The organism is Pectobacterium actinidiae (genome assembly GCF_000803315.1).
GTDB lineage: Bacteria > Pseudomonadota > Gammaproteobacteria > Enterobacterales > Enterobacteriaceae > Pectobacterium > Pectobacterium actinidiae.
Genome location: NZ_JRMH01000002.1, coordinates 1 through 54,005, shown reverse-complemented (window position 1 = coordinate 54,005; position 54,005 = coordinate 1). Strand labels below are relative to the sequence as shown.

Below are 54,005 nucleotides of genomic sequence, written 5' to 3'. Positions count from 1 at the left end.
TTATCGTGACGGGAAAAGGACTGACCGATAACGTTGTCGAACGAGCCGTCGCCCTGTCGGCGGAAAAGTACTGTTCTGTGGCATTGATGCTGGGTAAAGCCGTTGAGGTGACGCACAGTCACGAAATTCGGGTGCTGGCTTAATCGCTTTCTCTGGGCACGACGCTGCCGTGCCCGGTTTTGCTTATTCGATCGTTTTCCCTTCTATCAGCCGCTGCACCAGCGGTGCCATGATTAATTCCATCGCCAAGCCCATCTTCCCGCCGGGAACGACCAGCGTGTTGATGTGGGAGATAAATGACCCCTGCAACATGGCGAGCAGATAGGGATAATCAATATTATCCAGCCCCTGAAAATGAATCACCACGAAGCTTTCGTCCAGTGAGGGAATCGACTTGGCGGCGAACGGGTTGGAGGTGTCCACGGTGGGCACGCGCTGGAAATTGATGTGTGTGCGAGAGAACTGTGGCGTGATATAGGTGATGTAGTCTTCCATCGAGCGGACGACCGAATCCATCACCGCTTCACGCGAGTGGCCGCGCTCATTGACGTCACGAATCAGCTTTTGAATCCATTCCAGGTTGACGATTGGCACCACGCCGACGAGCAAATCGACATGCTGTGCCACGTCGTTTTGCTCGGTGACCACGCCGCCGTGCAGCCCTTCATAGAACAGGATGTCAGTGGGTTCCGGCATCGGTTCCCACGGCGTGAACGTCCCAGGAACCTGATTATAGGGAATCGCTTCATCGTAGGTATGCAGATATTTACGCGTCTGACCGCGCCCGTGCAGGCCATATTCGATAAACGACTGTTCCAGCAGGCTGAAATCATTCGCTTCCGGGCCGAAATAGCTGATGTGGCGTCCTGAATCACGCGCTTTACGAATCGCCATATCCATTTCCGGGCGGGTATAGCGGTGAAAGCTATCGCCTTCCAACTGGGCTGCACGCAGATCAAACTGCTGGAAAATCTTACGGAAGGCCAGACTGGTTGTCGTGGTTCCCGCCCCACTAGAGCCGGTAACCGCAATAATCGGATGCTGATGTGACATAAGGCGCGTGACTCCGTGATCGCGAGGTTCGCACAGACCGAAGGTCTGCGTGCATCCTCAAAAAAGACGTAATTAGTTATCATTGTTAGCATGTTTGGCGCGTTCTTTCACGCCTTTCGCCATGCTCAATAAGGAGCGTGTCCTCCGGCATTGAGCTGGTTACGTGGCATGATATTGAGCGTTTCATGTAACTCAGACCACACCAACACCACCTCGCCAGATTGGAGCTGGCTGCGGATATCTTCCACTTTCTGCGCCAGCGAACGTTCCTGCTCGCCGTAATCGGTGCCTTCTCGCAGGACGAAAGATTCAATGATGTTATCCAACGTTTCTGGATCGAGCTGTTGCCAGGGAATAATCACGCTATTCCTCCTGAATAAAAAGTTCCTGAATAAGAGGTTCCTGAAGAAAAAGAATCGGTGGCATGGTCCAAAAATGGGCTAAGCCAATTGGGAATGCGCTGTTCCAGCCACATTTCCGGTTTCAGCAACGTTCCACCGACGAAGCCGACATGCCCACCATGTTCCGTCAGCTGATACTCAATAGTAGACGGTAACTGCGACAGATCGGGAATCACCTCAGACGTCATGAAGGGATCGTCCTTCGCATGGATGATCAGCAACGGTTTACGAATCTGAGGCAACAGCGGCAGGGCGCTACAGCGTCGATAGTAGTCGGCTGCATCGCGAAAACCGTGGATTCGTGAAGTAATGATGTCATCAAACTCCCGCAGTTGGCGGATTCGCTTCAACTGCGGCAACTGAATGGGCAATGTGTCTGGGTATGCTGCCAGTTTGCGACTGGCGTTTTGTTTCAAAAGCCGCAGCAGATAGTGCTGATAGACGCGAGAGAAGCCTTGTTCCATCCGACGGCTACAGGGTTCGAGCATCAAGGGGGCGGAAACAATGACGGCGGCGGACAGGGAACAGGCTTCGCCTTGCTGAGCGAGCAGGTAGGCTAGCATGTTGCCGCCGAGAGACACGCCGATGGCGGCGGTAGGCGCATGGCCCAGCGTCTCCTGCATCCAGTGCAGAAAATAGCTCGCATCGCTGGTTTCGCCGGAGTGATAAATACGCTTCATCCGATTGGGCTTCCCGCTGCATCCGCGAAAATGCATGATGACGGCCAGCCAGCCGCGCTGTTTGCAGGCATGTAGCAGGCCGTGGGCGTAAGGGCTATGAAAGTTGCCCTCCAGCCCGTGAAACAGCACCACACGTGGCTTGTGCCGTGCCAGTTCAGGGGCTTCGCTCCAGGCCAGATCGACGAAATCGCCGTCGGGTAATTCGAGCGCTTGCCAGACGGGTGAGAATTGCGCATGACGGCGAATCAAACGTGGCAATAGCGTTTGCAGATGTGGGTTACGGGCGCCGCTCAGCGGACGAAATTGGTCATACATAAAAGATATGGAAATCTGGTTATCGGCTCTTGTACGATCAATATCACACAGTTAGCCTCAATGCTGCCAGTTAGTACGATATTTGGGTCAGGAGTGCCCACAAATAATGGAACTGAGTTTATTTCTCTCGATGTTGGGTTTTTTGTGGGTAGCGGCCATCACGCCGGGGCCGAATAATATGCTGTTGACCACCTCGGGCGCGAATTTTGGCTTTATGCGTTCGCTGTGGCTGATGATTGGCATCATGCTGGGCATGCAAAGCATTTTGCTGCTGGTGGCATTTGGTGTCGGTGGGTTGATTCTGATTTATCCTTCGCTGCACTTTATCCTGAAAGTCCTCGGCAGCGCCTATCTGCTCTGGCTGGCGTGGAAAATCGCCACGGCGGCATACGAACGTTTAGAAACGTCCGCTGCGCCACCCCAGCCGATTCGGTTTTATCAGGGGTGGTTGCTGCAATTCCTTAACCCGAAAGCGTGGCTCATGGCACTGGGGGCAATTGCCAGTTTTAGTCTGGCGGGTGAAGGCTATAACCAGTCTGTAATCGCCATAAGCATCGGGATTGTGCTGGTCAATCTGGTGTCCGGAGTCATCTGGCTCGGGTTTGGTACAATGATTGGGCGACTGCTGCGTAGTAAGAAAGCGTGGATTATCTTCAATGTGTCAATGGGATTGCTGACCGCCGCCTGCGTGCTGTTGATTTGGCATTAAGGCTTTGTTGATAACGTCGCGAGCGGTTTTCCGCTCGCGACTCGTTCAGGCAATAGGTAGCAATTTACTCGCTCTGCATCATCTGCTCTAGCTGTTCCTGCGCGTCCAGCCAGGACATTTCCGTTTCTTCCAGCGCGATTTTGACTTTGGTTTGTTGTTGCAGGCAGTCGGTGAGCTCGGCTTTACGGCTGATGTCATAGATGGCGCTGTCCGCCAGCCGCGCTTCCAGCGCTGCCAGCGTTTCCCCCAGCTTTTCCATCTGCTGCTCAAGCTTGGTTATCTGTTTGCGCAGCGGCTGCGTTTGCGTTCTCAACTCGGCTTCGCGGCGTTTCTGATCTTTTCTACCCTGCGCACTGTTGGCTGTATTTTCTTTTGGCGTTTCATCGGCCGCATTTTCCTGACGTTGCAGGCCGACCAGCCACTGTTGGTAGTCTTCCAAATCGCCATCGAACGGTTCCACTTTCTGGTCGTGTACCAGATAGAGATCGTCGGTGGTAGAACGGATCAGGTGTCGATCGTGCGAGACGACAACCAGCGCGCCTTCAAAATCGATTAACGCTTCGGTCAATGCCTGACGCATATCCAGATCGAGATGGTTGGTTGGTTCGTCGAGCAGCAGAAGATTCGGACGCTGCCAGACGATCAGTGCCAGCACCAGACGGGCTTTTTCGCCGCCGGAGAAACGCTCGGTGATCTCCGTGACTTTATCGCCCTGAAAACCGAAGCCGCCGAGATAGTCGCGAAGCTGCTGTTCCGTTTCCCGCTCTGCCAGACGCACCAGATGCTGCAAAGGCGATTCATCCGCACGTAGAAACTCTAACTGGTGCTGAGCGAAATAACCGAGCTTCACGCCTTTCGCCAGCCCGATTTCCCCTTTCAGTGGGGCAAGTGTGCCAGCAAGCAGTTTGATCAGCGTGGACTTACCCGCGCCGTTATGGCCGAGCAGCCCGATGCGGGAACCCGGCACTAAATTAAGTTTGATCGATTCGAGAATCAGCTTGTCGTTGTAGCCTGCGCTGACCTTTTCCATCTTCATGAGTGGATTGGGCAACGATTCTGGGGCGCGAAAGCTGAAGCGGAAGGGGTTATCGACATGCGCTGGCGCAATCAGCTCCATGCGTTCCAGCATTTTTATCCGGCTTTGCGCCTGCTTGGCTTTGGTCGCTTTCGCGCGGAAGCGGTCAATGTAGTGTTGCAGGTGCGCGACACGCTCTTGCTGGTGCTCATAGAGCGATTGCTGCTGTGCGAGGCGAGTAGCGCGCTGGCGTTCAAACGAGGAATAGTTGCCCGTGTATTCGTTGAGCGACTGCTGTTCGATGTGCAGGATCTTGGTCACCACCGGATCGAGGAAATCGCGGTCGTGCGAGATCAGTACCAGCGTGCCGGCGTAGTTTTTCAGCCACTTCTCCAGCCAGATAACCGCATCCAGATCGAGGTGGTTGGTCGGTTCATCCAGAAGCAGCAGATCTGAACGACAGATCAGCGCCTGTGCCAGATTCAAACGCATCCGCCAGCCGCCGGAAAAGGCGCTGACGGGCTGTTGTAGCTGTGACTGAGAAAATCCTAGCCCATTGAGCAGGCTTGATGCTCTGGCCTGAATCGTCCAGGCTTGGATGGCATCCAGCTTGCCGTGCAGCGTGGCAATGGCGTTACCATCGTTCTCTTCGTTGGCGGTCTGCAACGCAGCTTCCAGTTGACGAAACTCGCGGTCACCGTCAATCACGTAGTCCAGCGCGGGTTTATCCAACGCGGGGGTTTCCTGATTAACCCAAGCCAGCGACCAGTTTTGCGGAAATGTCGCGCTGCCGCCGTCGGCGCTGATCTCACCTTTCAGTAAGGACAGCAGGGTAGATTTACCACAGCCGTTCTTGCCAACCAGACCGACTTTCTGGCCGGGATTAACCGTTGCTGTCGCGTTGTCGATCAGAACGCGTACACCACGTCGAATTTGCAGCGAAGAGAAAACAATCATAAAGCGCCGTCTGTTCAGAGTATGTTAAATTATGGACATCTCAGGACACGCGGTGTCCTGTTTTTAGTCGTTGCGCTGCATGGTAACGGAAAACGATTATTATGACGACGCTTTGGAGGGGAATGATGTCGCAGCCACCGAAGATTTTGCTGCTGTATGCCCATCCTGAACCACAGGACTCGGTAGCGAACCGGATCTTATTGCAACCGGCTCAGCAGTTGGCGAATGTAACTGTGCACGATCTTTACGCACACTATCCTGATTTTTTTATCGATATTCATCACGAACAACAGCTGCTGCGTGAGCATCAGGTCATTGTTTTCCAACATCCTTTTTATACCTATAGCTGTCCGGCGTTGCTGAAAGAGTGGCTCGATAGGGTGCTATCCCGTGGTTTTGCCAATGGGATCGGCGGTAATGCGCTGGCGGGGAAATACTGGCGCTCGGTGATTACGACCGGTGAGCCGGAAGATGCCTATCATCCTGATGGAAACAATCGTTACCCGATGGACGACTTGCTACGTCCGTTTGAGTTGACAGCGGCAATGTGCCGGATGCATTGGATGCACCCTATGATTATTTACTGGGCGCGCCGTTTGCAGCCCGATGTGTTGTCGAGTCAAGCCAAAGCTTACGGTGAATGGCTAGCCTCCCCTTTACCTGAAGAGGAACGCTAATATGGAGAGTTCCGCGCTACTGACCGCCGGAGTCTTGTTTTTGTTTGTGGCGGTCGTAGCCGTACCGATTGCGGCCCGATTAGGCATTGGTGCCGTACTGGGCTATTTGATCGCAGGGATCGCCATTGGCCCCTGGGGGCTTGGCTTTATCCGTGATGTGGAAGCCATCCTGCATTTCTCGGAGCTGGGTGTCGTTTTCCTGATGTTCATCATCGGTCTGGAGTTGAATCCCTCCAAGCTCTGGACACTGCGCCGCTCGATCTTTGGCGTAGGAGCCGCGCAGGTCGGCCTGAGTGCGCTGATTTTAGGCGGAGCCTTGTATCTGACAGATTTCTCGTGGCAGTCCGCGCTGATTGGTGGTGTGGGGCTGGCGATGTCGTCAACGGCGATGGCGCTGCAACTGATGCGCGAAAAGGGCATGAACCGCAATGAATCGGGGCAATTAGGTTTCTCCGTTTTGCTGTTTCAGGATTTGGCGGTTATCCCCGCGCTGGCGCTGATTCCGATTTTAGCGGGAGTACAGGGCGATTTTGGCGATTGGGAACGGATTGGTCTTAAGGTTGCCGCGTTTCTCGGCATGTTAATCGGCGGCCGCTATCTGGTGCGTCCGCTGTTCCGTTTTATTGCGGCATCCGGTGTGCGCGAGGTGTTCACCGCTGCCGCGCTGTTGCTGGTGCTCGGTTCTGCGCTGTTTATGGAAGCCTTAGGGCTTTCTATGGCGTTAGGCACCTTTATCGCCGGTATTCTGCTGGCGGAAAGCGAATATCGGCATGAACTGGAAATCGCTATTGAGCCGTTCAAAGGCTTGCTGCTTGGCCTGTTCTTTATCTCTGTAGGAATGGCGCTGAATCTCGGGATCCTCTACACCCACATCGTGAAGATTATGGTTGCGGTGCTGGTGCTGGTGGCCGTGAAAGCGGCTGTACTGTATTTCCTTGCGCGAATTAATCGTATGCGCCGCTCCGAGCGCTTGCAGTTTGCCGGGGTGCTGAGTCAAGGCGGCGAGTTCGCTTTCGTCCTGTTTTCCGCTGCGGCGTCATTCAATGTATTGAAAGGTGAGCAACTGCCGCTGTTGCTGGTGACGGTGACGTTATCAATGATGACGACGCCGCTGCTGATGCAGCTGATCGACCGCATTCTGGTGCGTCGTTATAACGTGCAGGATGTGCCGGATGAGAAACCGTATGTCGAGGATGATGAGCCGCAGGTGATCGTGGTGGGCTTCGGGCGTTTCGGGCAGGTGATTGGCCGCTTATTAATGGCGAACAAAATGCGGATTACTGTTCTGGAGCGTGACATCAGCGCCGTGAGCCTAATGCGCAGCTATGGTTATAAGGTTTATTATGGTGATGCCACGGAGCTGGAACTGCTGCGCTCGGCGGGCGCGGATAAAGCACGTTCCATTGTGATCACCTGTAATGCGCCAGAAGATACGATGGAGATTGTGCATCTCTGCCAGCAACATTTCCCAAATCTGGAGATTCTGGCACGGGCACGCGGGCGTGTTGAAGCCCATGAGCTGTTACAAACAGGCGTAAGGCATTTCTCGCGTGAAACCTTTTCCAGTGCACTGGAGCTAGGGCGGAAAACGCTGGTGACGGTGGGCATGCACCCACATCAGGCGATGCGTGCGCAACAGCATTTCCGCCGTCTGGATATGCGCATGCTGCGTGAGCTGATGCCGCAACTGACGGGTGATGTCGCGCAAATATCCCGTGTTAAAGAGGCACGCCGTGAGCTGGAAGATATTTTCCAGCGGGAAATGCTGCGCGAGCGTCGTCGGCCGAGTGTGTGGGATGAAGATGACGAGTAAGAACCTATTCTCTAGGCTATTTTACTTGCCATTTTGAACCTGGGCAGTGCTCGCACAAACGCAATTGCGTTTGAACGCCTCTTGGGGCGGCCCGTAGGGTGAGCGAAGCGAATAAATCCTCACGTACTACGTGTACGCTCCGGTTTCTGCGCGCTGTCCGAGTCCAAACTGTCTGCGCCAATAACGCCTAGTAGAATAGGTTCTAGATTCCAGGTTCTAGGTTTTAGAACGGCGATGAATTGGAGTTATCATGCGTAAACGCTTTATTGCAGGAGCCGTGTGCCCGACGTGTCAGGCTCAGGACACGCTGGCGGTTGGACGAGAGGATGACGTCGAGGTGGTGGTGTGCGTGAAGTGCGGATATCGCCAGAGTCAGGCTGATGAGCCTACGACGGCACCCGCCCCACAGGCTAACGAGATTATCGGGATCTTCCGGCCAGAATGAGGGATGAGTGTCGTGATGGCATTGTCGCCAACCGTTGACGTTTTTTGATTCCAGACGGTACATAGGGACATTTTTCAGCTACAATTTGCGCCAGTTTGATTTCCAACGGTAGGAGATATCATGAAAGTAGCAAAAGATCTGGTGGTCAGCCTGGCCTATCAGGTACGTACAGAAGACGGTGTGTTGGTTGATGAGTCTCCGGTGAGCGCGCCGTTGGACTATCTGCATGGTCACGGTTCCCTGATTTCTGGTTTGGAAAAAGCATTGGAAGGCCGTGAAGCTGGCGCGAAGTTTGATGTGAACATTGGTTCCAGCGACGCTTACGGCAACTATGATGAAAATCTGGTTCAGCGCGTACCGAAAGATGTCTTTATGGGCGTTGACGAGTTGCAGGTTGGTATGCGTTTCCTGGCTGAAACCGATCAGGGTCCAGTGCCAGTTGAAATCACCGAAGTTGAAGACGACCACGTTGTTGTCGACGGCAACCACATGCTGGCAGGTCAAAACCTGAGCTTCAACGTTGAAGTTGTTGCTATCCGCGAAGCGACGGAAGAAGAGCTGGCGCACGGTCACGTTCACGGCGAACACGATCATGAACACGGCGACGGCTGCTGTGGCGGTCATGGCCATGATCACGACCACGATCACGGCCACCAGCACGGTAAAGGCGGCTGCGGCGGCAACGGTGGATGCGGCTGCCACTAATTAGTCGTAGCGCATAAAAAACCTCAGGTTGATAATTATCACCTGAGGTTTTTTTATATCTGGCCTGTATGGTCGCCGATATAACGGGGCGCAGATCTTAGTAGTGCGGCGGTGGCGTTTCTTCCGATTGGGGAGCAACGAGTGAGGTTTGCTGGCTGCGTAGCCTGTCGGTGAGTAGACGGACATGTTCACGCAGGCGGCTAATTTCCCGCTCGTGTTGAATAATCGTTTGGTTAAGTTCTTCTATGGTTAATTCCTGAAAGGCCTGTCGGCTTTCCAACTGTTCGAGCCGTTCTTCAAGTGCTGATGGTGACATCGGTATTCCCCTTACTTCTTGTTACCCGCGAGTTTGTCAGAAAGCGGAAACTTCTGGTAGTAAAAACGGTCGCAGTAGGGCGCAATGCACTATCTGGAATAGGGCATATCGTTGCCTGAGGGCCTTAGGACGACACAAATGATGTTGGAAAAGCTTCCTGACGTTTTTTATCAAAGGATTGTCGAGTGCGTCGTTGTGTTGTCTTCGTCCGCACAGTTATAGTAGGCGCGAATGTATTTTAATGATGGCTGGAGCGTGTCGCTCCAGATGCTGGAGAAATGGATGAAATCACTGTTTAAAGTAACGCTGTTAGCAACAACGATGGCTCTGGCTCTGAATGCAGGCCAGGCTCTGGCGGCAGACAAAGCGCAGGCATCTGACACCACTGCGGCAGCCAAATTCAAGAACGATGAGCAGGCAGCGGCTTATGCGTTAGGTGCATCTTTAGGGCGTTACATGGATAACTCTCTGAAAGAGCAAGAAAAATTAGGCATCAAACTGGATAAGGAACAGCTGATTGCTGGTGTTCAGGATGCCTTTGCTGATAAGAGCAAGCTGACTGACGAAGAAATCGAGAAAACGCTGCAAGGCTTTGAAGGTAAAGTGAAAGCCGCGGCTGAAGCCAAGATGAAGCAAGATGCGAAAGATAACGCGGACAAAGGCGCCAAGTATCTTGAGTCTTTCGCCAAAGAAAAAGGCGTGAAGAAAACGGAATCTGGCCTTCTGTATCAGGTTGAGAAAGAAGGTAGCGGCAAAGCACCGAAAGACAGCGATACCGTCGTGGTTAACTACAAAGGTACGTTGGTTGACGGTAGCGAGTTCGACAACTCCTACAAACGCGGTGAACCGCTTTCTTTCCGTCTGGACGGCGTGATCCCTGGCTGGACTGAAGGCCTGAAGCACGTTAAGAAAGGCGGCAAAATCAAGCTGGCTATCCCACCGGCACTGGCCTATGGCGAAAATGGCGTGCCAGGCATTCCGGCCAACTCTACGCTGGTATTTGACGTTGAACTGCTGGACATTAAATCTGAAGCTGAGCTGAAAGCAGCGGATGATGCGAAAGCTGAAAAACCGGCAGCCGAAGAGAAAGCCGCTAAGTAAGCATCGCGGTAGTAGCAATATGACCGCAGGCATTGGCCTGCGGTTTTTTTTGTTCCGCGAGGATACATCCTCATCAGCGACACAGCGCGCGCAGCACTTTTGCTAAGGTTTTGACGGCAAGTTCCAGTTCATGCGGGGCGTGTGCGGCAAATCCCATCAGGAAACCTGCTTTATGGTGGCCCGACGCATACAGTGCTGTCAGCCCCAGCAGATCGATCCCGGCTCGGCGTGCCGATTCCACCGCGTCGTGCTCAGGGATGTCACGGATAAAAACACAGGGCATCTGCATGCCTCCGGTTGGCACATGTGGCTCTACGAAGTCAGTAAGATGCTGGCGTACCAGCCGTGCCAGCACATCGCGACGTTCGGCGTAAATGGTGCGCATCGTGCGTACATGGGCACCGAAGTGGCCACCTTCGATAAAACGTGCCAGCGTGAGCTGTGGAATAGGTGCACTGTGCCCATCCATTAGTGTGCGGCCCACGGTCATCGGAGCAACCAGCGGTGGTGGGAGTATCATGTAGCCGATACGCAGACCTGGAAACAGTGATTTGGTGAAGGTGCCGATGTAGATCGTACGATCGTGGGGGTCGAGCCCCTGCACGCAGGCAGTGGGTTTGCCCGCGTAGTGAAACTCGCTGTCGTAGTCGTCTTCAATAATCCAGCTCTGGTGCTGCCTAGCCCATTCGATAACGGCCAGCCTTCGATCTAGCGTCAGCGTCGTACCGGTCGGAAACTGGTGTGATGGTGTCAGGAATACGGCTTTGGCGGGCGTATGATGTCCGCTGCTTGCTTCAAGCAGGCGATCGACCTGCAAGCCATCGGCATCTAACGGTATCGGCACGCATGCGAGCCCGGCAGCCTCGAAAGCCTTGCGTGCGCCGTGGTACACGGGATCTTCAAGGACGATCCGATCGCCAGCATCCATCAGCACATTCGCGCAGAGCGTTAATGCTTGCTGGGAGCTGGTCAATACCAACACGCGTTCAGGTGTGGCACGGGCTCCTCGTTCGAGATTGACATAATCTGCGATAGCGCGTCTCAGAGCTTCCATACCCTGCGGTGGGCTGTGCAGTAGTGCTTGAGTGCCATAGTCTTTTAGCACCTGCCGTTCCAATCGTTCCCACGTCTGGAGAGGAAAATTACGTGTTTCCGGCACGCCGGGCGCGAACGCTCGCGGTACGATGAAATCACGTACACCGCCATTCTGGAACATGGCGCTGCCACGTTGGCTGAGGCGCACTTCCGCTTTGCTATCTCCTGCTTTCCGGGCTTTGCCACGTCCTGACAGACGCTTTGCTCGCTCCGACACGAAACTGCCGCTGCCAACTCGGCGCTCAATAAACCCTTCCGCATGAAGCTGGCTGTAAGCTGATTCGACCGTATCACGCGAAACCCCGAGTGATGCAGCCAACGCGCGCGACGCGGGTAAGGGTTTTCCTACGTCGAGAATGCCATCGAGGATTAACTGACGAATCGCTCGCTGGATACGGGCGTGCAGGGGCAAAGCACCGTGTGCGGGATCGCCAATCCAGGCTTTGACAGATTCAAGCTGGGCATGTTTGAACAATTGGTCTGCCTATCATCAAAAAAATGGTGGGGAACATCCGGCTATTTTAAATCTATAAATACGTTTCACAATCCATTCATCCTCTTCATCAGGAGTTAAGCTGATGCCGATACCTTCCGATACACCCACTCGCCACGACAGCCACGGCCGCTATCCCGAAGCCGCCACGGTTGAGGATTTCCAACTTAACCTGGCGGCCGTAGAGATGCGTATCGCCGCGGCCTGTCACCGTGTCGGCCGCGATCCTGCAACAGTACGATTGCTGCCAGTCAGTAAAACTAAACCGGAAAGTCGCCTGCGTATGGCTCATACGGCAGGCTGCCGGATGTTGGGCGAGAACAAGGTGCAGGAGGCATACCGCAAATGGGAGGCTATGCAGGACTTAACCGACTTACGGTGGTCGGTCATTAGCCACCTGCAAACCAACAAAGCTAAGCTGGTAGCGCGCTTCGCTACCGAATTTCAGGCATTGGATAGCCTGCGACTGGCTGAAGCGTTGGATCGCCGCTTACACGTTGAAGGACGTTCGCTGGATGTCTTCGTGCAGGTTAATACCTCCGGCGAGGCCAGTAAGTACGGCCTGTCTCCTGAAGACGTCCCCGCTTTTATTCAGGCGCTTCCCGCATTCCCTACGCTACGTGTGCGTGGGCTCATGACGCTGGCGCTGTTCTCCAGCGAGGCTGAACGTGTGCGCCAGTGTTTCATCCGACTACGTAACCTACGCGATAAATTGCAGCAAAACGCCCCCGTTGGTATGGGGCTGGATGAATTGTCCATGGGGATGTCCGGCGATTTTGAAATCGCTATTGAGGAAGGTGCCACCGTTGTACGCGTTGGTCAGGCTATCTTCGGGGCGCGTCCTCTGCCGGATAGCTACTACTGGCCTGATGAAACCAGCACAGAAGCAAATCTTTAAAAAAAACCTGAGCAACGTATAGGATGATCCCCCATGTATGACACTTCTTTGACTCTCACTGATTTTGACCCTGAGTTGGCTGATGCCATCTTGTATGAAGAACACCGTCAGGAAACCCATATTGAACTTATCGCTTCAGAGAATTACGCCAGTCCGCTGGTGATGGCGATCCAGAATTCCGTGTTCACCAACAAATATGCCGAAGGTTACCCTGGCAAGCGCTACTACAGCGGCTGTGAATATGTTGACGTGGCTGAGCATCTGGCTATTGAGCGGGCTAAAGCGCTGTTTGACTGCGATTATGCCAACGTTCAGCCCCATGCCGGTGCTCAGGCCAATGCGGCCGTGTTTCTGGCATTGACTAGCCCAGGCGACACGGTGATGGGGATGAATCTGGCGCAGGGCGGGCATCTGACCCACGGTAACCCATCCAATTTCTCCGGTCGCCACTACAAGATCGTACCTTATGGGCTTGATCCTGAAACAGGGCTTATCGACTACGACGAAATGGAACGTATTGCCTTGGAAACCCGGCCAAAAATGCTGATAGGCGGGTTCTCCGCCTATTCACGTCACAAGGACTGGGCGCGGATGCGCACGATTGCTGACAAAGTCGGTGCTATCTTCTGGGTGGATATGGCGCATGTTGCTGGTTTAGTCGCCGCAGGTGAATACCCGAACCCGCTCCCTCACGCACATGTTGTGACCAGTACCACTCATAAGACGCTGCGTGGCCCGCGAGGTGGAATTATTTTGGCTAAGGGGCAGAGTGAAGATTTTTACAAAAAGCTCAATTCCGCCGTGTTCCCCGGCATTCAAGGTGGCCCGTTGATGCATATCATTGCGGCTAAAGCGGTAGCCTTCAAGGAAGCATTACGCCCTGAGTTCACGGTTTATCAACGTCAAGTGGTGGCTAATGCCCGGGCAATGGCGCGTATCCTCCAGCAGCGGGGTTACAAGATTGTCTCCGGTGGCACCGACAACCACTTACTGCTGATCGACCTGTCCGACAAGCCGTATACCGGTAAGGATGCCGATGCTGCGCTGAGTGACGCTTACATCACGGCAAATAAGAATTCGGTGCCTAACGACTCACGTTCGCCTTTTGTTACCTCGGGTCTGCGTATTGGTACGCCAGCCGTGACGACGCGCGGTTTCGGTGTGACGGAGTGTGAACAGTTGGCGGGGTGGCTATGTGATGTGCTGGATGCGCTGGGGGTGGGGAATGAGGAGTTAACGGCGATGCGCGATCGTGTTCGTAAGCAGGTGATCGCGCTGTGCCATCGTTATCCCGTGTACCAATAGACATAGGTTTTTTGCGCACAGGGATGTGCCGTACCCGTGTTATTCGGCGTAGACTCGCTAGTTTTGTTCTTCAGGCTTCATCCGGGTAGTCGTCAGGGGCGGTGAGCACCACGCGAGCGAGCGCGCCGGAACCTTGTGATCGGTTACTGAGGAACAATTTCCCATCGTGCAACTGAGCAATGCGCGTGACGATACTCAGCCCGAGGCCGATACCGCCATAGCGGCTGTCCATGCGCACAAATGCCTTACTCAATTCACCGACCTTGCTTTCGTCTATCCCTGGCCCTTCATCCTCAATCTGTAGCTCAATATGTCGCAGCGTGTTCAGGCTCACGGTGATCTGGCTTGCTTCTGGGCTATAGCGATAGGCGTTTTCTACCAGGTTGCGTAGCAGTAACTGGAGTAACGTGGCATCACCACGCAGAGTGATATCGTCTGGCGGCAATATCCATTTCAGCGTCTGCTGACGTTTTTGCAGCATCTCGGCCAGCTCATCCTGCATGGGAAAAATGACGTCTTGCAGGAACGCGACATGCTGGTGGTGGCCCGCCGAAAACTCCTGTCCGACACGGGCAAGCAGCAAAAGCTGTTCCACCGTTTTCACCATTTTATCAATGCGTTTGATAAGCGAACTGCAATCAATCTGATGTTGCTGTTGGTGTAGTTCAAGGTGCAGACGAATTCCGGCTAACGGGGTTCGTAATTCATGAGCGACATCCGCAGTAAATTGCCTGTCGCGTTTCAGCGTTTCGTCCAGGCGCTGAAAAAGCTGGTTGATAGTATGGGTGACAGCAGCGATTTCTTTAATGTCGCTCTGCTGTGGCAGCGGCTCCAGATTTTCAGCGGTGCGATCCTGTAATTCTTCCTGCAAGCGGGAAAGTGGGCGGGTGATCCAACTGACGGCCTGAAAACACATGAGCAACGTCAGGATGACCATCACCAAACTTGGGATACTGAGCGAGGCGATCGCCTCATTGATCTCTTGATCGATCTGCCGGTTCTGGGCGCTGGCGCTCAGGGATTTATCAACCAGCAGGCCAATCTGCTCTTCACTTTCGTGCCAAAGCCAGAATACGCTAATCATCTGGCAGACGAGCAAGATGCCGCCCAAGGCCAGCACTAAACGACGACGCATGCTGGTGACGGCGTCGGTATCGCCCTTCATGGTTGTTCACCTTTCGTCAGCAGATAGCCAAAGCCTCGCAGGGTTCGGATGCGGTCTTTCCCTATCTTGTGACGCAGATTATGGATGTGCACTTCTAGCGAATTGGAGGACGGATCGTCGTTCCAGGCATAAATATCCTGATGCAGAAGTTCTCGGTGCACCTGAGAGCCGGCTTTCAGCACCAGGCGGGACAGGATCGCAAACTCCTTCGGCGTCAGTACCACCGGCTTATCGTCCAGCAACACCTGTTGGTTGTTTAAATCCAGCGTAATGTTGTCGACCTGTATTTTGCTGTTGCTTGAACCCTGATTGCGGCGAATCAGCGCGCGTACGCGCGCCTGTAATTCCGTCAGCGCGAAAGGTTTGGCAAGGTAATCGTCTGCGCCGACATCCAGCCCGCTGACGCGATCGTTAACCTTATCCCGCGCGGTTAAGATGAGTACGGGATGCTGGTAATGATTCTTACGCCAGCGTGAGAGTAGGGTGAGCCCATCTTCATCCGGTAAGCCAAGATCGAGAATAACCAGACTGTAATGCGCGCTGCTGATGAGGGCGTCCGCTTCTTTGGCAGTGCCTGCGCAATCACAGGCATAACCTTCATGACTCAACGCCAATAATAATCCTTCCTGCAACAGCTTATCGTCTTCAACAATCAATAATTTCATGTTGCCTTATCCCTGCACGGCTGAAGGATATCAAGCTGAGGCTGATATTCTTTCGTGGCGATAGTAAACATCCCCAGTATGGTATGGAAAAGATTATCTTGCGAGTAATCCAACTGCTTCGCATTCTGGCGCAGGCAGGTGTCCTGAATGGCGTGCTGTTGCTGATAACCCGTTGATAACCACATTAACATCGGCACGTGCGTTTGCTGCTTCGGTGCAATAGAGTAGGGCATGCTGTGCAGGTAGATGCCGCTTTCCCCTAACGATTCACCGTGGTCAGACAGGTAAACCAGTGAGGTATTAAATTTATCCTGATGTTGTTTCAGTAGGTTGATCGCTTTATCCAGAACAAAATCGACATACAGGATCGTGTTGTCATAGGTGTTAGTCAGCGCTTCCTGCGTACAGGTTTGGATCTGATTGGTATCACACGTTGGGGTAAATTTCTTAAAGGCGTCAGGGTAGCGCTGGTAATAGCTCGGGCCGTGGCTGCCTATTGTATGTAATACGATAATTCCGTCGTTATCGAGCTTATTAATATAGTCTTCGACGCCGTGGAATAACGCTTCATCGTGGCATTCGCCGTTGGCGCATAGTCCCGGCAATTTCAGCGATGTCACATCAATCGTTGGTACACGCGTACAGGCATCTTTACAGCCGCCATCATTTTCCTGCCAGAGCACGTTAACTTTTGCCCGTTGTAATATATCCAGAAGCCCTTCCTGATGGCTGGCTACATCACCATTAAAGCTTTGGCGCGGCATATTGGAAAACATGCAGGGAACGGAAACGCCTGTTGATGTACCGCACGACGACGTGTTTTCAAAATAAACAACGTTGTCCTTTGCCAGCAGCGGATTAGTCTCTTTCCCGTAGCCTCCCAGCGAAAAATTTTGCGCTCGTGAGGTTTCTCCTACGACCAGAATAACCAGGTTCTTTTTTGCCGTCGGGGACGATGGCGACACTTTATGAGCATCAAGACCAATTTGCTCCAGGGGTAAATTAGCCAGAGCGCTATGTTTATGATAGGACAAGCTGGCCGCCACAATATTGCTGGGCGTAATCGCTTTGACCAACTCTTTGTTATTACGCATGAACGAGGCGTAATCTTTATAAAAGAATGCCGCGACAGATAAAATGGCGAATAATGAAATAATGACGCTGAGAAAGCGCAGGCCAATATAGAGCGTTGTTGGCTTGGCGGGTTTTATTTTTATCCACATGGCGAGTGCTGCGGGAATGACACCAATAAAGAATATCCAGGCGACAAGCTGCGGCGTAAGTAGTGAAAAGGACTCGCTGGCTGTTGTCTCCAGGATATTCTGGACCATGGTCCGGTCAATGATAATGCCGTAATTCAGCATAAAGTATTGCGCAGCAGCGCCGGATAGCAGGAAGAAAACAATCACGGCCTTGCGCAGATAAGGTACTGCCAGCAGTGTGAAAATAATATTCAGCACTGCGAAAATCACCACAGGCATGCTGAGAAAGAAAGGAATACTGATCCAGTCTGTCATATCCAGCAGTTGCAGCGTCTGACGGTAGTAGGCGATGTTCTGGACCAGAGTAATAAAGGCAGAAAATATCAGCACGAACGTGATGCTGCTCAGGTGTGGTCTGCCCATCGGTATTGGATTTTTCATACACGTCTCTCGTGATTTCCATTATGGAGAGGAAAGAAGACGCTGACTCTAGCGGGGTTAAATTAATACAACCTTAAGAGGTAGCCCGTTAAATTCAGGGACGCGAGTGTGGACATTTGCTAGACTATGTCCCCTGTCAATACAAAATAAATAGATGACGTTGAGGGTGGTGTCTGCCATGTCTAATTCGCTTGTATCTGGCGAATCTTATGAGCTTGATTTGCTGGATGAACGTCCTTTCAGTCAAACGGACTATGAGATCCTGAAATCGTATGAAGCGGTGGTTGATGGCTTGGCCATGTTGATTGGCGAGCATTGTGAGATTGTGTTGCACTCGCTTGAGGATCTTAAATGTTCCGCCGTGCGTATTGCGAATGGGGAACATACTGGTAGGAAGATTGGCTCGCCGATTACGGATCTTGCATTGCGCATGCTGCATGACATGGCAGGTGAAGATAGCAGCGTGTCGAAAGCCTATTTTACCCGGGCAAAAAGCGGCGTGTTGATGAAGTCAGTGACGATTGCGATCCGTAATCGCGATCAGCGCGTGATTGGGCTGCTGTGTATCAACATGAATCTGGATGTGCCTTTCTCCCAGATCGTGCAGACTTTTATTCCACCTGAAACGCATGATGCCGCCTCTTCTGTTAACTTTGCGTCATCCGTTGATGACCTTGTTGCACAAACGTTGGAATTCTCTATTGAGGAAGTCAATGCGGATCGCAACGTCTCCAATAATGCGAAAAATCGCCAAATCGTCCTAAGCCTGTACGAGAAAGGTATCTTTGATATTAAAGACGCCATCAACCAGGTCGCTGAACGCCTCAATATTTCCAAACACACGGTCTATCTTTATATCCGTCAATTCAAAAGCGGTGACTTCAGCGGGCACGAACGTTAATGCTGAGTTACTGCATGCTGGTGACTGGCCCGGCTTATGGCACACAGCAAGCGAGCAGCGCGTTGCAGTTTGCGCAGGCGCTGTTAGCTGAAGGGCATAGTCTGAAAAGTGTGTTCTTCTATCGGGAAGGTGTGCTAAATGCTAACCAACTGACATCACCCGCTAATGATGAGTTTGATCTTGTACGCGCCTGGCAGCAGTTGGGCGAAACACATCAGGTGGCGCTGAATGTCTGTGTTGCTGCGGCGCTGCGACGGGGCGTGACAGACGCGCAGCAAGCCGCTCAGCTCAATCTTGCAGGAGCGAATCTGCAACCTGGCTTTGTACTGAGCGGGCTAGGTGAATTGGCACAATCGGTGCTGACCTGCGATCGGGTTATTCAGTTTTAAGGTAGCGTGATGAAGCGAGTCGCATTTGTTTTTACGCATTCTCCACATGGGAGTGCTTCCGGGCGGGAAGGGCTGGATGCGCTATTGGCGATGTCAGCACTGACGGAAGAGATCGGCGTATTTTTTGTTGGTGATGGCGTACTGCAACTGCTGCCGCATCAACAGCCGGAAAAGATTTTGATGCGTAATTACATCGCAACGTTTGGTGTGCTGCCGTTGTACGATATCGACTGTTGTTACCTGTGCGAGACGTCCGTGCGTCAGCGCGGGTTAAGTATAGATACGAACTGGGTTTTGGATGTAGAGCTGTTAGCGCCGCAAGAATGGCGCCGCAAGTTGGCCGATTATCATTCCATCCTTTCATTCTAGCGACGGATCTCTCCCTTATATGCTGCATACGCTCTCACGTTCCCCTTATCACGTTGACCTGGATGCACTTTTGCGCAGTCTGGATCAGGGTGATGCTTTGGTCTTATTGCAAGATGGTGTTATCGCCGCGCTGGCTGGTGGAGATATTATTCATCGTCTTCTTGAGTCAGCGGTTCTTCTCTATGCGCTCCAGCCTGATACAGCGGCAAGAGGAATGACTGAACAAATTTCAAACAATGTTACACTCATTGACTATAATCAGTTTGTTCAACTGACAGTGGAGCACCCGCAGCAACTCGCGTGGTAACGCCGAATTTTTGTATATTTCTTGACTCCTTCCACTGCCAGCCCTAAAATTCTGCGTCCTCATACTTTGCCCTGCGCAAACATGAGGCGATTTATTACGTGTTTACGAAGCAAAACCCAGGAGCTTTTTGAATGGCAACGATTAACCAGCTGGTACGCAAACCACGCTCCCTGAAGGCTGCTAAAAGCAACGTTCCGGCGCTGGAAGCATGCCCGCAGAAACGTGGCGTATGTACCCGTGTATATACTACCACCCCTAAAAAACCGAACTCCGCACTGCGTAAAGTATGCCGTGTTCGCTTAACTAACGGTTTTGAAGTTACCTCCTATATCGGTGGTGAAGGTCATAACCTGCAGGAGCACTCCGTGATCCTGATCCGTGGCGGTCGTGTTAAAGACCTGCCAGGTGTGCGTTACCACACCGTTCGTGGCGCGCTGGACTGCTCAGGTGTTAAAGACCGTAAGCAATCCCGTTCCAAATACGGCGTGAAGAAGCCAAAGGCTTAATGGTTCTCCGTTAAGTAAGGCCAAACGTTTTAACTTAAATGTCAAACTAAACTCGTAGAGTTTTGGACAATCCTGAATTAACAACGGAGTATTTCCATGCCACGTCGTCGCGTCATTGGTCAACGTAAAATTCTGCCGGATCCTAAGTTCGGATCAGAACTGCTGGCCAAATTTGTAAATATCCTGATGGTAGATGGTAAAAAATCTACTGCTGAAGCAATCGTCTATACCGCGCTGGAGACCCTGGCTCAGCGTTCTGGTAAAGATCATCTGGAAGCTTTTGAAGTAGCTCTGGACAACGTTCGCCCGACTGTCGAAGTTAAGTCGCGCCGCGTTGGTGGTTCTACTTATCAGGTACCAGTAGAAGTCCGTCCGGTTCGTCGTAATGCGTTGGCAATGCGTTGGATCGTAGAAGCTGCTCGTAAACGCGGTGATAAATCTATGGCTCTGCGCCTGGCGAACGAACTTTCTGATGCAGCAGAAAACAAAGGTACTGCTGTTAAGAAACGTGAAGACGTTCACCGTATGGCCGAAGCTAACAAGGCGTTCGCTCACTACCGTTGGTAATCCCTTCGCTGTAGTCATGCTAACCAAGCGGGCGCTAAAAATAGCCAACCCGCTTGGGTTAACTAAATTGAACGCCCTAGTAAATAGAGGATACAAATGGCTCGTACAACACCCATCGCACGCTACCGTAACATCGGTATCAGTGCGCACATCGACGCCGGTAAAACCACTACTACCGAACGTATTCTGTTCTACACTGGTGTAAACCATAAAATCGGTGAAGTTCATGACGGCGCAGCTACCATGGACTGGATGGAGCAGGAGCAGGAGCGTGGTATTACTATCACTTCCGCAGCGACTACTGCATTCTGGTCTGGTATGGCTAAGCAGTATGAACCGCATCGCGTAAACATCATCGACACCCCGGGACACGTTGACTTCACTATCGAAGTAGAACGTTCCATGCGTGTACTTGATGGTGCGGTAATGGTTTACTGCGCAGTTGGTGGTGTTCAGCCACAGTCTGAAACCGTATGGCGTCAGGCAAACAAATATAAAGTTCCACGCATTGCGTTCGTTAACAAAATGGACCGCATGGGTGCTAACTTCCTGAAAGTTGTTGGTCAGATCAAAACCCGTCTGGGCGCGAACCCTGTTCCGCTGCAGTTGGCAATTGGTGCTGAAGAAGGTTTCACCGGTGTTGTTGACCTGGTGAAAATGAAAGCCATCAACTGGAACGATGCCGATCAGGGCGTGACCTTCGAATACGAAGACATCCCGGCTGATATGCAGGACCTGGCTGACGAATGGCACCAGAACCTGATCGAGTCCGCCGCAGAAGCTTCTGAAGAGCTGATGGAAAAATACCTGGGTGGTGAAGAACTGACTGAAGAAGAGATCAAAAAAGCTCTGCGTCAGCGCGTTCTGAACAACGAAATCATCCTGGTAACCTGTGGTTCTGCATTTAAGAACAAAGGTGTTCAGGCGATGCTGGATGCGGTAGTTGACTACCTGCCATCCCCAGTTGACGTACCTGCAATCAATGGTCTATTGGATGACGGTAAAGACACGCCGGCTGAGCGTCACGCAAGTGATGACGAGCCGTTTGCTGCACTGGCGTTCAAAATTGCTACCGACCCGTTTGTGGGTAACCTGACGTTCTTCCGCGTGTACTCTGGTGTAGTTAACTCCGGTGATACCGTACTGAACCCAGTTAAATCAGCACGTGAACGTTTTGGTCGTATCGTTCAGATGCACGCTAACAAGCGTGAAGAGATCAAAGAAGTTCGTGCAGGCGATATCGCTGCTGCTATCGGTCTGAAAGATGTAACGACGGGTGACACGCTGTGTGATCCAGACAACGTCATCATTCTGGAGCGTATGGAATTCCCTGAGCCGGTAATCTCCATCGCGGTAGAACCGAAAACCAAAGCTGACCAGGAAAAAATGGGTCTGGCATTGGGCCGTCTGGCTAAAGAAGACCCGTCTTTCCGCGTATGGACTGACGAAGAATCTAACCAGACTATCATCGCTGGTATGGGTGAATTGCACCTCGATATCATCGTTGACCGTATGAAGCGTGAATTCAACGTTGAAGCAAACGTGGGTAAACCACAGGTTGCTTATCGTGAAGCAATTCGTGCGAAAGTTACCGATATCGAAGGTAAACACGCCAAGCAGTCTGGTGGTCGTGGTCAGTATGGTCATGTTGTTATCGACATGTACCCGCTGGAGCCGGGCTCAAATCCAAAAGGTTACGAGTTCGTCAACGACATCAAAGGTGGTGTAATTCCTGGTGAATACATCCCTGCCGTTGATAAAGGCATCCAGGAACAGCTGAAAGCAGGTCCTCTGGCTGGCTACCCAGTGGTTGATCTCGGCGTGCGTCTGCACTTCGGTTCTTTCCATGACGTTGACTCCTCTGAATTGGCGTTTAAACTGGCTGCTTCTATCGCCTTTAAAGATGGCTTTAAGAAAGCAAAACCTGTTCTTCTTGAGCCGATCATGAAGGTTGAAGTTGAAACGCCGGAAGAGAACACTGGTGACGTCATCGGTGACCTTAGCCGTCGTCGTGGTATGCTGCGTGGTCAGGAATCCAACGTTACTGGCGTTGTGATTCATGCTGAAGTTCCGTTGTCTGAAATGTTCGGATACGCGACTCAACTGCGTTCTCTGACCAAAGGCCGTGCTTCTTACTCCATGGAGTTCCTGAAGTACGATGATGCGCCTAACAACGTTGCTCAGGCCGTAATTGAAGCCCGTGGTAAATAAGCCTCAGGGTTAAAACAAATCCCGTGCTCTCTCCATAGGGGGAGAGCATTTGAGTAAGGAATATCGCCGTGTCTAAAGAAAAATTTGAACGTACAAAACCCCACGTTAACGTCGGTACTATCGGCCACGTTGACCATGGTAAAACAACGCTGACCGCTGCAATCACTACCGTTCTGGCTAAAACCTACGGTGGTAGCGCACGTGCATTCGACCAGATCGATAACGCACCAGAAGAAAAAGCGCGTGGTATCACCATCAACACGTCTCACGTTGAATACGATACCCCGTCTCGCCACTACGCGCACGTAGACTGCCCGGGACACGCCGACTATGTGAAAAACATGATCACCGGTGCTGCCCAGATGGACGGCGCGATCCTGGTTGTTGCTGCGACTGACGGCCCAATGCCTCAGACCCGTGAGCACATCCTGCTGGGTCGTCAGGTTGGCGTTCCTTTCATCATCGTGTTCCTGAACAAATGTGACATGGTTGATGACGAAGAGCTGCTGGAACTGGTTGAGATGGAAGTGCGTGAGCTGCTGTCTCAATACGACTTCCCAGGCGATGATACGCCAGTGGTACGTGGTTCTGCTCTGAAAGCGCTGGAAGGCGAAGCTGAGTGGGAAGCAAAAATCATCGAACTGGCAGAGCACCTGGATTCTTATATTCCAGAACCAGAGCGTGCAATTGACAAGCCGTTCCTGCTGCCAATCGAAGACGTATTCTCCATCTCCGGTCGTGGGACCGTTGTTACCGGTCGTGTAGAGCGCGGTATCGTTAAAGTCGGTGAAGAAGTTGAAATCGTTGGTATCAAAGATACGGCGAAATCTACCTGTACTGGCGTAGAAATGTTCCGCAAACTGCTGGACGAAGGTCGTGCAGGCGAGAACGTAGGTGTTCTGCTGCGTGGTATCAAGCGTGAAGAAATCGAGCGTGGTCAGGTACTGGCTAAGCCGGGTTCAATCAAGCCGCACACTCAGTTCGAATCCGAAGTGTATATCCTGAGCAAAGATGAAGGCGGCCGTCATACTCCGTTCTTCAAAGGCTACCGTCCTCAGTTCTACTTCCGTACGACTGACGTAACGGGCACCATCGAACTGCCAGAAGGCGTAGAGATGGTAATGCCGGGCGACAACATCAAAATGGTTGTGACCCTGATCCACCCAATCGCGATGGACGATGGTTTGCGTTTTGCAATCCGTGAAGGCGGCCGTACAGTAGGCGCGGGCGTTGTTGCTAAAGTTATCGCTTAATCGCTGATAAGCTTAATGCATGAAAAAGGCACTTCGGTGCCTTTTTTTACGTCCCAATGATTAAATGGAAATTGAAATAAAAATAATTCTTATTTACAATGATTGAGTTGGTTAAAAAATCGCTAGGAGCGGTTTCAAATGCTGGTTGTAGTGTCCTGAAAGGTTGTGTGAAAGACACTCGTGATAACAATGAGTCATTCTGATATGTATGTTTGTTTGTGCAACGCGATTTCTGACAAAGTCATTCGTAATGCTGTTCGTCAGCACCAACCTCAATCTATGCAACAATTACGCAAACTTGTGCCTATCGGGACGGATTGCGGTAAGTGTATTCGTCAGGCGCGTGTCATTTTTGAGGAAGAGCAGGCTAAAATTCCTGATATGTATGAAGTAGCATAAAATGTAGGGTTGTTTTTTTGACTCTCTGCTTACCGGTTCTACACTTTAAGAACTGGAGCGGAGGAGTATGTCATGAAAGGCGATAAAAAAGTCATCACACACCTGAATAAGTTATTGGGCAACGAGCTGGTAGCTATTAACCAATATTTTCTTCATGCCCGAATGTTTAAAAACTGGGGCTTAACCCGTCTTAACGATCACGAATATCATGAGTCTATTGACGAAATGAAGCATGCTGATCGCTACATCGAACGAATTCTGTTTCTTGAAGGCATCCCGAATTTACAAGATTTGGGTAAGTTAAATATTGGCGAAGATGTTGAAGAGATCTTACGTTCTGATCTTCAACTTGAACTGGATGGCGCAAAGAATTTACGTGAGGCAATTGCCTATGCTGATTCGGTGCATGACTACGTCAGCAGGGATTTAATGATAGAAATTCTTGCTGATGAAGAAGGGCACATCGACTGGCTGGAAACGGAATTAGATTTGATTTCACGTCTTGGTATACAAAACTATCTTCAAGCTCAGCTAAAAGCTGAGTAACTAAGTATCGTATTCTGCTATGTACTTTATGCCCCAATCCGGCCGGACTGCGCACATTGCTCCGGCCGCGTTAAAATCATTTCATCCTGCTTGTTGCTTTCCCGGCCAATTTGCGTATAATGCGCGAGCTTACCGAAACTAGGTAAGCCTGATTCAATCTGAATCAGATGGTCAATATTCATTTATTGCCCAAAACAATACTCCCGATATGGGGGTTATGTGCTGACGATTACACTCCCCCATCAATCGAAATGGGTGTGAGGAGTAATCATTTACGTTTATAAATAATTGGAGCTCTGGTCTCATGCAGAACCAAAGAATCCGTATCCGCCTGAAAGCGTTTGATCATCGTCTGATTGATCAATCAACTGCGGAAATCGTCGAGACTGCTAAGCGCACTGGTGCGCAAGTACGTGGTCCGATCCCGCTGCCGACCCGCAAAGAGCGCTTTACCGTTCTGATTTCTCCGCACGTCAATAAAGATGCGCGCGATCAGTACGAGATTCGCACTCACAAGCGTCTGGTTGACATCGTTGAGCCAACCGAGAAAACCGTTGATGCTCTGATGCGTCTGGATCTGGCTGCTGGTGTAGACGTGCAGATCAGCCTGGGTTAATCAGGTCATTGAGCGATTGAGAGGTTGAAACAATGATTGGTTTAGTCGGTAAAAAAGTGGGCATGACCCGTATCTTCACTGAAGATGGCGTATCTATCCCCGTAACCGTTATCGAAATTGAAGCAAACCGCGTAACTCAGGTTAAAGACCTGGCTAACGACGGTTACCGCGCTGTGCAAGTAACTACCGGTGCTAAAAAAGCAAACCGTGTTACCAAGCCAGAAGCAGGTCACTTTGCTAAAGCTGGCGTAGAAGCTGGCCGTACTCTGCGTGAATTCCGTCTCTCTGAAGGCGAAGAGTTCACTGTAGGTCAGAGCATCAGTGTCGAAATTTTCGCAGACGTTAAAAAAGTAGACGTTACTGGTACATCTAAAGGTAAAGGTTTTGCTGGCACAGTTAAGCGCTGGAATTTCCGTACTCAGGATGCTACTCACGGTAACTCCTTGTCCCACCGCGTTCCGGGTTCTATCGGTCAGAACCAGACTCCGGGCAAAGTGTTTAAAGGCAAGAAAATGGCAGGCCAGCTGGGTAACGAACGTGTAACCGTTCAGAGCCTGGACGTAGTGCGTGTTGACGCTGAGCGCAACCTGCTGCTGGTTAAAGGTGCTGTTCCGGGAGCTACCGGTAGCGACCTGATCGTTAAACCAGCTGTGAAGGCGTGAGGAGATAGCAATGGAATTAGTATTGAAAGACGCGCAAAGCGCGCTGACTGTTTCCGAAACTACCTTCGGTCGTGATTTCAACGAAGCGCTGGTACATCAGGTTGTTGTTGCTTATGCAGCAGGTGCCCGTCAAGGTACTCGCGCCCAGAAGACCCGTGCTGAAGTAACTGGTTCCGGTAAAAAACCTTGGCGTCAGAAAGGTACTGGCCGTGCGCGTTCTGGTTCTGTTAAGAGCCCGATCTGGCGTTCCGGTGGTGTGACCTTCGCTGCTAAGCCACAGGACCACAGTCAGAAAGTTAACAAAAAGATGTACCGCGGCGCGCTGAAAAGCATTCTGTCCGAACTGGTACGTCAAGATCGTCTGATCGTTGTCGAGACGTTCTCTGTAGAAGCACCTAAAACTAAGTTGCTGGCGCAGAAACTGAAAGAAATGGCACTGGAAGACGTGTTGATCATCACCGGTGAACTGGATGAGAATCTGTTCCTGGCTGCGCGTAACCTGTACAAGGTTGACGTGCGTGATGCAGCAGGTATCGACCCAGTTAGCTTGATCGCCTTCGACAAAGTCGTTATGACTGCTGATGCAGTTAAGCAAGTTGAGGAGATGCTGGCATGATCCGTGAAGAACGTCTGCTGAAAGTACTGCGCGCGCCGCACGTATCTGAAAAAGCATCTACCGCGATGGAAAAAACTAACACCATCGTTCTCAAAGTTGCTAAAGACGCGACTAAAGCAGAGATCGTTGCTGCTGTAGAGAAACTGTTCGAAGTAGAAGTTAAAGACGTAAACACCCTGGTAGTTAAAGGGAAAGTTAAGCGTCACGGACAGCGTATTGGTCGTCGCAGCGACTGGAAAAAAGCTTACGTCACCCTGAAAGAAGGCCAGAATCTGGACTTTATCGGCGGCGCTGAGTAAGTCGGAGGAGAAAGACAATGGCAGTTGTTAAATGTAAACCGACATCTCCGGGTCGTCGCCACGTTGTTAAAGTGGTTAACCCTGAGCTGCACAAGGGCAAACCTTATGCCCCGTTGCTGGAAAAGAACAGCAAATCCGGTGGCCGTAACAACAATGGCCGCATCACTACCCGTCACATCGGTGGTGGTCACAAACAGCAATATCGTCTGATTGACTTCAAACGCAATAAAGATGGTATTCCTGCGGTTGTTGAGCGTCTGGAGTATGACCCGAACCGTTCTGCGAATATCGCGCTGGTTCTGTACAAAGACGGCGAACGTCGTTACATCCTGGCGCCGAAAGGCCTGAAAGCCGGCGATCAGATTCAATCTGGTGTTGATGCTGCGATTAAAGCGGGTAACACCCTGCCTATGCGTAACATTCCAGTCGGTTCAACGGTTCATAACGTAGAAATGAAACCAGGTAAAGGCGGCCAATTGGCTCGTTCTGCTGGTGCTTACGTTCAGATCGTTGCTCGTGACGGTTCTTACGTTACCCTGCGTCTGCGTTCTGGCGAAATGCGTAAAGTCGAATCCGACTGCCGCGCTACGCTGGGCGAAGTTGGCAACGCTGAGCACATGCTTCGCGTTCTGGGTAAAGCTGGTGCTGCACGCTGGCGTGGTGTTCGTCCTACCGTTCGCGGTACGGCAATGAACCCAGTCGACCACCCACACGGTGGTGGTGAAGGTCGTAACTTTGGTAAGCACCCGGTTAGTCCGTGGGGCGTTCAGACCAAAGGTAAGAAGACCCGCAGCAACAAGCGTACTGATAAATTTATCGTACGTCGCCGTACTAAATAATCTTAGAGGATAAACCATGCCACGTTCTCTCAAGAAAGGTCCATTTATTGACCTGCACTTGCTGAAGAAGGTAGAGAAAGCGGTGGAAAGCGGAGACAAGAAGCCTTTGCGCACTTGGTCCCGTCGTTCAACGATCTTTCCAAATATGATCGGTTTGACCATCGCTGTCCATAATGGTCGTCAGCACGTTCCGGTGTTTGTTTCCGATGAAATGGTCGGTCACAAACTGGGTGAATTCGCGCCGACTCGTACTTATCGCGGCCATGCGGCCGACAAAAAGGCCAAGAAGCGCTAAGGTAGGAGGAAGAGATGGAAACTATCGCTAAACATTGCCACGCTCGTTCTTCTGCTCAAAAGGTTCGCCTGGTGGCAGACCTGATTCGCGGTAAGAAAGTGTCGCAAGCTCTGGAAGTTCTGACCTACACCAACAAGAAAGCTGCTGGTCTGGTTAAAAAAGTGCTGGAGTCTGCTATTGCTAACGCAGAACACAACGATGGCGCTGACATTGATGATCTGAAAGTCGCGAAAATCTTCGTTGACGAAGGCCCTAGCATGAAGCGCATTATGCCGCGTGCTAAAGGTCGTGCGGATCGCATCCTGAAGCGTACCAGCCACATTACTGTGGTTGTGTCCGATCGCTGAGACTCTGGAGACTAGCAATGGGTCAGAAAGTACATCCTAATGGTATTCGCCTGGGTATTGTCAAACCTTGGAACTCTACCTGGTATGCGAATACCAAAGAATTCGCTGACAACCTGGACAGCGATTTTAAAGTTCGTAAATACCTGACGAAGGAACTGGAGAAGGCTTCCGTTTCTCGTATCGTTATCGAACGTCCGGCAAAAAGCATCCGTGTGACTATTCACACTGCTCGCCCGGGTATCGTGATCGGTAAAAAAGGTGAAGATGTTGAAAAACTGCGCAAAGTCGTAGCGGATATCGCTGGCGTACCTGCACAGATCAATATCGCAGAAGTTCGTAAACCTGAACTGGACGCAAAACTGGTTGCTGACAGCATCACTTCTCAGCTGGAGCGTCGTGTGATGTTCCGTCGTGCTATGAAGCGTGCGGTACAGAATGCCATGCGTCTGGGCGCTAAAGGTATTAAAGTTGAAGTAAGTGGCCGTCTTGGCGGCGCTGAAATCGCGCGTACCGAATGGTACCGTGAAGGTCGTGTTCCATTGCACACACTGCGTGCGGATATCGACTACAACACCTCCGAAGCGCACACCACTTATGGTGTTATCGGTGTGAAAGTGTGGATCTTCAAAGGTGAGATCCTGGGTGGTATGGCTGCCGTTGAACAACCGGAAAAACCGGCTGCTCAACCTAAAAAGCAGCAGCGTAAAGGCCGCAAGTAAGGAGAGTCGCTGATGTTACAACCAAAGCGTACAAAATTCCGTAAGGTGCACAAGGGCCGCAACCGTGGTCTGGCGCAGGGTACGGATGTTAGCTTCGGCACTTTCGGTCTGAAAGCTGTTGGCCGCGGTCGCCTGACTGCTCGTCAAATCGAAGCTGCACGTCGTGCCATGACTCGTGCTGTTAAGCGTCAAGGTAAGATCTGGATCCGTGTATTCCCGGACAAACCAATTACCGAGAAACCGCTTGAAGTTCGTATGGGTAAAGGTAAAGGTAACGTGGAATATTGGGTTGCCTTGATTCAGCCAGGTAAAGTCCTGTATGAAATGGACGGTGTGCCGGAAGAGTTAGCCCGTGAGGCATTCCAACTGGCAGCAGCGAAACTGCCTATCAAAACCACCTTTGTAACTAAGACGGTGATGTAATGAAAGCAAATGAGCTGCGTGAAAAAAGCGTCGAAGAGCTGAACACTGAACTGCTCGGCCTGCTGCGCGAGCAATTTAACCTGCGTATGCAGGCTGCCAGTGGTCAGTTGCAACAGACTCACCTGGTAAAACAAGTGCGTCATAATATTGCACGTGTTAAGACTTTACTGACTGAGAAGGCGGGTGCGTAATGACCGATAAAATCCGTACTCTGCAAGGTCGTGTTGTAAGCGACAAAATGGAGAAATCCATGGTTGTTGCTATCGAACGTTTTGTGAAACATCCGCTTTACGGTAAATTCATTAAGCGTACGACTAAGCTGCACGTACATGACGAGAACAATGAATGCGGTATCGGTGACGTGGTTGAAATCCGCGAATGCCGCCCGCTGTCCAAAAATAAGTCTTGGACACTTGTTCGCGTTGTAGAGAAAGCGATTCTGTAATAAAGTAGCGCTCTTCTCTTATGATAAACGGCTCTGCAAAGGGCCGTTTATTTTTTCTACCCATACCAAGGAAGCGGTGTTATAATGCTGCGCCCTCAATTATGGGGTATTTAATGGCCCGAAAGGGTCCTAGAGTAGTAGTTGACAAGCGGAGCACTAAAATGATCCAAGAACAGACTATGCTGAACGTGGCCGATAATTCCGGTGCACGTCGCGTAATGTGTATCAAGGTTCTAGGTGGCTCGCACCGTCGCTACGCAGGCGTCGGCGATATCATCAAAATTACCATCAAGGAAGCAATTCCTCGCGGTAAGGTGAAGAAAGGCGATGTTCTGAAGGCGGTAGTGGTGCGCACCAAGAAGGGTGTTCGTCGCCCGGACGGTTCTGTCATTCGCTTCGATGGCAATGCTTGCGTTATTTTAAACAATAACAGCGAACAGCCTATCGGTACGCGTATTTTTGGGCCGGTAACTCGTGAACTGCGTAATGAGAAGTTCATGAAAATTATCTCTCTGGCACCAGAAGTACTTTAAGGAGCGAATCATGGCAGCGAAAATCCGTCGTGATGACGAAGTTATTGTGCTAACCGGTAAAGATAAAGGTAAGCGCGGTAAAGTAAAAAATGTCCTGTCTGCTAGTAAGGTCATTGTTGAAGGTATTAACCTGGTTAAAAAACATCAGAAGCCGGTTCCGGCCCTGAACCAACCAGGTGGCATCGTTGAAAAAGAAGCTGCAATTCAAGTTTCTAACCTTGCAATCTTCAATGCGGCAACTGGTAAGGCTGACCGTGTAGGCTTTAGATTCGAAGACGGAAAAAAAGTCCGTTTCTTTAAATCTAATAGCGAAACTATCAAGTAATTTGGAGTAGTACGATGGCGAAACTGCATGATTACTACAAAGACGAAGTAGTTAAAAAACTCATGACTGAGTTTAACTACAATTCTGTCATGCAAGTCCCTCGGGTCGAGAAGATCACCCTGAATATGGGTGTTGGTGAAGCGATCGCTGACAAGAAACTGCTGGATAACGCAGCAGCTGATCTGGCAGCAATCTCCGGTCAAAAACCGTTGATCACCAAAGCACGCAAATCTGTTGCAGGCTTCAAAATCCGTCAGGGCTATCCGATCGGCTGTAAAGTGACTCTGCGTGGCGAGCGCATGTGGGAGTTCCTTGAGCGTCTGATTTCCATTGCTGTACCGCGTATTCGTGACTTCCGTGGTTTGTCCGCTAAGTCATTCGATGGCCGTGGTAACTACAGCATGGGTGTGCGTGAGCAGATCATCTTCCCGGAAATCGACTACGATAAAGTCGATCGCGTTCGTGGTTTGGACATTACCATCACCACTACTGCGAAATCCGATGATGAAGGTCGTGCGCTGTTGGCCGCCTTTAACTTCCCATTCCGCAAGTAAGGTAGGGTTACTAATGGCTAAGCAATCCATGAAAGCACGCGAAGTTGTTCGTGTGAAACTGGCTGAAAAATACCGCGCTAAACGCGAGGAATTGAAAGCTATCATCTCTGGTGTGAACTCATCCGACGAAGATCGTTGGGATGCAGTTCTTAAGCTGCAGACTCTGCCGCGTGATTCCAGCCCGTCTCGTCAGCGTAATCGCTGCCGCCAAACTGGTCGTCCGCACGCTTTCCTGCGGAAGTTCGGGTTGAGCCGTATCAAGGTCCGTGAAGCCGCTATGCGCGGTGAAATTCCGGGTCTGAAAAAGGCTAGCTGGTAATTGTCACCAATTGAATCACGGGAGTAAAGACAGATGAGCATGCAAGATCCGATCGCGGATATGCTGACCCGTATCCGTAACGGTCAAGCCGCTAACAAAGTTGCGGTCACCATGCCTTCCTCCAAGCTGAAAGTGGCAATTGCCAACGTGCTGAAGGAAGAAGGTTACATTGAAGATTTCAAAATCGAAGGCGACACCAAGCCAGTTCTGGAATTAGAACTTAAATATTTCCAGGGCAAGGCAGTGGTAGAAAGCATTCAGCGAGTAAGCCGTCCAGGCCTGCGCATCTATAAAAGAAAAGATGAGCTGCCAAAAGTTATGGCCGGTTTGGGTATCGCAGTTGTTTCTACCTCTAAAGGTGTTATGACTGATCGTGCAGCTCGCCAGGCTGGTCTTGGTGGCGAGATTATCTGCTACGTAGCTTAATCGGGAGGAAAGAATGTCTCGTGTTGCAAAAGCACCCGTCGTCATTCCTGCCGGCGTAGAGGTAAAACTCAACGGTCAGGATGTTTCGATTAAGGGTAAAAACGGCGAGCTGAGTCGTAAGATCCACGATGCTGTTGAAGTGAAACAAGCTGACAACGCTCTGACTTTCGCTCCGCGCGAAGGTTTCGTTGACGGATGGGCCCAAGCGGGTACCACTCGTGCTCTGTTGAACGCAATGGTTATCGGTGTTACCGAAGGCTTCACTAAGAAGCTGCAACTGGTTGGTGTTGGTTACCGTGCTGCTGTTAAAGGCAACGTTGTTAACCTGTCTCTTGGGTTTTCTCACCCAGTAGAGCATGCACTGCCGGCAGGTATTACTGCAGAATGCCCAAGCCAAACTGAAATCGTACTGAAAGGTGCTGATAAGCAGGTTATTGGTCAGGTTGCTGCGGAATTACGCGCCTACCGTCGTCCTGAGCCTTATAAAGGCAAGGGTGTCCGTTACGCCGACGAAGTCGTGCGTACCAAAGAGGCTAAGAAGAAGTAAGGTAACACTATGGATAAGAAAGCAGCTCGTATCCGTCGTGCGACCCGCGCACGCCGCAAGCTCCAGGAACTGGGTGCGACGCGTCTGGTGGTACATCGTACTCCACGCCATATTTATGCGCAGGTCATTGCACCGAACGGTTCTGAAGTCCTGGTAGCCGCTTCTACTGTAGAAAAAGCTATCGCTGAACAACTGAAGTCTACCGGTAATAAAGACGCAGCAAGCGCAATAGGTAAAGCTATTGCAGAACGCGCGTTAGAAAAAGGCATCAAAGATGTCTCTTTCGACCGTTCCGGTTTCCAATATCATGGTCGAGTCCAAGCACTGGCAGATGCTGCCCGTGAAGCTGGCCTTCAGTTCTAAGGTAGAGGTGTAAGATGGCTCACATCGAGAAACAAGCTGGCGAACTGCAGGAAAAGCTGATCGCGGTAAATCGCGTATCTAAAACCGTTAAAGGTGGTCGTATTTTCAGCTTCACCGCACTGACTGTAGTGGGTGATGGCAACGGCCGCGTTGGTTTTGGTTACGGTAAAGCTCGCGAAGTTCCAGCAGCGATCCAGAAAGCGATGGAAAAAGCCCGTCGCAATATGATGAATGTCGCGCTGAACAACGGCACCCTGCAGCACCCAGTTAAAGGTGCTCACACGGGTTCTCGTGTGTTCATGCAGCCAGCTTCCGAAGGTACCGGTATTATTGCCGGTGGTGCAATGCGCGCCGTTTTGGAAGTTGCAGGGGTTCACAACGTATTGGCTAAAGCCTATGGTTCCACTAACCCGATTAACGTGGTTCGTGCAACGATTGATGGTTTGGCTAATATGAAGTCCCCGGAAATGGTCGCTGCCAAGCGTGGTAAATCCGTTGAAGAAATTCTGGGGTAATGACCGTGGCAAAGACTATTAAAATTACTCAAACCCGTAGTGCAATCGGTCGTCTGCCGAAACATAAGGCGACACTGCTTGGCCTGGGTCTGCGTCGTATTGGTCATACAGTTGAACGTGAGGATACTCCTGCGGTTCGCGGTATGGTCAACGCGGTTTCCTACATGGTTAAAGTAGAGGAGTAACAGATGCGTTTAAATACTCTGTCTCCGGCCGAAGGTGCTAAACACGCACCGAAGCGTTTAGGTCGTGGTATCGGTTCTGGCCTGGGCAAAACCAGTGGTCGTGGTCATAAAGGTCAGAACTCTCGTTCTGGCGGTGGCGTGCGTCGTGGTTTTGAAGGTGGTCAGATGCCTTTATATCGTCGTCTGCCGAAATTCGGTTTTACTTCTCGCAAAGCGATGATCACGGCAGAAGTTCGTCTGTCTGATTTAGCTAAAGTAGAAGGCGACGTGGTTGACCTGAATACGCTGAAAGCCGCTAATGTTATTGGCATTCAGATTGAGTTCGCGAAAGTGATTCTTTCTGGTGAAGTTGCTCGTCCGGTAACGATTCGTGGTCTGCGTGTCACTAAAGGTGCTCGTGCTGCTATCGAAACTGCTGGCGGTAAAATTGAGGAATAAGTAGCAGATGGCTAAGCAACCAGGATTAGATTTTCAAAGTGCTAAAGGCGGAGTTGGTGAACTGAAGCGCAGACTTTTGTTTGTTATCGGTGCGCTAATTGTTTTCCGTATTGGCTCTTTTATCCCAATTCCTGGTATTGATGCCACTGTGCTTGCCAAATTGCTTGAACAGCAGCGAGGCACCATCATTGAAATGTTTAACATGTTCTCTGGTGGTGCTCTCAGCCGTGCTTCTATCTTTGCACTGGGTATTATGCCGTATATTTCGGCGTCGATTATTATCCAGTTGCTGACAGTGGTTCATCCCGCGTTGGCTGAAATAAAGAAAGAAGGGGAAGCTGGTCGTCGTAAGATCAGCCAGTATACCCGCTACGGTACCTTGGTATTGGCTATATTTCAGTCTATCGGTATTGCTACCGGTTTGCCGAATATGCCTGGAATGCAAGACTTGGTGATAAATCCAGGTTTTGCTTTCTATTTTACCGCTGTTGTAAGCCTGGTCACCGGGACAATGTTCCTGATGTGGCTGGGAGAACAGATTACGGAACGTGGTATCGGTAACGGTATCTCGATCATAATCTTCGCTGGTATTGTTGCGGGGCTACCGCCGGCCATTGGCCATACCATCGAGCAAGCTCGGCAAGGCGACCTGCACTTCCTCCTGTTGCTGTTGGTTGCAGTTTTAGTGTTTGCAGTAACCTTCTTCGTTGTTTTCGTTGAGCGTGGTCAACGCCGTATCGTCGTTAACTATGCAAAACGTCAACAGGGTCGTCGTGTTTATGCAGCACAGAGTACGCATTTACCACTGAAGGTGAACATGGCTGGGGTTATCCCTGCAATTTTCGCCTCCAGTATTATTCTGTTCCCAGCCACGATTGCATCTTGGTTTGGGGGCGGTACCGGTTGGAATTGGCTGACAACTATTTCGCTGTATTTGCAGCCCGGACAACCGCTTTATGTGTTACTCTATGCGTCTGCAATCATCTTCTTCTGTTTCTTCTACACTGCGTTGGTTTTCAACCCGCGCGAAACAGCAGATAACCTGAAGAAGTCCGGTGCATTCGTGCCAGGAATTCGTCCGGGAGAGCAAACGGCGAAATATATCGATAAAGTAATGACTCGACTGACTCTGATTGGTGCGATGTATATTACTTTTATCTGCCTGATCCCGGAGTTTATGCGTGACGCAATGAAAGTACCTTTCTATTTTGGCGGTACATCTTTATTGATCGTTGTTGTCGTCATCATGGACTTTATGGCTCAAGTGCAAACTCTAATGATGTCGAGTCAATATGAGTCTGCATTGAAGAAAGCAAACCTGAAAGGCTATAACCGTTAATTAGGTGAGCTTGAGAAGTTACGGAGAGTAAAAATGAAAGTTCGTGCTTCCGTCAAGAAATTATGTCGTAACTGTAAGATTGTTAAGCGTAACGGTGTCGTTCGCGTGATCTGCAGTGCCGAGCCGAAGCATAAACAGCGTCAAGGCTGATTATCTCGCATATTTTTCTTGCAAAGTTGGGTTGAGCTGGCTAGATTAGCCAGCCAATCTTTTGTATGTAGCTGCAACATTATTTGAGTATCCTGAAAACGGGCTTTTCAGAATGGTGTTGCTGTATAAAATTGTAGGAGTGCATAGTGGCCCGTATAGCAGGCATTAACATTCCTGATCATAAACATACCGTTATTGCGTTAACGTCGATTTTCGGTATCGGTAAAACCCGGTCGCAGGCTATTTGTGCTGCAACAGGGATTGCCGAAGATGTTAAGATCAGTGAGCTGTCTGAAGAGCAAATCGATAAGCTGCGTGACGAAGTTGCCAAGTTTGTTGTAGAAGGTGATCTGCGTCGTGAAGTTACCCTGAGCATCAAGCGTCTTATGGACCTTGGTACTTATCGTGGTTTGCGTCATCGTCGTGGTCTGCCGGTTCGCGGTCAGCGTACCAAGACTAACGCCCGTACCCGTAAGGGTCCGCGCAAACCGATCAAGAAATAATCGGGGTGATTGAATAATGGCAAAGGCACCTATTCGTGCACGTAAGCGTGTAAGAAAGCAAGTCTCTGACGGTGTGGCTCATATCCATGCTTCTTTCAACAACACCATCGTAACCATTACTGATCGTCAGGGTAATGCGCTGGGTTGGGCAACTGCCGGTGGTTCCGGCTTCCGTGGTTCTCGTAAATCTACGCCGTTCGCTGCTCAGGTAGCTGCAGAACGTTGCGCAGAGGCCGTGAAAGAGTACGGTATTAAGAACCTGGAAGTTATGGTTAAAGGACCTGGTCCGGGCCGTGAGTCTACTATCCGCGCATTGAACGCGGCTGGTTTCCGCATCACTAATATTACTGATGTGACTCCGATCCCTCATAACGGTTGTCGTCCGCCGAAAAAGCGCCGCGTATAACGCCGCTTTTAGGATTGTTGGAGAAAGAAAATGGCAAGATATTTGGGTCCTAAGCTCAAGCTGAGCCGTCGTGAAGGCACCGACCTGTTCCTGAAGTCTGGTGTTCGTGCGATCGATTCCAAGTGTAAAATTGAACAAGCTCCTGGCCAGCACGGTGCGCGTAAACCGCGTCTGTCTGACTATGGTGTACAGTTGCGTGAAAAGCAAAAAGTTCGCCGTATCTACGGTGTTCTAGAGCGTCAGTTCCGTAACTATTATAAAGAAGCTGCACGTCTGAAAGGCAACACAGGTGCAAACCTGCTGCAACTGCTGGAAGGTCGTCTGGATAACGTTGTTTATCGTATGGGTTTTGGTGCCACTCGTGCTGAAGCACGTCAGATGGTAAGCCACAAAGCTATCATGGTAAACGGTCGCGTTGTTAGCATCGCTTCTTATCAGGTATCCCCGAATGACGTAGTCAGCATCCGTGAGAAAGCGAAAAAGCAATCTCGCGTGAAAGCCGCTCTGGAGCTGGCTGAACAGCGTGAAAAGCCAACTTGGCTGGAAGTTGATGCTGCCAAGATGGAAGGTGTGTTCAAACGTATTCCTGAACGTACCGATCTGTCTGCGGACATTAATGAACACCTGATCGTCGAGCTTTACTCCAAGTAAAGCTTAGTACCAAAGAGAGGACACAATGCAGGGTTCTGTGACAGAGTTTCTAAAACCGCGCCTGGTTGATATCGAGCAAGTGAGTTCGACGCACGCCAAGGTGACCCTTGAGCCATTAGAGCGGGGCTTCGGCCATACTCTTGGCAACGCACTGCGCCGTATTCTGCTTTCATCCATGCCAGGTTGCGCGGTGACCGAGGTTGAGATTGATGGTGTACTGCATGAGTACAGCACCAAAGAAGGCGTACAGGAAGATATCCTGGAAATCCTGCTCAACCTGAAAGGGCTGGCGGTGAGAGTTCAAGGCAAAGATGAAGTTATTCTTACCCTGAATAAATCTGGCATTGGCCCTGTGACTGCAGCCGACATCATCCATGATGGTGATGTCGAAATCGTCAAGCCGCAGCACTTAATTTGCCATCTGACCGATGAAAATGCATCTATTAGTATGCGTATCAAAGTTCAACGTGGTCGTGGTTATGTGCCGGCATCTGCCCGTATTCATACGGAAGAAGATGAGCGCCCGATTGGTCGTCTGTTAGTTGATGCTTGCTACAGCCCTGTAGAGCGTATTGCCTACAATGTTGAAGCAGCTCGTGTAGAACAGCGTACTGACCTGGACAAGCTAGTCATCGAAATGGAAACCAATGGCACGATCGATCCTGAAGAGGCGATCCGCCGTGCGGCCACCATTCTGGCTGAACAACTTGAAGCTTTTGTTGACTTACGTGATGTTCGTCAGCCAGAAGTTAAAGAAGAGAAACCAGAATTCGATCCGATTCTGCTGCGCCCTGTTGACGATCTGGAATTGACTGTCCGCTCTGCTAACTGCCTTAAGGCAGAAGCTATCCACTACATCGGTGATCTGGTACAGCGTACCGAGGTTGAGCTGCTCAAAACGCCTAACCTTGGTAAAAAATCTCTTACTGAGATTAAAGACGTACTGGCTTCCCGTGGTCTGTCTCTGGGCATGCGCCTGGAAAACTGGCCACCGGCAAGCATTGCTGATGAGTAACCAGATCACAGGTTAAGGTTTTACTGAGAAGGATAAGGTCATGCGCCATCGTAAGAGTGGTCGTCAACTGAACCGTAACAGCAGCCATCGTCAGGCTATGTTCCGTAACATGGCTAGTTCTTTGGTTCGTCATGAAATCATCAAGACGACCCTGCCGAAAGCGAAAGAGCTGCGTCGCGTTGTTGAACCGCTGATTACTCTTGCCAAGACCGACAGCGTTGCTAATCGTCGTCTGGCATTCGCCCGTACTCGTGATAACGAGATCGTGGCAAAACTGTTTAATGAACTGGGCCCGCGTTTCGCGAGCCGTGCCGGTGGTTACACTCGTATTCTGAAGTGTGGCTTCCGTGCTGGTGACAATGCGCCGATGGCATACATCGAACTCGTTGATCGCTCAGTTTCGCAGACAGAAGAAGTGGCTACTGCAGAGTAATCTGTAAGAGCGTAAAAAAACCGGGGAAACCCGGTTTTTTTATATCTGAAATAAATCATGCTTTCGCATCAGTACACATGGTAAGCAATTACCTGTGTCTAAGTAAGCTGAAAAATATATCCTGCCTGTTTCTATCTATCCATTTCGACTATATACTCTGCACGTTTTATTGATGTACATATCAACCCGACTTTCTTAGGAGCAATGATGACTACATACCGTCATAAACGCGGGAAAATACAGGACAACGCCATTGAGGCATTGCTACATGATCCGCTGTTTCGACAACGAATTGAAGTGAACGAAAAAGGGAAAGGAAGTTATCGTAGAAAAGACAAACATATGAAGAAAGGTAGTTGGGAGGCCAGTGGTAAGCAATCAAATGATTATTTACCTCTGGCCTTTCTACTTTTTGCGTAATGAAGCAGCGGTTGAATAGAAACTCAATTTTTACTGTTTGGCTGTTGTTCTTTAAGTAAATCGCGAATTTCAGCTAATAGCTTTTCTTCTGCACTAGGTTTTGGTGGTGCGGCAGGTGCATCTTCTTGTTTGCGCCGCATTTTATTCATAAGCTTGATCGCTATAAAAATCGCGAAAGCGACGATGATAAAGTCGAAAATATTCTGGATGAAAGCGCCATAGTTCATAACAACGGCGGGAATTTCACCTTGAGCGTCTCGAAGAATAAGGCTGAATTGTTTAAAATCGACACCACCAATCAAAAGTCCAAGTGGCGGCATAATAATATCTGATACCAGAGAAGAAACGATTTTGCCGAAAGCGGCACCAATAATGACACCCACCGCCAAATCGACAACGTTGCCACGCATGGCAAACTCTCTGAATTCTTTGATAATGCTCATATCTGTTCTCCTTGCTAAAAATTATAAATTAATTCTAACCAATAGCCGTATCTTTGCCAGATTATCGATCAGCAATAAATGTGTTCCAACATTATAAAAAGAAGGGACTGGGTTGAAATAGGCGTTCAACATCAGGCACAAATTTCTTGTCAGCCAAGAACATGATGACATGGTCACCTTGCTCAATTTTACTATTTTCGTTAGCAATGATGACGTCATCACCACGAACAATTGCGCCTATAGTGGTACCAGGTGGAAGCTTAATATCTTCGATCATTCTGCCGACAACTTTCGATGTGCCTTCATCTCCGTGGGCGATGGCCTCGATTGCTTCGGCTACACCACGACGCAAAGAGGATACGCTCACGATATCCGCCTTGCGGACGTGGCTGAGTAGCGCAGAAATTGTTGCCTGCTGTGGGGATATTGCGACATCGATGACGCTGCCCTGAACCAGATCGACATAAGCTCGACGCTGGATAAGCACCATTACTTTTTTTGCGCCCATGCGTTTAGCCAGCATAGCTGACATAATATTCGCTTCATCATCGTTGGTAATGGCAATGAATACATCGATCTGCTCGATGTGTTCTTCGGCGAGGAGCTCTTGATCTGAAGCATCACCATGGAATACGACTGTATTTTGCAGAAGCTCAGCCAGTTCCACAGCTCGGTCTGCATTTCGTTCTATCAACTTGATGCTGTAATCTTTTTCTAGCCGTTGCGCTAATCCTGCTCCGACATTCCCGCCACCAACGATCATGATCCTTTTATACGGTTTTTCAAGGCGCTGCAATTCGCTCATCACCGCACGAATATGCTGCGAAGCGGCGACAAAAAACACTTCATCTCCAGCTTCGATGATGGTGGAACCCTGTGGGCGAATCGGGCGGTCGTGACGAAAAATAGCCGCAACGCGGGTATCTACGTGAGGAATGTGTTCGCGGAGGGAGGTGAGGGCATTACCCACAAGCGGGCCGCCATAGTAAGCATTAACTGCGGCAAGGCTCACTTTGCCTTCAGCGAAGTTGACGACCTGAAGCGCTCCGGGATATTCGATCAGTTTGTAAATGTTATCAATCACTAACTGTTCTGGGGAGATCAAGTGATCGATGGGAACCGCGTCTGGTAAAAACAGCTGTTCTGATTCACGAATGTATTCAGCGGCACGAATGCGCGCAATCCGGTTTGGGGTTTTGAAAAGAGAATAAGCAATCTGGCAGGCTACCATATTCGTTTCATCTGAATTGGTAACGGCGACCAGCATATCAGCATCTTCTGCTCCCGCTTCACGCAACACTCGTGGATGAGATGCGTACCCTGTAACGACACGCAGGTCAAACTTATCCTGAAGCTGGCGTAACCGATTTGCATCAGTATCAACGACAGTGATGTCATTGTTTTCACCTGCTAGATTTTCCGCCAGTGTTCCGCCGACCTGACCTGCGCCAAGAATGATAATTTTCATAATAAGCCATGCCGTTTATTGATTGCTGTCTGTTGCAGACAATACTGGGTTCAATATCAGTTTTTTACCAGCTTCGCATAAAAGAAACCATCGCCACTATCAGCATGGGGAAGTATCTGTATACCCGGAATTTCTCTTGTACCTGTATCAACCAGTTTTGCATCGGCATGGCGAGCGAGGAAATCCGTAACTTGTTGAGCATTTTCTTGCGGCAGAATAGAGCAGGTAGCATAGACCATTGTGCCGCCGGTTTTGAGATGTGGCCAGATGGCATCAAGAATCTCTTTTTGTAATGCAACCAGCTCTTCAATATCTCTGTCTCGGCGCAACCACTTAATGTCAGGATGACGACGAATCACACCAGTGGCTGAGCATGGGGCATCCAACAGAATGCGATCAAACACACGCCCTTCGCACCATGAATCGGGGTAACGTCCATCGCCTTGTTTTACTTCGGCATGCATTTGTAACCGCAGTAAATTTTCTTTTACCCGGCCTAAACGTGTTTCATCAACATCGACAGCGAGCACATGAGATTTTGGGGCTGCTTCTAAAATATGCGTCGTTTTTCCACCAGGCGCAGCACAGAGGTCGAGGATCTGTTCACCATCTTGTGGATCGAGCCAATAGACGCAGCCTTGAGCAGATGCATCTTGTACCGTTGCCCACCCTTGCGAAAATCCTGGCAATTGATCGACCGCACAGGGAGAGGTAAGTCGTATTGCATCGCTGTATTCAGCATGAGGAAATGCCTCTATTCCCTCTTGCACTAACAAGTTTAAATATGCGTCACGTGTGTGGTGTAACCGATTTACACGTAGCCACATCGGAGGACGTTGGTTATTCGCCTCAACGATGTTTTTCCAGTGATTTGGATAAGCATGCTCAATACGCGCCAGTAGCCAGCTTGGGTGCAGGTAGTGAGATGAGTTAGCTGCTTCTCGTTGAATCAGTTCTTCCTGCTGACGCTGAAATTGGCGTAATACGCCATTAATCAGTCCTTTGAGCTGTGGCCGCTTTAATGCAACGGCGCCTTCTACTGTTTCTGCCAGAGCTGCATGTGGTGGGATTCGCGTATAATGAAGTTGGTAGATGCCGACCATGAGGAGGTAGTGTAGCGTGCGTTGTTTGCCTGTCAGGGGCTTAGCCATCAGTTGTTGAATACACCATTCCAACTGCGGTAAAACGCGTAATACGCCGAAGCAAAGCTCTTGCAAAAGTGCGCGATCTTTATCGGAGACTTCACGCTGATGAACAGGTAATAAGGCACTGAGTGATTGTCCTTGATCCAGAACCTGTCCCACCACTTTTGCGGCAATACTGCGTAGATTGTATGAGCTTTTCATGTGTTAGCGATGACGTATACGTAAAAGAGAGAGGATATACCGGCATAGCGCCGGTATGAAAAATAGATTAGTCCAGCGTATTACCAGGAACGAACCACTCACGACGTGAGTTAAGCAGATCCTGCGCACCCATTACTTTTTTGCCTGCGGGCTGCAATTCCTGAATATTCAAAATGCCATCGGCTGTTGCTACCTGAATGCCCTGCTTGTCTGCCTGTATGATTGTACCGGGCTGTGAGCTATGTGCTTTGGCAATGACTTCCGCTTTCCAGACTTTCACTGGCTGTTCATCTACGATGAAATAGCTGACTGGCCAAGGATTAAAAGCGCGAATACAACGCTCAAGCTGCTCGGCAGATAACTGCCAATTTAGACGTGCTTCTTCTTTGCTGAGCTTTTCTGCATAGGTGGCAAGAGCGTCATTTTGTGCTTCAGAAACAGCGCTGCCATCAGCAAGCTGTTCCAGCATTTCCAATAAGCCACGTGGGCCCAGCTCCGCAAGTTTATCGTACAGCGTTGCGCTAGTATCCTGTGGCAGGATAGGGCACGAAATTTTGTGCAGCATGGCACCAGTATCGAGTCCAACATCCATTTGCATGATCGTAACACCGGTTTCATTATCTCCAGCCCACAATGCACGCTGAATGGGTGCTGCACCACGCCAAAGTGGTAACAGAGAACCGTGGACATTGATGCAGCCAAGGCGAGGCATAGATAATACGGGCTGTGGCAGAATTAAGCCGTAGGCGACAACGACCATAATATCGGCATCTAACGCCTGAACCATCGCTTGATTTTCTTCCGGCCGCAGAGATTTAGGCTGGAAAACGGGGATGGTGTGTTGCTCTGCCAGTACTTTGACTGGGCTGGTAGTAAGCTTGTTGCCTCTGCCTGCTGGGCGATCGGGCTGGGTGAACACGCCAACGACCTCATGCCCCGATGATAAAAGCGCGTCTAGATGACGCGCTGCAAAGTCAGGGGTTCCGGCAAAGATTATGCGTAAAGAATCAGACACGGTGCTTCCTGTCAGGATGAAAATTATCGGGCTCGGCTATTCTGCTTAGCCAGTTTTTCCAGTTTTTGACGAATGCGCTGGCGTTTAAGTGGGGAAAGGTAATCGATAAACAGTTTCCCGACCAGATGGTCCATTTCATGCTGAATACAAATGGCGAGTAATTCGCTTGCTTCAAGTTCAAACGCTTTACCTTCACGATCCAATGCGCGCACTTTCACATGCTCTGCACGAGGAACCAGCGCACGCGTTTCAGGGATCGACAGGCAACCTTCTTCGATGCCCGTATCGCCGCTCTTTTCAATCAACTCGGGATTGATCAGCACCAGTCGTTGGTCTCGTTCTTCAGAGACGTCAATAACAATAATACGTTGATGAATATCGACTTGTGTCGCTGCCAGGCCAATACCTTCTTCTTCGTACATGGTATCGAACATATCATCCACGATACGTTGAATCTCTGCATTGACTTCTTTTACGGGCTGCGCAGTGATGCGAAGCCGCTCGTCTGGAAAATGTAATACCTGCAAAACTGACATATATGTTTAGATCTGTATCTGAATAGTGAGAGAGTCTTAACGCTCATTCTAGACATTTCCTGCCCCGATTGACAGCATCAGCACTGAATTGCAGCACTTATCTGAACAGAATTGAGTAAGGGATGCTGATGCTATCAACGGAAATCTGGCTACGTATGACGGGCGTGCGGCACCTTGGGGTCAAGCGTGCTAGGGCGATTGTCAGAAAGCTTATTGATTTAAACATGTTCGATAACGAGACCTTGAGAGCGCTAGGTCTGTCTGATGCTCAAATAGCTCAATTCTGTTCCTATGATCGTAAGATTTTGGAAGGAACACTCAATTGGTTGTCTTACCCCAATCACCATATTGTGACGTGTGAAGATGCTTTGTATCCCTTTCTGCTGAGCAATATTCGTGATTTCCCGCTTCTGCTCTTTATTTCTGGTTCTCCTGAATTGCTGGCATCGCCACAAATATCGATTATTGGTAGCCGGGGGAGCAGTGCTTACGGTGAACGCTGGGGATGTTTTTTTGCTCAGGAGCTTGCTGCAAATAAACTCACGGTGACAAGCGGGCTAGCGATTGGCATTGATGGCATTGCTCATCGTGCCGCTTTGGATTCGCGAGGGAGAACCATTGCCGTGCTGGGAAGCGGGCTGGAGAATATTTACCCTAAGCGGCACGCTAAGCTTGCCGAACGTATTTGCGGCGGTGGTGGCGCGCTGGTTTCCGAATTTCCCCTCGCTATGCCGCCTTTCCCAACCAACTTTCCCAGAAGAAATCGTATTATCAGCGGGCTAGGGCTGGGTGTCCTGGTCATTGAAGCGTCTATCCGCAGTGGGTCGTTGGTCACAGCGCGTTATGCTTTGGAGCAAGGGCGGGAGGTTTTTGCTCTGCCGGGACCTATTGGTAACCCGATGACCGAGGGGACACACTGGTTGATCCAGCAAGGAGCCTGTCTGGTTACACATCCGAAAGATATTCTTGAACAACTGGTAAGTGAATTGCAGTGGCTACCGATGCAAAGCAGGCAAACTATTTCTAACGAAGAAGAGGATGGCGAATTGCCATTTGCCGACGTGTTGGCTAACGTAGGAGATGAGGTTACACCTGTTGACGTTGTCGCTGAACGTGCCGGCCAACCTGTGCCAGAGATAGTCCCTAAGCTATTAGAGCTGGAGTTAGCAGGGTGGATCGCAGCAGTACCCGGCGGCTATGTCCGATTAAGGAGGGCAGGCCATGTTCGACGTACTCATGTACTTGTTTGAGAGTTACATCCACAATGAAACTGAAATGCGTGTCGATCAGGATACGTTAACTGATGACCTCACCCGCGCTGGATTTCATCGTAACGATATCTATAGCGCGTTGAGCTGGCTGGAAAAACTGGCCGATATTCAGGAAGGGCAGACTGCGCCGCTTTATTTAGCGAACGATCCTCTGGCTATGCGGATCTATACGCACGATGAGGCGCTGCGTCTTGATGCGGAATGCCGTGGTTTTTTACTGTTCCTTGAGCAAATTCAGGTTCTGAACCTTGAAACGCGGGAAATGATTATTGAACGCGTCATGGCGTTGGAAACGCAGGAGTTTGATCTGGAAGATCTGAAGTGGGTCATTCTCATGGTGCTTTTCAATGTACCGGGTTGTGAGAATGCTTATCAGCAAATGGAAGAATTACTCTTTGAGGTCAATGACGGTTATGTGCAATAGCCAGAGGAATAACAATTCGAATGGCTAAGCCTGCACTGTTTGCTGAAAAAAAACAGGAAATATGTCCAGACTGTGGGTCAGTGCTGGTTATCCGTTCTGGTCGGCACGGCCCATTTCTTGGCTGTTCTGCGTATCCAGAGTGTGAGTTCATTCGCCCGCTGAAAGCACAAGCTGATGGACATATCGTCAAAGTGTTAGATGGGCAGCAATGTCCGCTTTGTCAGTCGACCTTGGTATTACGACAAGGTCGTTATGGGATGTTTATCGGCTGTGGCAATTACCCTGAATGCCATCATACCGAGACTATTGATCGCCCTGATGAAACGGCGATTCGATGCCCACAGTGCAATGAAGGCACGCTGTTGCAGCGTAAATCTCGCTACGGCAAGGTGTTTCATTCTTGCGATCGCTATCCTGATTGCCAGTTTACGCTAAATCATAAGCCGATAGCGGGCGAATGCCCTTCTTGCCATTACGCGTTATTGTTTGAGAAAAAAACGGCACAAGGCATCAAGCTATTTTGCGCCAGTAAGTTATGTGGAAAACCGATAGCGGCAGAAGTTGATAAGAATGAGTAATGTGTCTGATGAACTAATGATTCCCGTTTTGCGGGAATTACAAAACGAGCAGGTTATTGCGTACCCGACTGAAGCGGTATTTGGGTTGGGATGCGATCCTGATAGTGAAGTGGCGGTTAATCGCCTACTGGCGTTAAAACAACGCGCCTGGCAAAAAGGGTTGATCCTGATTGCGGCAGATTTTAGCCAACTGGCCCCTTATATTGATGACAGTGCGTTATCCGATCAGCAGAAGGCGATGATGCTTTCCACATGGCCAGGTCCGGTTACTTGGGTATTGCCAGCAAAACGCACGACTCCGCAGTGGTTAACAGGGCAATTTTCTTCGCTTGCGGTGCGCGTTAGTGACCATCCGCTAGTTAAGGCACTGTGTCAGCGTTATGGTAAACCGCTGGTGTCGACCAGTGCTAATTTAAGTGGTCAACCTCCCTGCCGTACTGCTCAGGAGGTCTCCCAGCAGTTTGGTGATGATTTTCCTGTGATAGTTGGGGACGTCGGCGGAAGAATGAACCCATCAGAAATCAGGGATGTATTAACAGGCGAGCTAATTCGTCAGGGGTAAGGACAAGTTGGAGAGGAACGTGTCTGAAGTAACGTCTTTTGCCGTTTTTGGCAATCCGATTGCACATAGTAAATCACCTCGCATACATGAGCTATTTGCTGCACAGACGGGGATAACGTTGACGTACCAGCGCGTGTTAGCGCCTCTGGATAATTTTGAGCAGATGCTGCGCCAGTATTTTCGTGATGGTGCTGGCGGGGCGAACGTGACTGCGCCCTTTAAAGAGCGGGCCTTTGCTGAAGCCGATGAGTGTAGCGAGTGTGCTGCGCTTGCGGGGGCGGTCAATACATTGAAGAGATTGAATGACGGTCGCTTGTTTGGTGATAACACTGATGGCATCGGCTTGCTCAGCGATCTGCAACGATTGGCGCTGGTGAAACCTCTGGATCGTGTTTTGCTGGTTGGTGCAGGTGGGGCGGCTCGGGGTGTTATCCAACCCCTGTTGGCCTATGGTTGTACAGTGGTGCTGGCGAATAGGACTTTTTCCAAGGCCGATGCCTTAGCTAAGATCTTCCATGATATTGGTGATATTCAAGCTGTTGCTCTCGATGATTTACAGGGGCAGTCGTTCGATCTGGTCATCAACGCCACATCTTCTGGTATGTACGATAGTATTCCTAATTTACCGACAGAACTCATTTCGCCGGAAACGAGCTGTTATGACATGTTCTATCTGCCACAACTGACCCCCTTTTTGTCATGGTGCGTACAGCATGGCGCTCTCCATTATGCAGATGGTTTGGGAATGCTGGTGGGGCAAGCGGCACATGCGTTTAAACTTTGGCATGGTGTTATGCCGGACGTGGAACCTGTGATTGCTTTACTAAAGCAGGATCTTGCTAAATGAATCAGGCGATCCAGTTCCCCGATCGTGAAAGCTGGGATGATAAGACAATAGCGATCCGCTTTCCTGTTTTAGTGAATGGCTTTCAGCAGGAATGTTTAGTGAGCGCAGAGCTACTCCAGCGACGTTATGGCGGTGATAACCCTGAACAATGGCTGGCAATGTTCAGGGAATATCGATGGGATCTTGAAGACGAACTTGAAAAAATGATCGTTGCTGAAGACTGGGATTATGAAGGGTATTACTCATTGTCCTGAGCAAGATATTCATCTTTCCAACGAACATAGTTGTTTGCCGAGTAAATCAATCCCTCTATTTCTTCTTGTGTGAGTGGACGAATTTTTTGACTGGGCTGCCAAGGTATAGATGTCCCTTCTCTAGCCGTTTTCCTGGGGGAACCAAGCTACCAGCGCCAATCATGACATCATCTTCAACAACCGCGCCATCCAGAAGAATTGACCCCATTCCTACCAGAACGCGATTCCCTATTTGGCAACCGTGAAGCATCGCTTTATGGCCCACAGTGACGTCTTCACCAATAATAAGCGGATTACCTTCTGGTTTTTTCTCTGAGCAGTGGGTGATGTGGAGTACTGATCCGTCCTGCACGTTACTCCTTGCACCAATTGTTATGTAGTTAACATCACCGCGTATGGCGACAAGGGGCCAGATGCCGACATCATCGCCTAGTGTTACCTTGCCAATCACCACGCTGGAATGATCGACCATGACTCTTTCGCCTAAAACGGGAGAAATTCCGTTATAACGACGGAATGTTTTTGCACTCATCGACAACCTCGTAGTTATTTGCCACACACTGATTATTCGTTATTAGACAAAATATCGACAGATACGGGATGTCGGCAACTGAAAAGTGGCCTGGATCGAGTAAGATCTCATCGAAAGGGTCGAAAAACATGCGAACAGAAAAAAAGATCAAGAAAGTTGTTGTGTAACTAAAACGGATCCCTATAATGCGCCTCCATCGACACGGCGCTGTGAACACACAAGCGGGTCGATAAAGAAAGAGAATACGCGTTAAAATAAGCGTTGACTCTGAAGGTGAAAAGCGTAGTATACGCCACCTCGCGATGTGGTTAAGACCACAACGCACTGCTCTTTAACAATATAATCAGACAATCTGTGTGGGCACTCACAAGACCGTATCTTGACGATATAAAAAGTCTTGAAGAGTGAACAACAGTAAATTCATTACGAATAAACAGTTTTAATTCTTTGAGCATCGCTGACGAGTTCAGCAAATCAAACAAATCTTAAATTGAAGAGTTTGATCATGGCTCAGATTGAACGCTGGCGGCAGGCCTAACACATGCAAGTCGAGCGGTAGCACAGGAGAGCTTGCTTTCTGGGTGACGAGCGGCGGACGGGTGAGTAATGTCTGGGAAACTGCCTGATGGCGGGGGATAACTACTGGAAACGGTAGCTAATACCGCATAATGTCTTCGGACCAAAGAGGGGGACCTTCGGGCCTCTTGCCATCAGATGTGCCCAGATGGGATTAGCTAGTAGGTGAGGTAATGGCTCACCTAGGCGACGATCCCTAGCTGGTCTGAGAGGATGACCAGCCACACTGGAACTGAGACACGGTCCAGACTCCTACGGGAGGCAGCAGTGGGGAATATTGCACAATGGGCGCAAGCCTGATGCAGCCATGCCGCGTGTGTGAAGAAGGCCTTCGGGTTGTAAAGCACTTTCAGCGGGGAGGAAGGCGGTGAGGTTAATAACCTCATCGATTGACGTTACCCGCAGAAGAAGCACCGGCTAACTCCGTGCCAGCAGCCGCGGTAATACGGAGGGTGCAAGCGTTAATCGGAATGACTGGGCGTAAAGCGCACGCAGGCGGTCTGTTAAGTTGGATGTGAAATCCCCGGGCTTAACCTGGGAACTGCATTCAAAACTGACAGGCTAGAGTCTTGTAGAGGGGGGTAGAATTCCAGGTGTAGCGGTGAAATGCGTAGAGATCTGGAGGAATACCGGTGGCGAAGGCGGCCCCCTGGACAAAGACTGACGCTCAGGTGCGAAAGCGTGGGGAGCAAACAGGATTAGATACCCTGGTAGTCCACGCTGTAAACGATGTCGATTTGGAGGTTGTGCCCTTGAGGTGTGGCTTCCGGAGCTAACGCGTTAAATCGACCGCCTGGGGAGTACGGCCGCAAGGTTAAAACTCAAATGAATTGACGGGGGCCCGCACAAGCGGTGGAGCATGTGGTTTAATTCGATGCAACGCGAAGAACCTTACCTACTCTTGACATCCACAGAATTCGGTAGAGATACCTTAGTGCCTTCGGGAACTGTGAGACAGGTGCTGCATGGCTGTCGTCAGCTCGTGTTGTGAAATGTTGGGTTAAGTCCCGCAACGAGCGCAACCCTTATCCTTTGTTGCCAGCGATTCGGTCGGGAACTCAAAGGAGACTGCCGGTGATAAACCGGAGGAAGGTGGGGATGACGTCAAGTCATCATGGCCCTTACGAGTAGGGCTACACACGTGCTACAATGGCGTATACAAAGAGAAGCGACCTCGCGAGAGCAAGCGGACCTCATAAAGTACGTCGTAGTCCGGATTGGAGTCTGCAACTCGACTCCATGAAGTCGGAATCGCTAGTAATCGTAGATCAGAATGCTACGGTGAATACGTTCCCCGGGCCTTGTACACACCGCCCGTCACACCATGGGAGTGGGTTGCAAAAGAAGTAGGTAGCTTAACCTTCGGGAGGGCGCTTACCACTTTGTGATTCATGACTGGGGTGAAGTCGTAACAAGGTAACCGTAGGGGAACCTGCGGTTGGATCACCTCCTTACCAAGAAGATGTGTGTTGAGTGAAGTGCTCACACAGATTGTCTGATGAAAATACTGAGCAAGCGCACCTGTTGATGCGATGAGTGTAAACTCATGCTGACGCGATAGTGCCGGATTTCTGATTCGGTACGGATTTTTCGTGTCCCCATCGTCTAGAGGCCTAGGACACTGCCCTTTCACGGCTGTAACAGGGGTTCGAATCCCCTTGGGGACGCCAATCCGATAATGAGTGAAAGACATTATCATGAATATCTTAAAGATGATTCTTCGGAGTCATGTTTACGATATTGCTCTTTAACAATCTGGAACAAGCTGAAAATTGAAACATGACAGCTGAACATACTGACACACAGTAATGTGGTGTGAGTGATGCGTCAGTCTGTCAATGAGTCTCTCAAATAATCGCAGCGCGATAGTGTCTTTCAAGACACCTTCGGGTTGTGAGGTTAAGCGACTAAGCGTACACGGTGGATGCCTAGGCAGTCAGAGGCGATGAAGGGCGTGCTAATCTGCGATAAGCGTCGGTAAGCTGATATGAAGCGTTATACCCGACGATACCCGAATGGGGAAACCCAGTGTGTTTCGACACACTATCATGACATGAATCCATAGTGTCATGAGGCGAACCGGGGGAACTGAAACATCTCAGTACCCCGAGGAAAAGAAATCAACCGAGATTCCCCCAGTAGCGGCGAGCGAACGGGGAGGAGCCCAGAACCTGAATCAGTTTGTGTGTTAGTGGAAGCGTCTGGAAAGTCGCACAGTAAAGGGTGATAGTCCCGTACACAAAAATGCACAGGCTGTGAGTTCGATGAGTAGGGCGGGACACGTGACATCCTGTCTGAATATGGGGGGACCATCCTCCAAGGCTAAATACTCCTGACTGACCGATAGTGAACCAGTACCGTGAGGGAAAGGCGAAAAGAACCCGGCGAGGGGAGTGAAATAGAACCTGAAACCGTGTACGTACAAGCAGTGGGAGCCTACTTGTTAGGTGACTGCGTACCTTTTGTATAATGGGTCAGCGACTTATATTCTGTAGCAAGGTTAACCGTTTAGGGGAGCCGCAGGGAAACCGAGTCTTAACTGGGCGTTAAGTTGCAGGGTATAGACCCGAAACCCGGTGATCTAGCCATGGGCAGGTTGAAGGTTGGGTAACACTAACTGGAGGACCGAACGACTAATGTTGAAAAATTAGCGGATGACTTGTGGCTGGGGTGAAAGGCCAATCAAACCGGGAGATAGCTGGTTTCTCCCCGAAAGCTATTTAGGTAGCGCCTCGTGAACTCATCTTCGGGGGTAGAGCACTGTTTCGGCTAGGGGGTCATCCCGACTTACCAACCCGATGCAAACTACGAATACCGAAGAATGTTATCACGGGAGACACACGGCGGGTGCTAAACGTTCGTCGTGAAGAGGGAAACAACCCAGACCGCCAGCTAAGGTCCCAAAGTCATGGTTAAGTGGGAAACGATGTGGGAAGGCATAGACAGCCAGGATGTTGGCTTAGAAGCAGCCATCATTTAAAGAAAGCGTAATAGCTCACTGGTCGAGTCGGCCTGCGCGGAAGATGTAACGGGGCTAAACCATGCACCGAAGCTGCGGCAGCGACACTTAGGTGTTGTTGGGTAGGGGAGCGTTCTGTAAGCCGTCGAAGGTGGTCTGTGAGGGCTGCTGGAGGTATCAGAAGTGCGAATGCTGACATAAGTAACGATAATGCGGGTGAAAAACCCGCACGCCGGAAGACCAAGGGTTCCTGTCCAACGTTAATCGGGGCAGGGTGAGTCGACCCCTAAGGCGAGGCTGAAAAGCGTAGTCGATGGGAAACAGGTTAATATTCCTGTACTCGGTGTTACTGCGAAGGGGGGACGGAGAAAGCTAGGTTATCCGGGCGACGGTTGTCCCGGTTTAAGCGTGAAGGTGGATGACTTTGGTAAATCCGGGTCATTATTAACACTGAGGCGTGATGACGAGTCACTACGGTGATGAAGTAACCAATGCTACGCTTCCAGGAAAAGCCTCTAAGCTCCAGGTAACATCAAATCGTACCCCAAACCGACACAGGTGGTCAGGTAGAGAATACTCAGGCGCTTGAGAGAACTCGGGTGAAGGAACTAGGCAAAATGGTGCCGTAACTTCGGGAGAAGGCACGCTGGTGTGTAGGTGAAGTCCCTTGCGGATGGAGCTGAAACCAGTCGAAGATACCAGCTGGCTGCAACTGTTTAATAAAAACACAGCACTGTGCAAACACGAAAGTGGACGTATACGGTGTGACGCCTGCCCGGTGCCGGAAGGTTAATTGATGGGGTCAGCCGCAAGGCGAAGCTCTTGATCGAAGCCCCGGTAAACGGCGGCCGTAACTATAACGGTCCTAAGGTAGCGAAATTCCTTGTCGGGTAAGTTCCGACCTGCACGAATGGCGTAATGATGGCCAGGCTGTCTCCACCCGAGACTCAGTGAAATTGAACTCGCTGTGAAGATGCAGTGTACCCGCGGCAAGACGGAAAGACCCCGTGAACCTTTACTATAGCTTGACACTGAACCTTGAGCCTTGATGTGTAGGATAGGTGGGAGGCTTTGAAGTGTGGACGCCAGTCTGCATGGAGCCAACCTTGAAATACCACCCTTTAATGTTTGATGTTCTAACGTGGACCCGTAATCCGGGTTGCGGACAGTGTCTGGTGGGTAGTTTGACTGGGGCGGTCTCCTCCCAAAGCGTAACGGAGGAGCACGAAGGTTAGCTAATCCTGGTCGGACATCAGGAGGTTAGTGCAAAGGCATAAGCTAGCTTGACTGCGAGAGTGACAGCTCGAGCAGGTGCGAAAGCAGGTCTTAGTGATCCGGTGGTTCTGAATGGAAGGGCCATCGCTCAACGGATAAAAGGTACTCCGGGGATAACAGGCTGATACCGCCCAAGAGTTCATATCGACGGCGGTGTTTGGCACCTCGATGTCGGCTCATCACATCCTGGGGCTGAAGTAGGTCCCAAGGGTATGGCTGTTCGCCATTTAAAGTGGTACGCGAGCTGGGTTTAGAACGTCGTGAGACAGTTCGGTCCCTATCTGCCGTGGGCGTTGGAAGATTGAGAGGGGTTGCTCCTAGTACGAGAGGACCGGAGTGAACGCACCACTGGTGTACGGGTTGTGATGCCAATTGCATTGCCCGGTAGCTAAGTGCGGAAGAGATAACCGCTGAAAGCATCTAAGCGGGAAACTTGCCTCGAGATGAGTCTTCCCTGGACACTTGATGTCCCTGAAGGGCCGTTGAAGACGACGACGTAGATAGGCTGGGTGTGTAAGCGTAGCGATACGTTGAGCTGACCAGTACTAATGACCCGAGAGGCTTAACCTTACAACACCGAAGGTGTTTTGTGGGTGACTCATAAAAAACGATACTCAGCTTGTTCTAGGATTGGTTC

68 protein-coding genes, 1 tRNA gene, 2 rRNA genes and 1 pseudogene (1 of these 72 running past the window's edge) are annotated in these 54,005 nt (G+C 50.4%); 57 read left to right on the top strand and 15 right to left on the bottom strand.

What is annotated here, in order from left to right; genetic code table 11:
• A protein-coding gene (locus KKH3_RS17850; protein WP_039362789.1) for an OsmC family protein crosses the window boundary here: on the top strand, positions 1-143 show its 3' end. The gene continues 265 nt to the left of window position 1, outside the view; 143 of the gene's 408 nt are visible here — the last part of the coding sequence; the start codon falls outside the window, past its left edge; the stop codon is at positions 141-143.
• 40 nt (positions 144-183) lie between these two features.
• Here the strand turns inward: KKH3_RS17850 and KKH3_RS17845 are convergent, their stop codons facing one another.
• From KKH3_RS17845 to KKH3_RS17835, 3 genes are all read right to left on the bottom strand, one after another.
• A complete protein-coding gene (locus KKH3_RS17845; RefSeq protein WP_010297039.1) occupies positions 184-1,053 on the bottom strand; it encodes a phosphoribulokinase in 870 nt (289 codons plus the stop codon).
• A gap of 125 nt (positions 1,054-1,178) precedes the next feature.
• Positions 1,179-1,415 carry a YheU family protein gene (locus KKH3_RS17840; protein WP_010297035.1) on the bottom strand — a complete coding sequence of 79 codons (237 nt, stop codon included), beginning with the start codon at positions 1,413-1,415 and terminating at the stop codon, positions 1,179-1,181.
• On the bottom strand, positions 1,412-2,449 hold the full coding sequence (locus KKH3_RS17835; protein WP_039362788.1) for a hydrolase: 1,038 nt from the start codon (positions 2,447-2,449) through the stop codon (positions 1,412-1,414). The genes KKH3_RS17840 and KKH3_RS17835 overlap by 4 nt, the downstream gene beginning before the upstream one ends.
• A 106-nt stretch (positions 2,450-2,555) precedes the next feature.
• Between KKH3_RS17835 and KKH3_RS17830 the strand changes: the two genes are divergently transcribed.
• On the top strand, positions 2,556-3,158 hold the full coding sequence (locus tag KKH3_RS17830; RefSeq protein ID WP_039362786.1) for a LysE family translocator: 603 nt from the start codon (positions 2,556-2,558) through the stop codon (positions 3,156-3,158).
• A gap of 64 nt (positions 3,159-3,222) precedes the next feature.
• On the opposite strand, the gene KKH3_RS17825 is transcribed toward KKH3_RS17830, so the two are convergent.
• Entirely contained in the window at positions 3,223-5,130 is a 1,908-nt protein-coding gene (locus KKH3_RS17825) for an ABC transporter ATP-binding protein (protein WP_039362785.1), read from the bottom strand.
• A gap of 125 nt (positions 5,131-5,255) precedes the next feature.
• On the opposite strand from KKH3_RS17825, the gene kefG reads away from it, so the two are divergent.
• The 4 genes from kefG to slyD all read left to right on the top strand — a co-directional run bounded on the left by kefG (position 5,256) and on the right by slyD (position 8,770).
• Positions 5,256-5,807, top strand: coding sequence for a glutathione-regulated potassium-efflux system ancillary protein KefG (gene kefG, locus KKH3_RS17820; RefSeq protein WP_039362783.1), 552 nt, complete (start codon positions 5,256-5,258; stop codon positions 5,805-5,807).
• Between the two features lies 1 nt (position 5,808).
• Positions 5,809-7,620 carry a glutathione-regulated potassium-efflux system protein KefB gene (gene kefB, locus KKH3_RS17815; protein ID WP_039320306.1) on the top strand — a complete coding sequence of 604 codons (1,812 nt, stop codon included), beginning with the start codon at positions 5,809-5,811 and terminating at the stop codon, positions 7,618-7,620.
• A 250-nt stretch (positions 7,621-7,870) separates the two neighbouring features.
• Positions 7,871-8,065 carry a YheV family putative zinc ribbon protein gene (locus tag KKH3_RS17810; RefSeq protein ID WP_039362780.1) on the top strand — a complete coding sequence of 65 codons (195 nt, stop codon included), beginning with the start codon at positions 7,871-7,873 and terminating at the stop codon, positions 8,063-8,065.
• Between the two features lie 120 nt (positions 8,066-8,185).
• Positions 8,186-8,770: a peptidylprolyl isomerase gene (gene slyD, locus KKH3_RS17805; protein ID WP_010277503.1), complete on the top strand. Its 585-nt coding sequence runs from the start codon at positions 8,186-8,188 to the stop codon at positions 8,768-8,770.
• Positions 8,771-8,867: 97 nt separating this feature from the next.
• Here the strand turns inward: slyD and KKH3_RS17800 are convergent, their stop codons facing one another.
• Positions 8,868-9,086, bottom strand: a complete 219-nt coding sequence (locus KKH3_RS17800; RefSeq protein ID WP_039362777.1) for a SlyX family protein — start codon at positions 9,084-9,086, stop codon at positions 8,868-8,870.
• A 282-nt stretch (positions 9,087-9,368) separates the two neighbouring features.
• Between KKH3_RS17800 and fkpA the strand changes: the two genes are divergently transcribed.
• Complete coding sequence (gene fkpA / locus KKH3_RS17795; RefSeq protein WP_039364306.1) at positions 9,369-10,187, top strand: FKBP-type peptidyl-prolyl cis-trans isomerase; 819 nt, start codon at positions 9,369-9,371, stop codon at positions 10,185-10,187.
• Between the two features lie 73 nt (positions 10,188-10,260).
• Here fkpA and pdxR read toward each other — a convergent pair whose 3' ends face one another.
• On the bottom strand, positions 10,261-11,757 hold the full coding sequence (gene pdxR, locus KKH3_RS17790; protein WP_039362775.1) for a MocR-like pyridoxine biosynthesis transcription factor PdxR: 1,497 nt from the start codon (positions 11,755-11,757) through the stop codon (positions 10,261-10,263).
• 103 nt (positions 11,758-11,860) lie between these two features.
• On the opposite strand from pdxR, the gene KKH3_RS17785 reads away from it, so the two are divergent.
• A complete protein-coding gene (locus KKH3_RS17785) occupies positions 11,861-12,673 on the top strand; it encodes a YggS family pyridoxal phosphate-dependent enzyme (RefSeq protein ID WP_039362773.1) in 813 nt (270 codons plus the stop codon).
• 33 nt (positions 12,674-12,706) lie between these two features.
• Positions 12,707-13,978 (top strand): serine hydroxymethyltransferase, encoded by a 1,272-nt coding sequence (gene glyA / locus KKH3_RS17780; RefSeq protein ID WP_039362771.1) that lies wholly within the window; start codon positions 12,707-12,709, stop codon positions 13,976-13,978.
• Between the two features lie 70 nt (positions 13,979-14,048).
• On the opposite strand, the gene pmrB is transcribed toward glyA, so the two are convergent.
• Genes pmrB through eptA form a run of 3 tightly spaced genes read right to left on the bottom strand, consistent with a single transcriptional unit; the run spans position 14,049 to position 17,451 of the window.
• Positions 14,049-15,143 carry a two-component system sensor histidine kinase PmrB gene (gene pmrB / locus KKH3_RS17775; RefSeq protein ID WP_039362768.1) on the bottom strand — a complete coding sequence of 365 codons (1,095 nt, stop codon included), beginning with the start codon at positions 15,141-15,143 and terminating at the stop codon, positions 14,049-14,051.
• Positions 15,140-15,808 carry a two-component system response regulator PmrA gene (pmrA, locus tag KKH3_RS17770; RefSeq protein ID WP_039362766.1) on the bottom strand — a complete coding sequence of 223 codons (669 nt, stop codon included), beginning with the start codon at positions 15,806-15,808 and terminating at the stop codon, positions 15,140-15,142. The genes pmrB and pmrA overlap by 4 nt, the downstream gene beginning before the upstream one ends.
• Positions 15,805-17,451, bottom strand: a complete 1,647-nt coding sequence (gene eptA / locus KKH3_RS17765) for a phosphoethanolamine transferase EptA (RefSeq protein WP_039362764.1) — start codon at positions 17,449-17,451, stop codon at positions 15,805-15,807. Before eptA ends, pmrA begins: the two co-directional genes overlap by 4 nt.
• 178 nt (positions 17,452-17,629) lie before the next feature.
• On the opposite strand from eptA, the gene KKH3_RS17760 reads away from it, so the two are divergent.
• From KKH3_RS17760 to KKH3_RS17570, 39 genes are all read left to right on the top strand, one after another.
• Entirely contained in the window at positions 17,630-18,352 is a 723-nt protein-coding gene (locus KKH3_RS17760) for a helix-turn-helix transcriptional regulator (protein ID WP_010296984.1), read from the top strand.
• Complete coding sequence (gene tusD / locus KKH3_RS17755) at positions 18,352-18,741, top strand: sulfurtransferase complex subunit TusD (RefSeq protein WP_039362762.1); 390 nt, start codon at positions 18,352-18,354, stop codon at positions 18,739-18,741. The genes KKH3_RS17760 and tusD overlap by 1 nt, the downstream gene beginning before the upstream one ends.
• A 9-nt stretch (positions 18,742-18,750) precedes the next feature.
• The gene (gene tusC / locus KKH3_RS17750) at positions 18,751-19,110 is read left to right on the top strand and encodes a sulfurtransferase complex subunit TusC (protein ID WP_039362760.1); all 360 of its coding nucleotides are present in this window, start codon (positions 18,751-18,753) and stop codon (positions 19,108-19,110) included.
• A 19-nt stretch (positions 19,111-19,129) separates the two neighbouring features.
• Complete coding sequence (gene tusB, locus KKH3_RS17745; RefSeq protein WP_039362758.1) at positions 19,130-19,417, top strand: sulfurtransferase complex subunit TusB; 288 nt, start codon at positions 19,130-19,132, stop codon at positions 19,415-19,417.
• A 131-nt stretch (positions 19,418-19,548) separates the two neighbouring features.
• The gene (gene rpsL / locus KKH3_RS17740; RefSeq protein ID WP_005969567.1) at positions 19,549-19,923 is read left to right on the top strand and encodes a 30S ribosomal protein S12; all 375 of its coding nucleotides are present in this window, start codon (positions 19,549-19,551) and stop codon (positions 19,921-19,923) included.
• Positions 19,924-20,019: 96 nt separating this feature from the next.
• Entirely contained in the window at positions 20,020-20,490 is a 471-nt protein-coding gene (gene rpsG, locus KKH3_RS17735) for a 30S ribosomal protein S7 (RefSeq protein ID WP_009111198.1), read from the top strand.
• A gap of 96 nt (positions 20,491-20,586) precedes the next feature.
• A complete protein-coding gene (gene fusA / locus KKH3_RS17730) occupies positions 20,587-22,701 on the top strand; it encodes an elongation factor G (protein ID WP_039362755.1) in 2,115 nt (704 codons plus the stop codon).
• Between the two features lie 68 nt (positions 22,702-22,769).
• The gene (tuf, locus tag KKH3_RS17725) at positions 22,770-23,954 is read left to right on the top strand and encodes an elongation factor Tu (protein ID WP_010277443.1); all 1,185 of its coding nucleotides are present in this window, start codon (positions 22,770-22,772) and stop codon (positions 23,952-23,954) included.
• A gap of 204 nt (positions 23,955-24,158) precedes the next feature.
• Entirely contained in the window at positions 24,159-24,353 is a 195-nt protein-coding gene (bfd, locus tag KKH3_RS17720; RefSeq protein WP_005970281.1) for a bacterioferritin-associated ferredoxin, read from the top strand.
• A 72-nt stretch (positions 24,354-24,425) separates the two neighbouring features.
• The gene (bfr, locus tag KKH3_RS17715) at positions 24,426-24,899 is read left to right on the top strand and encodes a bacterioferritin (protein WP_010286186.1); all 474 of its coding nucleotides are present in this window, start codon (positions 24,426-24,428) and stop codon (positions 24,897-24,899) included.
• Between the two features lie 304 nt (positions 24,900-25,203).
• A complete protein-coding gene (rpsJ, locus tag KKH3_RS17710; protein ID WP_001181005.1) occupies positions 25,204-25,515 on the top strand; it encodes a 30S ribosomal protein S10 in 312 nt (103 codons plus the stop codon).
• A gap of 32 nt (positions 25,516-25,547) precedes the next feature.
• Positions 25,548-26,177, top strand: coding sequence for a 50S ribosomal protein L3 (gene rplC / locus KKH3_RS17705; RefSeq protein ID WP_010304941.1), 630 nt, complete (start codon positions 25,548-25,550; stop codon positions 26,175-26,177).
• Between the two features lie 10 nt (positions 26,178-26,187).
• Positions 26,188-26,793 carry a 50S ribosomal protein L4 gene (gene rplD, locus KKH3_RS17700; protein WP_039362752.1) on the top strand — a complete coding sequence of 202 codons (606 nt, stop codon included), beginning with the start codon at positions 26,188-26,190 and terminating at the stop codon, positions 26,791-26,793.
• A complete protein-coding gene (gene rplW, locus KKH3_RS17695) occupies positions 26,790-27,092 on the top strand; it encodes a 50S ribosomal protein L23 (RefSeq protein ID WP_005970277.1) in 303 nt (100 codons plus the stop codon). The genes rplD and rplW overlap by 4 nt, the downstream gene beginning before the upstream one ends.
• 17 nt (positions 27,093-27,109) lie before the next feature.
• Positions 27,110-27,931, top strand: coding sequence for a 50S ribosomal protein L2 (rplB, locus tag KKH3_RS17690; protein WP_010286179.1), 822 nt, complete (start codon positions 27,110-27,112; stop codon positions 27,929-27,931).
• Between the two features lie 16 nt (positions 27,932-27,947).
• Complete coding sequence (gene rpsS, locus KKH3_RS17685; protein WP_004929772.1) at positions 27,948-28,226, top strand: 30S ribosomal protein S19; 279 nt, start codon at positions 27,948-27,950, stop codon at positions 28,224-28,226.
• A gap of 14 nt (positions 28,227-28,240) precedes the next feature.
• Positions 28,241-28,573, top strand: a complete 333-nt coding sequence (rplV, locus tag KKH3_RS17680) for a 50S ribosomal protein L22 (protein ID WP_005970275.1) — start codon at positions 28,241-28,243, stop codon at positions 28,571-28,573.
• A gap of 17 nt (positions 28,574-28,590) precedes the next feature.
• Entirely contained in the window at positions 28,591-29,292 is a 702-nt protein-coding gene (gene rpsC, locus KKH3_RS17675; protein WP_005970274.1) for a 30S ribosomal protein S3, read from the top strand.
• Between the two features lie 12 nt (positions 29,293-29,304).
• Entirely contained in the window at positions 29,305-29,715 is a 411-nt protein-coding gene (rplP, locus tag KKH3_RS17670; RefSeq protein ID WP_005970273.1) for a 50S ribosomal protein L16, read from the top strand.
• Positions 29,715-29,906, top strand: a complete 192-nt coding sequence (gene rpmC, locus KKH3_RS17665; RefSeq protein WP_005970272.1) for a 50S ribosomal protein L29 — start codon at positions 29,715-29,717, stop codon at positions 29,904-29,906. The genes rplP and rpmC overlap by 1 nt, the downstream gene beginning before the upstream one ends.
• Complete coding sequence (gene rpsQ / locus KKH3_RS17660; protein ID WP_010286161.1) at positions 29,906-30,160, top strand: 30S ribosomal protein S17; 255 nt, start codon at positions 29,906-29,908, stop codon at positions 30,158-30,160. Before rpmC ends, rpsQ begins: the two co-directional genes overlap by 1 nt.
• Before the next feature lie 161 nt (positions 30,161-30,321).
• Positions 30,322-30,693, top strand: coding sequence for a 50S ribosomal protein L14 (gene rplN / locus KKH3_RS17655; protein ID WP_000613954.1), 372 nt, complete (start codon positions 30,322-30,324; stop codon positions 30,691-30,693).
• A gap of 10 nt (positions 30,694-30,703) precedes the next feature.
• On the top strand, positions 30,704-31,018 hold the full coding sequence (rplX, locus tag KKH3_RS17650) for a 50S ribosomal protein L24 (protein ID WP_005970267.1): 315 nt from the start codon (positions 30,704-30,706) through the stop codon (positions 31,016-31,018).
• A gap of 14 nt (positions 31,019-31,032) precedes the next feature.
• On the top strand, positions 31,033-31,572 hold the full coding sequence (gene rplE, locus KKH3_RS17645; protein WP_005970265.1) for a 50S ribosomal protein L5: 540 nt from the start codon (positions 31,033-31,035) through the stop codon (positions 31,570-31,572).
• A 13-nt stretch (positions 31,573-31,585) separates the two neighbouring features.
• Positions 31,586-31,891: a 30S ribosomal protein S14 gene (gene rpsN / locus KKH3_RS17640; RefSeq protein WP_010286114.1), complete on the top strand. Its 306-nt coding sequence runs from the start codon at positions 31,586-31,588 to the stop codon at positions 31,889-31,891.
• Between the two features lie 33 nt (positions 31,892-31,924).
• Positions 31,925-32,317: a 30S ribosomal protein S8 gene (gene rpsH, locus KKH3_RS17635; protein WP_005970261.1), complete on the top strand. Its 393-nt coding sequence runs from the start codon at positions 31,925-31,927 to the stop codon at positions 32,315-32,317.
• A gap of 13 nt (positions 32,318-32,330) precedes the next feature.
• Complete coding sequence (gene rplF / locus KKH3_RS17630; protein WP_005970259.1) at positions 32,331-32,864, top strand: 50S ribosomal protein L6; 534 nt, start codon at positions 32,331-32,333, stop codon at positions 32,862-32,864.
• A gap of 9 nt (positions 32,865-32,873) precedes the next feature.
• A complete protein-coding gene (rplR, locus tag KKH3_RS17625) occupies positions 32,874-33,227 on the top strand; it encodes a 50S ribosomal protein L18 (protein WP_010286111.1) in 354 nt (117 codons plus the stop codon).
• A gap of 14 nt (positions 33,228-33,241) precedes the next feature.
• Positions 33,242-33,742, top strand: coding sequence for a 30S ribosomal protein S5 (gene rpsE / locus KKH3_RS17620; RefSeq protein ID WP_005970257.1), 501 nt, complete (start codon positions 33,242-33,244; stop codon positions 33,740-33,742).
• 5 nt (positions 33,743-33,747) lie between these two features.
• The gene (gene rpmD / locus KKH3_RS17615; protein ID WP_004846568.1) at positions 33,748-33,927 is read left to right on the top strand and encodes a 50S ribosomal protein L30; all 180 of its coding nucleotides are present in this window, start codon (positions 33,748-33,750) and stop codon (positions 33,925-33,927) included.
• 3 nt (positions 33,928-33,930) lie between these two features.
• Positions 33,931-34,365 (top strand): 50S ribosomal protein L15, encoded by a 435-nt coding sequence (gene rplO, locus KKH3_RS17610; RefSeq protein ID WP_010286086.1) that lies wholly within the window; start codon positions 33,931-33,933, stop codon positions 34,363-34,365.
• A gap of 7 nt (positions 34,366-34,372) precedes the next feature.
• Positions 34,373-35,704, top strand: a complete 1,332-nt coding sequence (gene secY, locus KKH3_RS17605) for a preprotein translocase subunit SecY (RefSeq protein WP_010286083.1) — start codon at positions 34,373-34,375, stop codon at positions 35,702-35,704.
• 33 nt (positions 35,705-35,737) lie between these two features.
• Entirely contained in the window at positions 35,738-35,854 is a 117-nt protein-coding gene (gene rpmJ / locus KKH3_RS17600) for a 50S ribosomal protein L36 (protein ID WP_002227352.1), read from the top strand.
• A gap of 146 nt (positions 35,855-36,000) precedes the next feature.
• Complete coding sequence (gene rpsM, locus KKH3_RS17595; protein WP_010286058.1) at positions 36,001-36,357, top strand: 30S ribosomal protein S13; 357 nt, start codon at positions 36,001-36,003, stop codon at positions 36,355-36,357.
• 16 nt (positions 36,358-36,373) lie between these two features.
• Positions 36,374-36,763: a 30S ribosomal protein S11 gene (rpsK, locus tag KKH3_RS17590; RefSeq protein ID WP_002919257.1), complete on the top strand. Its 390-nt coding sequence runs from the start codon at positions 36,374-36,376 to the stop codon at positions 36,761-36,763.
• A 30-nt stretch (positions 36,764-36,793) separates the two neighbouring features.
• The gene (gene rpsD / locus KKH3_RS17585) at positions 36,794-37,414 is read left to right on the top strand and encodes a 30S ribosomal protein S4 (protein ID WP_010286047.1); all 621 of its coding nucleotides are present in this window, start codon (positions 36,794-36,796) and stop codon (positions 37,412-37,414) included.
• Positions 37,415-37,439: 25 nt separating this feature from the next.
• On the top strand, positions 37,440-38,429 hold the full coding sequence (locus KKH3_RS17580; RefSeq protein ID WP_005970247.1) for a DNA-directed RNA polymerase subunit alpha: 990 nt from the start codon (positions 37,440-37,442) through the stop codon (positions 38,427-38,429).
• Between the two features lie 40 nt (positions 38,430-38,469).
• Positions 38,470-38,862: a 50S ribosomal protein L17 gene (gene rplQ / locus KKH3_RS17575; protein ID WP_005970246.1), complete on the top strand. Its 393-nt coding sequence runs from the start codon at positions 38,470-38,472 to the stop codon at positions 38,860-38,862.
• Positions 38,863-39,069: 207 nt separating this feature from the next.
• A complete protein-coding gene (locus KKH3_RS17570) occupies positions 39,070-39,282 on the top strand; it encodes an alternative ribosome-rescue factor A (RefSeq protein ID WP_039362749.1) in 213 nt (70 codons plus the stop codon).
• Positions 39,283-39,305: 23 nt separating this feature from the next.
• On the opposite strand, the gene mscL is transcribed toward KKH3_RS17570, so the two are convergent.
• The 5 genes from mscL to def form a co-directional block, all read right to left on the bottom strand.
• Entirely contained in the window at positions 39,306-39,725 is a 420-nt protein-coding gene (gene mscL / locus KKH3_RS17565) for a large-conductance mechanosensitive channel protein MscL (protein WP_039362746.1), read from the bottom strand.
• A gap of 91 nt (positions 39,726-39,816) precedes the next feature.
• The gene (trkA, locus tag KKH3_RS17560; RefSeq protein WP_039362744.1) at positions 39,817-41,193 is read right to left on the bottom strand and encodes a Trk system potassium transporter TrkA; all 1,377 of its coding nucleotides are present in this window, start codon (positions 41,191-41,193) and stop codon (positions 39,817-39,819) included.
• 56 nt (positions 41,194-41,249) lie between these two features.
• Entirely contained in the window at positions 41,250-42,539 is a 1,290-nt protein-coding gene (gene rsmB / locus KKH3_RS17555; protein ID WP_039362741.1) for a 16S rRNA (cytosine(967)-C(5))-methyltransferase RsmB, read from the bottom strand.
• Positions 42,540-42,606: 67 nt separating this feature from the next.
• Positions 42,607-43,554: a methionyl-tRNA formyltransferase gene (gene fmt, locus KKH3_RS17550; protein WP_039362738.1), complete on the bottom strand. Its 948-nt coding sequence runs from the start codon at positions 43,552-43,554 to the stop codon at positions 42,607-42,609.
• 23 nt (positions 43,555-43,577) lie between these two features.
• Positions 43,578-44,090 (bottom strand): peptide deformylase, encoded by a 513-nt coding sequence (gene def, locus KKH3_RS17545; RefSeq protein WP_039362736.1) that lies wholly within the window; start codon positions 44,088-44,090, stop codon positions 43,578-43,580.
• Positions 44,091-44,218: 128 nt separating this feature from the next.
• On the opposite strand from def, the gene dprA reads away from it, so the two are divergent.
• From dprA to KKH3_RS17515, 6 genes are read left to right on the top strand one after another with little or no spacing between them, the layout of a single operon-like run.
• A complete protein-coding gene (gene dprA, locus KKH3_RS17540; RefSeq protein WP_039362734.1) occupies positions 44,219-45,340 on the top strand; it encodes a DNA-protecting protein DprA in 1,122 nt (373 codons plus the stop codon).
• A complete protein-coding gene (locus KKH3_RS17535) occupies positions 45,312-45,785 on the top strand; it encodes a DUF494 family protein (protein WP_039362732.1) in 474 nt (157 codons plus the stop codon). Before dprA ends, KKH3_RS17535 begins: the two co-directional genes overlap by 29 nt.
• A 20-nt stretch (positions 45,786-45,805) precedes the next feature.
• On the top strand, positions 45,806-46,363 hold the full coding sequence (locus tag KKH3_RS17530) for a DNA topoisomerase family protein (protein WP_010309857.1): 558 nt from the start codon (positions 45,806-45,808) through the stop codon (positions 46,361-46,363).
• Positions 46,356-46,925: an L-threonylcarbamoyladenylate synthase type 1 TsaC gene (gene tsaC / locus KKH3_RS17525; RefSeq protein WP_039362730.1), complete on the top strand. Its 570-nt coding sequence runs from the start codon at positions 46,356-46,358 to the stop codon at positions 46,923-46,925. Before KKH3_RS17530 ends, tsaC begins: the two co-directional genes overlap by 8 nt.
• 19 nt (positions 46,926-46,944) lie before the next feature.
• Positions 46,945-47,772 (top strand): shikimate dehydrogenase, encoded by an 828-nt coding sequence (gene aroE, locus KKH3_RS17520; RefSeq protein WP_039362727.1) that lies wholly within the window; start codon positions 46,945-46,947, stop codon positions 47,770-47,772.
• Positions 47,769-48,026: a DUF1488 family protein gene (locus KKH3_RS17515; RefSeq protein ID WP_039362725.1), complete on the top strand. Its 258-nt coding sequence runs from the start codon at positions 47,769-47,771 to the stop codon at positions 48,024-48,026. The genes aroE and KKH3_RS17515 overlap by 4 nt, the downstream gene beginning before the upstream one ends.
• On the opposite strand, the pseudogene KKH3_RS17510 reads toward KKH3_RS17515, so the two are convergent.
• Positions 48,011-48,558: pseudogene (locus KKH3_RS17510) on the bottom strand (gamma carbonic anhydrase family protein). The gene KKH3_RS17515 and the pseudogene KKH3_RS17510 sit on opposite strands and share 16 nt — an antisense overlap.
• Before the next feature lie 487 nt (positions 48,559-49,045).
• Between KKH3_RS17510 and KKH3_RS17505 the strand changes: the two are divergent.
• The 3 genes from KKH3_RS17505 (at position 49,046) to KKH3_RS17495 (ending at position 53,938) form a co-directional block, all read left to right on the top strand.
• Positions 49,046-50,588: ribosomal RNA gene (locus KKH3_RS17505) — 16S ribosomal RNA — on the top strand.
• A gap of 140 nt (positions 50,589-50,728) precedes the next feature.
• Positions 50,729-50,804: transfer RNA gene (locus KKH3_RS17500), tRNA-Glu, on the top strand.
• Between the two features lie 227 nt (positions 50,805-51,031).
• Positions 51,032-53,938, top strand: a 23S ribosomal RNA gene (locus KKH3_RS17495).
• The 16S and 23S rRNA genes sit together here with 1 tRNA gene alongside, the layout of an rRNA operon.
• Positions 53,939-54,005 lie beyond the last annotated feature (67 nt).

Excerpts from the sequence above, each read along its gene's own strand:
- tusB (WP_039362758.1), top strand. The coding sequence starts at position 19,130 with ATGCTGCATACGCTCTCACGTTCCCCTTATCACGTTGACCTGGATGCA.
- pmrA (WP_039362766.1), bottom strand. The coding sequence starts at position 15,808 with ATGAAATTATTGATTGTTGAAGACGATAAGCTGTTGCAGGAAGGATTA.
- rpsQ (WP_010286161.1), top strand. The coding sequence starts at position 29,906 with ATGACCGATAAAATCCGTACTCTGCAAGGTCGTGTTGTAAGCGACAAA.
- rpsC (WP_005970274.1), top strand. The coding sequence starts at position 28,591 with ATGGGTCAGAAAGTACATCCTAATGGTATTCGCCTGGGTATTGTCAAA.
- bfr (WP_010286186.1), top strand. The coding sequence starts at position 24,426 with ATGAAAGGCGATAAAAAAGTCATCACACACCTGAATAAGTTATTGGGC.
- kefG (WP_039362783.1), top strand. The coding sequence starts at position 5,256 with ATGTCGCAGCCACCGAAGATTTTGCTGCTGTATGCCCATCCTGAACCA.
- rsmB (WP_039362741.1), bottom strand. The coding sequence starts at position 42,539 with ATGAAAAGCTCATACAATCTACGCAGTATTGCCGCAAAAGTGGTGGGA.
- glyA (WP_039362771.1), top strand. The coding sequence starts at position 12,707 with ATGTATGACACTTCTTTGACTCTCACTGATTTTGACCCTGAGTTGGCT.
- rpsG (WP_009111198.1), top strand. The coding sequence starts at position 20,020 with ATGCCACGTCGTCGCGTCATTGGTCAACGTAAAATTCTGCCGGATCCT.
- kefB (WP_039320306.1), top strand. The coding sequence starts at position 5,809 with ATGGAGAGTTCCGCGCTACTGACCGCCGGAGTCTTGTTTTTGTTTGTG.
- KKH3_RS17835 (WP_039362788.1), bottom strand. The coding sequence starts at position 2,449 with ATGTATGACCAATTTCGTCCGCTGAGCGGCGCCCGTAACCCACATCTG.
- KKH3_RS17785 (WP_039362773.1), top strand. The coding sequence starts at position 11,861 with ATGCCGATACCTTCCGATACACCCACTCGCCACGACAGCCACGGCCGC.
- KKH3_RS17830 (WP_039362786.1), top strand. The coding sequence starts at position 2,556 with ATGGAACTGAGTTTATTTCTCTCGATGTTGGGTTTTTTGTGGGTAGCG.
- rpmC (WP_005970272.1), top strand. The coding sequence starts at position 29,715 with ATGAAAGCAAATGAGCTGCGTGAAAAAAGCGTCGAAGAGCTGAACACT.
- rpsD (WP_010286047.1), top strand. The coding sequence starts at position 36,794 with ATGGCAAGATATTTGGGTCCTAAGCTCAAGCTGAGCCGTCGTGAAGGC.
- mscL (WP_039362746.1), bottom strand. The coding sequence starts at position 39,725 with ATGAGCATTATCAAAGAATTCAGAGAGTTTGCCATGCGTGGCAACGTT.
- rpmJ (WP_002227352.1), top strand. The coding sequence starts at position 35,738 with ATGAAAGTTCGTGCTTCCGTCAAGAAATTATGTCGTAACTGTAAGATT.
- rpsE (WP_005970257.1), top strand. The coding sequence starts at position 33,242 with ATGGCTCACATCGAGAAACAAGCTGGCGAACTGCAGGAAAAGCTGATC.
- fusA (WP_039362755.1), top strand. The coding sequence starts at position 20,587 with ATGGCTCGTACAACACCCATCGCACGCTACCGTAACATCGGTATCAGT.
- rpsK (WP_002919257.1), top strand. The coding sequence starts at position 36,374 with ATGGCAAAGGCACCTATTCGTGCACGTAAGCGTGTAAGAAAGCAAGTC.
- slyD (WP_010277503.1), top strand. The coding sequence starts at position 8,186 with ATGAAAGTAGCAAAAGATCTGGTGGTCAGCCTGGCCTATCAGGTACGT.
- KKH3_RS17760 (WP_010296984.1), top strand. The coding sequence starts at position 17,630 with ATGTCTAATTCGCTTGTATCTGGCGAATCTTATGAGCTTGATTTGCTG.
- rplV (WP_005970275.1), top strand. The coding sequence starts at position 28,241 with ATGGAAACTATCGCTAAACATTGCCACGCTCGTTCTTCTGCTCAAAAG.
- rpsS (WP_004929772.1), top strand. The coding sequence starts at position 27,948 with ATGCCACGTTCTCTCAAGAAAGGTCCATTTATTGACCTGCACTTGCTG.
- rplF (WP_005970259.1), top strand. The coding sequence starts at position 32,331 with ATGTCTCGTGTTGCAAAAGCACCCGTCGTCATTCCTGCCGGCGTAGAG.
- secY (WP_010286083.1), top strand. The coding sequence starts at position 34,373 with ATGGCTAAGCAACCAGGATTAGATTTTCAAAGTGCTAAAGGCGGAGTT.
- rplP (WP_005970273.1), top strand. The coding sequence starts at position 29,305 with ATGTTACAACCAAAGCGTACAAAATTCCGTAAGGTGCACAAGGGCCGC.
- KKH3_RS17570 (WP_039362749.1), top strand. The coding sequence starts at position 39,070 with ATGACTACATACCGTCATAAACGCGGGAAAATACAGGACAACGCCATT.
- rplC (WP_010304941.1), top strand. The coding sequence starts at position 25,548 with ATGATTGGTTTAGTCGGTAAAAAAGTGGGCATGACCCGTATCTTCACT.
- tusD (WP_039362762.1), top strand. The coding sequence starts at position 18,352 with ATGCTGAGTTACTGCATGCTGGTGACTGGCCCGGCTTATGGCACACAG.
- KKH3_RS17530 (WP_010309857.1), top strand. The coding sequence starts at position 45,806 with ATGGCTAAGCCTGCACTGTTTGCTGAAAAAAAACAGGAAATATGTCCA.
- tusC (WP_039362760.1), top strand. The coding sequence starts at position 18,751 with ATGAAGCGAGTCGCATTTGTTTTTACGCATTCTCCACATGGGAGTGCT.
- rplX (WP_005970267.1), top strand. The coding sequence starts at position 30,704 with ATGGCAGCGAAAATCCGTCGTGATGACGAAGTTATTGTGCTAACCGGT.
- rplE (WP_005970265.1), top strand. The coding sequence starts at position 31,033 with ATGGCGAAACTGCATGATTACTACAAAGACGAAGTAGTTAAAAAACTC.
- rplB (WP_010286179.1), top strand. The coding sequence starts at position 27,110 with ATGGCAGTTGTTAAATGTAAACCGACATCTCCGGGTCGTCGCCACGTT.
- dprA (WP_039362734.1), top strand. The coding sequence starts at position 44,219 with ATGCTATCAACGGAAATCTGGCTACGTATGACGGGCGTGCGGCACCTT.
- rplQ (WP_005970246.1), top strand. The coding sequence starts at position 38,470 with ATGCGCCATCGTAAGAGTGGTCGTCAACTGAACCGTAACAGCAGCCAT.
- rplO (WP_010286086.1), top strand. The coding sequence starts at position 33,931 with ATGCGTTTAAATACTCTGTCTCCGGCCGAAGGTGCTAAACACGCACCG.
- KKH3_RS17800 (WP_039362777.1), bottom strand. The coding sequence starts at position 9,086 with ATGTCACCATCAGCACTTGAAGAACGGCTCGAACAGTTGGAAAGCCGA.
- KKH3_RS17535 (WP_039362732.1), top strand. The coding sequence starts at position 45,312 with ATGTTCGACGTACTCATGTACTTGTTTGAGAGTTACATCCACAATGAA.
- rplN (WP_000613954.1), top strand. The coding sequence starts at position 30,322 with ATGATCCAAGAACAGACTATGCTGAACGTGGCCGATAATTCCGGTGCA.
- rpsH (WP_005970261.1), top strand. The coding sequence starts at position 31,925 with ATGAGCATGCAAGATCCGATCGCGGATATGCTGACCCGTATCCGTAAC.
- rpsN (WP_010286114.1), top strand. The coding sequence starts at position 31,586 with ATGGCTAAGCAATCCATGAAAGCACGCGAAGTTGTTCGTGTGAAACTG.
- tsaC (WP_039362730.1), top strand. The coding sequence starts at position 46,356 with ATGAGTAATGTGTCTGATGAACTAATGATTCCCGTTTTGCGGGAATTA.
- bfd (WP_005970281.1), top strand. The coding sequence starts at position 24,159 with ATGTATGTTTGTTTGTGCAACGCGATTTCTGACAAAGTCATTCGTAAT.
- KKH3_RS17810 (WP_039362780.1), top strand. The coding sequence starts at position 7,871 with ATGCGTAAACGCTTTATTGCAGGAGCCGTGTGCCCGACGTGTCAGGCT.
- rplR (WP_010286111.1), top strand. The coding sequence starts at position 32,874 with ATGGATAAGAAAGCAGCTCGTATCCGTCGTGCGACCCGCGCACGCCGC.
- fkpA (WP_039364306.1), top strand. The coding sequence starts at position 9,369 with ATGAAATCACTGTTTAAAGTAACGCTGTTAGCAACAACGATGGCTCTG.
- KKH3_RS17845 (WP_010297039.1), bottom strand. The coding sequence starts at position 1,053 with ATGTCACATCAGCATCCGATTATTGCGGTTACCGGCTCTAGTGGGGCG.
- eptA (WP_039362764.1), bottom strand. The coding sequence starts at position 17,451 with ATGAAAAATCCAATACCGATGGGCAGACCACACCTGAGCAGCATCACG.
- pmrB (WP_039362768.1), bottom strand. The coding sequence starts at position 15,143 with ATGAAGGGCGATACCGACGCCGTCACCAGCATGCGTCGTCGTTTAGTG.
- rpsJ (WP_001181005.1), top strand. The coding sequence starts at position 25,204 with ATGCAGAACCAAAGAATCCGTATCCGCCTGAAAGCGTTTGATCATCGT.
- rplD (WP_039362752.1), top strand. The coding sequence starts at position 26,188 with ATGGAATTAGTATTGAAAGACGCGCAAAGCGCGCTGACTGTTTCCGAA.
- KKH3_RS17515 (WP_039362725.1), top strand. The coding sequence starts at position 47,769 with ATGAATCAGGCGATCCAGTTCCCCGATCGTGAAAGCTGGGATGATAAG.
- KKH3_RS17580 (WP_005970247.1), top strand. The coding sequence starts at position 37,440 with ATGCAGGGTTCTGTGACAGAGTTTCTAAAACCGCGCCTGGTTGATATC.
- rpsL (WP_005969567.1), top strand. The coding sequence starts at position 19,549 with ATGGCAACGATTAACCAGCTGGTACGCAAACCACGCTCCCTGAAGGCT.
- rplW (WP_005970277.1), top strand. The coding sequence starts at position 26,790 with ATGATCCGTGAAGAACGTCTGCTGAAAGTACTGCGCGCGCCGCACGTA.
- KKH3_RS17825 (WP_039362785.1), bottom strand. The coding sequence starts at position 5,130 with ATGATTGTTTTCTCTTCGCTGCAAATTCGACGTGGTGTACGCGTTCTG.
- trkA (WP_039362744.1), bottom strand. The coding sequence starts at position 41,193 with ATGAAAATTATCATTCTTGGCGCAGGTCAGGTCGGCGGAACACTGGCG.
- def (WP_039362736.1), bottom strand. The coding sequence starts at position 44,090 with ATGTCAGTTTTGCAGGTATTACATTTTCCAGACGAGCGGCTTCGCATC.